This window comes from Nocardioides luteus, assembly GCF_000960475.2.
GTDB lineage: Bacteria > Actinomycetota > Actinomycetes > Propionibacteriales > Nocardioidaceae > Nocardioides > Nocardioides luteus_A.
The window spans coordinates 57,672-113,799 of sequence record NZ_JZDQ02000015.1 but is presented as its reverse complement, the minus strand read 5'-3'; the positions used below and the strand labels follow the sequence as shown (position 1 = coordinate 113,799).

Genomic DNA, 56,128 nt, shown 5'->3' with positions numbered 1-56,128 from the left:
CCCAGCCCTGGGCGAGGCAGCGGTCGACCCGCTTGGTGACCGCCCCCGAGGAGACCATCGTCTGCTCGCCGAGCTCCTTCGGCGTCAGCGCGTACGGAGCACCTTGCCGTCGAAGCGTCGCGAGCACGTCGAACTCCCCCTCGCCCAGGCCGTGCTGCGCGTAGACCTGGACGAGCTCGTCGGTGAGGCGTAGCGCGAGGCGGTGCAGCCGGGCGATGACGGCCTGCGGGGTGACGTCGAGGTCGGGGCGCTCCTGCTCCCACTGCGCCATCACGGTCGAGACGTGGTCTGCCATGACCTGGAATATATCTGACACGGAAGATATTATCTCTTCCATGGAAAGTAGATTCGTCACCCTCGCGCTGACTGCGATCGCCCCGGTGGCCTGGGGATCGGGCTACTTCGTCACCGCCACCTTCCTGCCGCCGGACCGGCCGCTGTTCGGCGCGGTGGTCCGGGCACTCCCCTTCGGACTGCTGCTCCTCGCGCTCCGTCCGGGCCTGCTCCACGGCTCCTGGTGGTGGCGCACCGCAGCGCTCGGCCTGCTCAACTTCGCGGCGTTCTTCACGCTCGTCTTCGTCGCCGCCTACCGTCTCCCCGGCGGCCTCGCCGCGACCCTGACCGCGGTCTCGCCGATCGTGGTGATGCTGCTGGCCTGGGCGTTCGCCGGGGAGAGACCGCGCGCCGGCTCGCTCGCAGCCGGCGTCGTCGGCGCCGTCGGCGTCGCCCTGCTGGTGCTCCGCGGCGGCGCCAGCCTCGACCTGATCGGCGTCCTGGCGGCCTTCGCCTCGGTGGCCGTCTTCTCCACCGGCTTCATCCTGGTCAAGGTCTGGCAGCCGCCGGTCGGGCTGCTCACCTTCACCGCCTGGCAGCTCGTCCTGGGCGGCCTCGTCCTGGCGCCGGTGGCTCTCCTCGTCGAAGGCGCGCCTCCCACTCTCGACCTGCCCGCGGTCGGGGGCTACGCCTTCATCGGTCTCCTCGGAACGGTCGTCGCCTACGCGGTCTGGTTCCGCGGCGCGAGGCGGCTCCCGGCGGCCGCAGTGTCATTGGTCGGCCTGCTCAACCCGGTCGCCGGGATCCTCATCGGTCTCGCCTTCGCGGGCGAGCACCTCACCCCGACGAGCGCGCTCGGGATGGCGCTGGTGCTCGGTGGCGTACTCCTCGGACAGCCTGCCATGCTCGACCGGATCAGGGTGTGGCGCACACCGGCACCGGCCTCGTGCGCCGACGTTGGAGCGCCCGGATAGGTTCACGTGCATGAAACTGCGTGCGCGTGCGCTCGAGCTCCTCGTCTTCACCGTCGGTGCCGGCACGCTGGGATCGGAGATGGCCGCGGCTCGGCTGCTCGCGCCGTGGTTCGGCGACTCGACGATCGTGTGGGCCAACACGATCGCCACCGTGCTCGTGGCGCTCGCGATCGGCTACTCCGTCGGCGGCCGGATCGCCGACCGGAACCCGCACCCCTCGGGCCTCGCCAAGATCGTGCTCGTCGCCGCCGCCCTCCTGGCCGCGGTGCCGTTCATCGCCGACCCGTTCCTCCCGCTCGCGGTCAAGGCGGTCGACCAGCTCAGCATCGCGACCTTCGCCGGCTCGCTGGTCGGGGTGGGCGTGCTGCTGGCGATCCCGCTGTTCCTGCTCGGCATCGTCAGCCCCTACGCGGTCCGGCTGAGCGTCGACTCCGTCGCGGACGCCGGCCACGCGGCCGGGCGCCTCTACGCGATCTCGACGGTCGGCTCCCTGGTCGGCACCTTCGCCGCCTCGCTGTTCCTCATCCCGGTCGTCGGGACGCGACGTACCTTCCTGATCTTCGCTCTCTGCATGGCGGCCTGCGCGATCCCGCACCTGGTCAAGGGGCGGCTGCCGGCCGTCGTGGTCCCGGTCGCCATCCTCGGCCTGATCGCGCTGCCGACCGGGTCGATCAAGACGCTGACCAGCAACGGCGGCGAGGTGATCTGGGAGAAGGAGACGGAGTACCAGTACGCCCGCGTGGTCGAGTACGACGACGGCAGCCGCTACCTCGAGCTCAACGAGGGCCACGCGGTGCACTCGGTCTACGCCGAGGGCGAGTGGCTCACCGGCAACTACTGGGACGAGATGCTCTCGCTGTCGTACGCCGGCGCGGAAGCCCCGAAGTCGGTGGCGATCCTGGGCTCGGCCGCCGGGACGACCGCGCGCCAGCTGGGCCACTACGCCCCCGACACCCGGGTCGACGCCGTCGAGATCGACAAGGACGTCACCGAGGTCGGCAAGGAGCTCTTCGGCCTCGAGGAGCAGCCGAACCTCCACCTCCACACCGCCGACGCCCGCCCGTGGCTGCAGAAGCAGACCCGGAAGTACGACGCGATCATGGTCGACGCCTACCACCAGCCCTACATCCCGTTCTACCTGACCACGAAGGAGTTCTTCGCGCTGGCGAAGGACCACCTGAACCCGGGCGGGGTGCTCGTCGTGAACTCAGCTCACCCCGAGGGATCGACAGCGCTGGAGAAGGTCCTCACCGCAACTCTGCGGACCTCGTTCGGCGAGGCCGTGTGGCGCTCGAACACCGGCCCGACCAACACTCAGCTGATCGCGAGGGTCGACCCGGAAGCCGATCCGTCCGCCGACCTCGCTGCGACCGCCGAGGATCAGCCCGCTGACCTGGCCCGGACCCTTCTCGCCTCCGCCGCCCGGCTCGAGCCGGCCGTCCGGGGCGGGACGGTCTACACGGATGACGTCGCGCCGGTCGAGTGGCTCACCGACCTGAGCCTGCTCGAAGTCGCCTGAGCCAGCCGGTCGCTTCACCTCGCCGATCGGCGTCTTGCGCAGGCACCCGACGCAGACCTGATCGGGCGCGACCCTGCTGAGCCTGCGCGGCGGCAGCACGTGCCAGGTGCCCAGGCGGCGGCCACACACGGTCAGGACGTACCCATTGCTCCTCTTGACCGAGCGAAGGTGCCAGAAGCTGCCCCGGTCGGTGCGGTAGACCAGCGGGTCCTTGGCCAGGACCGGCGGCCTCTCGCTGGACCCCATGCTGAGTCTGTCGTCTACGAACACGAATTCCCCCCAAGGAATGTCGATGGCTCTCGTCGTTGAGTGCCTCGAGACGCCGGTGTCACAGCTGGGCCATGCCGCCCAACGCCCCGAGACACGTTCGACCATAAGTCCACTCATTGCAATGGGTCAAGGCGGAAAGGGTGGGGCTATGCGGCTATTCGGGATCTGTACGGCTCAGTAACGTGTTCTCCTATGAGCAACCCCCGTCCGCGCGGCCTGCCGAAATACCTTCACGTGGCCGACTACCTGCGGGCCCAGATCGACGACGGCACCTACCTGCCCGGCGAGCGTCTACCGACGGAACCCGAGCTGATGGACACCTTCCCCTACGACCGCGCCACGATTCGGCGAGGTCTGGCGGTGCTGCGCAATGAGGGCCTCATCACCAGCGAGCAGGGCCGAGGCGTCTTCGTACGCGACGCCACCAAGACCCGCTACGACCTGATGAGCATGCTGATCACCGACCCGAGCCACCCGGCCAAGCCCGACGCGGCCTACCACCAGCCGCCCCGCGGCCCGGACGACGGCATCTCGGTCGAGCACTCCTACGAGGTCATCGCGGCCGGCGAGAAGCTCGGCGAGGCCTTCGAGCTCGACCCGCGCAGCGAGCTGCTCAGCACCACCTACACGTTCTTCATCAGCGGCGACACCGCCGAATACCGCACCACCGCCTACATCCCGTATCCGCTGGTCATCGACACCCCGCTGGCCACCCCGACCGACGACTGGCCGCAGCCGCCGATCAAGGACCTGCTGGCCACGGTCGGCGTGAAGGTCACCACCGTCGCGATGGACATCGAGTCCCGGATGCCGACGCCGCAGGAGACCTACGACCTGCAGATCCCCGACGGCACCCCGGTCCTCTCCGACCGCCGCCGGTTCCTCGCCGACGACCGGGTCGTCTGCATCACCGACTCCGTCGGGGTCGCCGACCGGATCGTCTACGGGCTGGACCTGAAGCTGCAGTGAGCCGCCGGCCGCGGCCTCAGGCGAGGTCGTGGACGAACTCGCTGAGCTGGGTGAGGTTGCGGCACTCCCGCATCTCGATGATCGACCCGTAACGGGTCGCCTCGGAGTCGCCGGTGTCCCACTGCGTACGCACCTCGGGGTTGAGCCAGTAGGAGTGCCGCGCGGACTCGGCCATCGCGCGCAGCGAGCCCACGGCGAGGTCGGAGTAGTTGGACCGGGCGTCGCCGAGGATCAGCAGCGACGACTTGGGGCCGAGGGCGTCGGCGTGCCGCTCCTGGAAGAGGGAGAAGGCGCGGCCGTAGTTGGTGCGCCCCATCCGGGCCGCATGCTCGGTCGCCTTCGTCAGCTCGGTCATGGTGTCGACCAGGTCGGCGCCGGGTCGGAAGTAGGACGTGACCTCGTGGATCTCGTCGACGAACGTGAACGCACGCACCTTGCCGAACTGCTCCCGCAGCGCAAAGACGAGCATCAGCGTGAACGTCGCGAAGTTCGACACCGAACCGGACACGTCGCAGAGGATGACCAGCTCCGTGCGGTGCGGCCGCTTCGGGCGGTAGCGCAGGTCGACGGGGACGCCGCCGGTGGACATCGAGGACCGGAGCGTACGCCGCAGGTCCACCGCTCCGCGCCGGCGCGCGTGGTGCTCCTGGGTGAGCCGCGTCGCGAGCCGGCGCGCCAGGGGGTAGATCTCGCGCCGGAGCGCCTCCAGGTCGGCCCGGCGGGCGTGCAGGAAGTCGAGCTTCTCGATCGTGGGACGTACGGCGATCTTGGCGATCTGCTCGGGGCCCTTCTCCTCTGCGATCCGACGGCGGGCGTCGGCCTCGACGAGACCGCTGAAGCGATCCACGCGCCGGGTTCCGACGCGCGCCGCCTCCTCCTCGGTCCAGCCGCCCCGCTGGAGCCCCTCGATGAGGCGGGAGGTCAGCTCGTCGGTCGAGAGCCGGCGCAGCGCGGTGTAGGACGACCACGAGCTCAGGCCGGGGCCACGGCCGGGCATCGCGCCGAAGCGCGCCACCGCCTCGGCAGCGAGCTGGCGGAGCATCTCGACGTCGTCGGCCGCCAGCGCCTCCGCCAACCGCTCGGTAAACTCGGACAACGCCTCGGGCCCGTCCTTCACCACCCCGGCCGCCTCGGCGTCGCCTGTCGCTGACGGAGTGCCGGAGCCGACCATCCGCGGGAAGTAGAGCTCGAAGAGCCCGTCGAAGGTGGCTCGCTGGTTGGCGCGCTTGACCAGGGTCGCGGCGTACGCCTCCTTGACCTGGGTCCGGTCGTTCCAGCCGATCAGACCGAGGGCGGTGACCGCGTCGAGGCCCTCGGAGAGCGACACCGGCAGCCCGGCTCCCCGAAGCGCTTCGAGGAACTCGATGTGCCGGTCGAGGAGGGTCACCGCTTCAACCGCAGCTCTCGGACGGCACGGTCGACGTCGGAGGAGTGCTTGAGGACGACGCCGAGGGTGTCGGCGACGGCCTTGTCGGAGAGATCGGTGATCTCCAGGGCGATCAGGGTGCGCGCCCAGTCGACCGACTCGGCGATGCTCGGGGACTTCTTCAGCTCCAGCTCGCGCAGGCGGCCGACGACCGAGACCAGCTGGCGGGCGACCTTGTCGTCGAGGCCAGGCACCTGGGAGAGCACGATCTCGCGCTCCCGGTCGGCGTCGGGGTAGTCGAGGTGGAGATAGAGGCAGCGTCGCTTGAGCGCCTCGGAGAGCTCGCGGGTGGCGTTGGAGGTGAGCACGACCAGCGGCCGGCGGGTCGAGGTCATCGTGCCGAGCTCGGGGATGGTCACCTGGAAGTCGGAGAGCACCTCGAGCAGCAGCCCCTCGACCTCGACGTCGGTCTTGTCGACCTCGTCGACGAGCAGCACCGTCGGCTCCTCGCGGCGGATCGCGGTGAGGAGCGGCCGGGTCAGCAGGAACTCCTCGGAGAAGATGTCGTCGTGGGTCTCCTCCCACGCCTGGCCGTCGCCGGCGGCCTGGATGCGCAGCAGCTGCTTCTTGTAGTTCCACTCGTAGAGCGCGCGGGCCTCGTCGAGCCCCTCGTAGCACTGCAGCCTGACCAGCTCCGCGCCGGTCGCGCGGGTGATCGCCTTGGCCAGCTCGGTCTTGCCCACCCCGGCAGGCCCCTCGATGAGCACCGGCTTCTCCAGCGCCCCCGCGAGATAGGTCGTCAACGCGGTCGAGGCGTCCGCCAGGTAGCCGACGTCTCCCAGGCGGGTGACGGCCTCGGCGGGCGAGGAGAACCAGGAAGACGTACGCGAAGGCATGACGCGACACTAGCGACTCTGCTCCGGCTCCGCTCCCGGTGTCCGGGTGGGACTTTCGTCATAGTGTCGGAACGACCCGTCACCGCGACACCGATCGGTCGTTAGATACACGTGCACTCGGACACCCCACGACCGCTGACGCTGGTCGTCCTCGCCATGAAGGTCTGCGCGCTGACGGCGCTGGCGGCCTTCTGTCTGGTTGCCGTGACCACCCCGTCCGAGCCCCGGTCGCTGGCGAAGCGGGAGCAGCCCGAGCTCGCCGCGATGCTCGAGCAGCACCACTGCGTGGCCCCTCCGACGATCGCGCCCTGGCGCCGGGAGAGCGCCATCATCCGCTCCCCGCTGGGCGAGCTGAAGCACGTCTCCCTCGACGTCGGCCACCTGATCGAGCAGGGCAAGGCCCGCGGCGAGCTGATCGCCTTCTGCGCCGACCCGGCCTCCTAGGGATCGCGCCGGGTCAGCTGGCCTCGGCGAGCGTGTCCGCGAAGAGTCCGAGCACGCGGTCCAGCGCGGCCCGGTCGCCCTCGACCCGGAGCCCGGCCTCGGCGATCGCCGCGTCCACCGGGAAGCCCATGAACACGACTCCGGTCCAGGCCGTCGAGTCGCCCGCGACGGTGACGTCGGCGTCCTCGAGGGTGCCCTCGGCGAGGTCGAACTGGTTGCCCGTCCAGAGCAGCCGGAACTGCTGCGGTGCCGCATCCGGACGGCGTACGTCGGTCAGCTCCCAGGCGACGCTGATCGGCTCGGGGGTGGTCGCGCTGCCGGCGGGCACCATCGTGCGCATCGCCACCATCACGCCGCTGGGCGTCATCCCGGCGGTCATGATCGGGAAGCGGGACGAGCCGTGGGCCCAGCGGCCGAGCGCTCCGAGGATCGTCTCGAGCTCGCGTCCCCACGGGGTGAGGGCGTAGGCCGTGGTCTTGGTGATGTAGCCGAGCTCGGTCTCGACCACGACGCCGGCGTGCTCGAGGAACTGCAGCCGGTCCTTGAGCTCGTCGGCGCTGACCCCGATCACCGAGGACTCCAGGTCGCGGGCCGTGCGCGGGCCGAACATCAGCTCGCGCACCACGATCAGGCTCCATCGGTCACCGATCAGGTCCAGTGCGTGCGCGGCTGCGCACGCGTCGCCCAGGTCCCCGTAGGTCAGGTTCAGGGTCACGTCGATCCTCTCCGAGTCGTTCGATCCCGTCGAGAGTAGTGAGCCCGAACCAGGCGTCGTCAGTGCCAGAGGTCCCGGCGTGCCGGTGAACTGCCGGCCCTACGCGATCGCGGCGTACGCAGCAGCCACCCGCTCCACCGCCCGCCGGTCGCCCTCGATGCCGACCGAGCCCGTCGGCGCGCCGGCGAAGACCACGCCCGCCCACGCGGACGAGTCGCCGGAGACGGTCGCCTCGGGCGCCTCGTCCGCACCCTCGGTCAGCTCGAAACGGTCGGCGTCCCAGTGCAGCCGGTAGCGGCGTACGCCCGCGGCGGGACGCCGCTCGTCGTGCAGCTCGATCGCGATCCGGACCGGGCCGTCGCCCCACTCGGGCATCGTGGCGTACGGCGCCATCGTGCGCATCGCGACGATCACTCCGTCGGGGGTCATGCTCCCCTCCGGCACCGGGAAGCCGGGCGAGCCCTGCGCCCAGCGGCCGAGCGAGCGCATCACGTCTTCCAGTCCCTGCCCCCACTCGGTGAGCCGGTAGACGCGGGTCCGCCCCAGGTCGTCGAGCTGTGCCTGCTCGACGACGCCGGCCTCCCGTAGCGCCTTGAGCCTGGAGGTCAGGACGGCCGGCGTGATCCCGACGACGGCGGAGGCGAGGTCCGCGAAACGGCGCGGGCCGAGCAGCAGCTCGCGCGCGATCACCATGCTCCACCGGTCGCCGATGACGTCCATCGCGTGCGCGGTCGCGCAGGCATCACCGAGGTCGGCGTACGTCTGCTTCTTCGGCATCGATCCTCCAAACTCTCTTCACAAGAGTATCAACTATGTTTAACGTAGCCTCCATGACCTCACTTCCTCCGGTCGTCGACCGGGCGACCTACCTGCACGAGCGCGCTGCGCTCCTCGACCGCGAGAAGGCGCACACCCGAGCGGGCGACGCGCTCGCCGCGGCGCGGCGGCGGCTCCCGATGACCGAGGTCGACGCGACCGCGCCGCTCGACGGTGCCGCCGGGAGGGTGACCCTCCTGGACGCCTTCGAGGGACATACGCAGCTCTTCGCGAGCTACCACATGTGGCACACCGGGCACGCCGCTGCCGATCAGTGCGAGGGGTGCACGTTCTTCAGCGGCGGCGTGGGCGAGCTCGGCTACCTGCACTCGCGTGGGGTGACGTACGCGGTCCTCTGCCAGGGGCCCTATCCGGAGAGCTCCCGCTACCGGGACTTCATGGGGTGGGAGATGCCGTGGTACTCGGTGCCCGAGGAGTCCTGGGACCCGCTCGACGCTCGCGGGTTCTTCGGGGGCAAGGTCTGCTACCTGCGCGACGGCGACCGGGTCTTCGAGACCTACCGCACCACCGGCCGCGGGGTGGAGCCGATGTCGGCGTCGTACGGGATCCTCGACATGACCGTCTACGGACGACAGGAGGCCTGGGAGGACTCACCCGCGGGCTGGCCCCGGCGCGCAGGCGGCGAGGGCGGCCAGTTCCGCAGCGAGGAGGGGCCGACGACCAACCGTCGCGCCGGCGTGCGCGGCCGCCCGACGGCGCAGTGGTCGCGGATCGTCGGCGGCCGTGACGACGATCTCGGATCCGACCAGGCCCCCGCCACCGATCACTGCTGTCACTGAGGAGAACCATGCCCACGACGATCGCCCTGCCCACCTGCGACCGGTCCCGGTCCCACGTCTTCCTCCGCGACGGCCTGGGTCTCGAGACGCCCGGCGAGCCGGCCGAGGACGGCGTTCCGGAGCCCTTGCGAGCGACCCTCTCGGAGACCTGCGAGGTGATGATGATCCCCACGGGCGGGTTCGCGTGGGTCACCGGCCAGCTCGGGGACGAGCCGATGGACGCGGCGGCCCTGCCGGAGGGGCCCAAGCAGTGCCTGGTCACGATCGAGCTCGGCTCGCGCGACGAGGTCGAGGCTCGCTACGCGGCCGCGACGACGATCGGGCGCAGCGTGATCGCGCCGGAGGCGGCGCCGTGGGGCGAGTACCGCGCCCTCGTCGCCGACCCCGACGGCCATCTCTGGCAGCTGACGTCCCGCTGAGGCCGGGTCGTGCCGCCCCTAGAATCTCCCCATGGCCGGAGACGACACACGGATGCTGCTGCTGGGGGCGGTGGCGCTGTTCGAGCCCGTCAACGGCTATCAGATCCGGCGCGAGCTGATGTCGTGGCAGGTCGACCAGTGGGCCAACATCAACCCGGGCTCGATCTACCACGCGCTGACCTCTCTGGCAGACAAGGGCCATCTGACCAGGCACGATCTGGTCGACAACGGGCGTGCGGTCGCGGTCTACGAGATCAGCGACAGCGGGCGCGCGGAGCTGGAGCGTCTGATCACCCGGTCGCTGGAGGCCGTCGACGCCTACAACGGCCTCTCCTTCTACGCCGCGTTCTCGCTGGTGCCGCTGCTGGAGCGGCCGGTCGTGGTCCAGCACCTCAGCGTCCGCCTGAAGAACCTCGAGCGCACGATCAAGGAGCTCGACGCCGCGGTCCGGGTGAACGCCCGCATGGTGCCGCCCCACACCGTCTCCGCCCTGCACCTCCAGCTCGACAAGCTCCGCGCCGAGCGGTCGTGGCTGGTGGAGGTCCTGGACGACGTACGCAGCGGCAAGCTCTTCTTCGTCGGCGAGACGTCCGACTGGGCGCCTGCCGACGACGACCCGGGGTGGCAGATGGACGCCGACCGGAAGCGCTACCGGGAGATGCTGCGCGGCTGAGCCGGCGCGGCTCGGGAGGAATGGGTTTGACAACCCGGGATCAAAATTGAACACTCACGATATTCAACTTTGAACACCTGGGTAAAATCAGGTGATCGTCGGCGGTCGTCCGTGCTTGTCTGGACCCGCACGCACAAGGGAGTGACACATGATTCACGCACGCGGCCTGAGGCACACCTTCGCCTCCGGCCATGGCAAGCAGAAGAAAGAAGTCGTCGCGGTCGACGGGGTCGATCTCGACGTCGAAGAGGGTGAGGTGGTCGGCTTCCTGGGCCCGAACGGCGCCGGCAAGACCACCACCCTCCGCATCCTCACCACCCTCCTCAAGCCCACGGCCGGCACCGCCACGGTGGCCGGCTTCGACGTGGCCACGCAGTCCGTCGAGGTCAGGCGGAGCATCGGCTACTGCTCCCAGGTCGGATCGACCTTCTCGGGCGCCTACGCCGGCGACGAGGTCGTCGACCACGGGATGCTCTACGGGATGTCCAAGAAGGACGCCGTCGCCCACGGGCAGGCGCTCTTCGAGCGGCTCCAGCTCGACGGGCTGTGGCGCCGCAAGCCGCGCAACATGTCCGGCGGGCAGAAGCGCCGCCTCGACATCGCGATGGCGCTGATCCATGCCCCCCAGCTGGTCTTCCTCGACGAGCCCACCACCGGCCTCGACCCGCAGGCGCGGGCCAACCTGTGGGACCACATCGCCTCGCTGCGTACGGACCACGGGGCGACGGTCTTCCTGACCACCCACTACCTCGACGAGGCCGACACCCTCGCCGACCGGGTGATGGTCATCGACCAGGGGCGCATCGTCGCCAACGACACCCCGGAGAACCTCAAGGCCGCCGTCTCCGGCGACCTGGTCTCCCTGGAGGTCGCCACCGACGAGCAGGTCGCGATCGCTCGCGACAAGCTCGCCTCGATCTCGGAGAACGTCGAGGTCGACGAGCGGCTGGTCAGCGGCCGGGTGCCGCGGGCCGGCAAGGCCGTCCCCGGGCTGCTGCGCGACCTGGAGTCCAACGGCGTCTCGCTCGAGTCGATCGAGGTCGCCCGGCCCACCCTGGACGACGTCTTCCTGACGCTGACCGGGCGCACCCTGCGGGACGCCGAGGCGGGCACACCCGAGACCGATGACGAGAACCAGGAGGCGACGGCATGACCGAGTTCCAGCAGCCCGTCCTCAAGTCCAGCTTCCTGCGGGAGTCGATGGTCGTCTTCAACCGTCAGCTGCGGATGAACCTCCGCAACCCGGCCTGGGTGCTCATCGGCGTGATGCAGCCGATCCTCTACCTGGTGCTCTTCGGCCCGCTGCTCGAGCCGCTGATCACACAGCTCGGCGGCAACGCCTACAACTGGTTCGTTCCCGGCATGCTCGTCCAGCTCGGCGTCTTCGGGGCCATGTTCGCCGGCTTCTCGCTGATCGGCGAGTGGCGCGAGGGCGTCATCGAGGCCGAGCGGGTCACCCCGGCATCGCGTGGGGCGCTGCTGTTCGGACGTCTCTACCGCGACCTGCTGCAGATCCTGGTGCAGGCGATCATCCTGGTCATCCTCGGCCTGATCATGGGCATGGACTTCAAGCCTCTCGGCATCCTCGTCGGGATCGCGATCACCGTGCTGATCGGCGGCGCCGGCGCCGCCGCCTCCAACGCGTTCGCGCTGCTCGTGAAGAGCGAGGACGTGATGGCCCCGGTGACCAACATGCTGCTGATGCCGATCCTGCTGCTGTCCGGGATCTTCCTGCCGATGAACTTCGGTGCCCAGTGGCTGGAGACGCTGGCCGACATCATCCCGACCAAGCACATCGTCGACGCGGTGCGAGCCTCGTTCTTCGGTGACCTCGGGTTCGCCGACATCGGCTGGGGCGTCGGGTGGACCGTCGTCCTGTTCGGGCTCGCGGTCTGGTGGGGCATCTCCACGTTCCGCAAGGAGAACGCTTAGCAAAACACCCGGGTCGTTCTCAGTAGCGACTCAGCGAGGGGTGGCAGGGTAGGGGTGTGAACAGCCCTGCCACCCCGAGCGACAGCTCCGGCGACAAGCCGCACGTGCTGGTCGTCGACGACGACAAGGCCGTGCGTGAGTCGCTGCGCCGGTCACTGGAGTTCAACGGCTACGTGGTCGCCCTGGCCGGCGACGGCGCCGAGGCGCTCGCCGGCATCGCCAACCACGGTCCCGACGTCGTCGTGATGGACGTGATGATGCCCCGCCTCGACGGCATCGAGGCCACCAAGGCGCTGCGGGCAGCCGGGAACGACGTACCCATCCTGGTGCTGACCGCCCGCGACGCCGTCGGCGACCGCGTCGACGGCCTGGACGCCGGGGCCGACGACTACCTCACCAAGCCGTTCGCGCTCGAGGAGCTGCTGGCCCGCCTGCGCGCGCTGCTGCGCCGGGCCGCCCCGATCGGCGAGGAGGACGAGGAGACGCTGCACTTCGCCGACCTCTCCATGAACACCACCACCCGCGAGGTGACCCGGGGCGATCGGGCCATCGAGCTCACCCGCACCGAGTTCACGCTCCTGGAGATGTTCCTGCGCCGGCCCCGCCGCGTACTCGACCGGTCCTTCATCCTCGAAGAGGTCTGGGGCTACGACTTCCCGACCACGGCCAACTCCCTCGAGGTCTACGTCGGCTACCTGCGCCGCAAGACCGAGGCCGAGGGTGAGGCCCGGCTGATCCACACCGTACGCGGCATCGGCTACGTGCTGAAGGAGCCGTGAGCAGCGCGATGACCATGACGGCCACCAGCTCGCGCTACCGCGGCTCCCTGGCGGGCCGGGTCACGCTGCTGACGACCCTCGCGGTCGCCGGCTCGATCGCGTTGATCGCGGTCGGGCTCTACTTCGTCGTACGTATCCAGCTGCAGGCCAACATGGACGAGTCGCTGCTGACGCGGGCCACCTCCGCCGCGGCCAACACCGCGTCGATCCAGGACGCACGAACAGGCGCGTCCTTCCCGACCTGGGTGCTCAACGCCGGCGACATCCAGGTCGCCGAGGTCTACGACTCGCACAACTACTGGTCACCGACGCTCGGTACGTTCCCGCGGCCCGGCGTGCCCGAGGAGGCGGTGGCGAAGCGCGAGGCCAAGCAGTCGGTCCGCACGGTCTCGACCTCGGTCGGCGTCTTCCGGGTCGTCGCCGTCCCGATCCCCGACAGCGACTCCGCACTGATGCTGGCGCAGTCGCTGGGGCCACAGCAGGAGATGTACAAGAGGCTCGGGTTCGTCGTGCTCTTCTTCGGCGCGGCCGGAGTCGTCGCCGCGGCCTTCGCCGGGTGGGTCGTGGCCGCCGGCGGGCTGCGGCCGGTACGCCGCCTGACCGCGTCGGTCGACCGGATCGCGACCACCGAGGACCTCACCCCGCTCCCGGTCGAGGGCGATGACGAGATCGCCCGGCTGGCCACCTCGTTCAACCGGATGCTGACCGCCGTCTCCGCCTCCCGGGACCGGCAGCGCCAGCTGGTGGCGGATGCCTCGCACGAGCTGCGTACGCCGCTGACCTCGCTCCGCACCAACGTCGAGCTCCTCACCCAGGCCGACGCCTCGATCTCCGGTGAGCAGCGGGCCGACCTGCTCGGCGACATCCGCGCCCAGATCGAGGAGCTCACCAACCTGATCGGCGACCTCGTCGAGCTGGCCCGCGACGAGCCCGCCGAGCCCACGCTGGAGACGATCGACCTCTCCGACGTGGTGGACCGCGCCCTCTCCCGGGTCCGGCTGCGCGCACCGTCGGTGACCTTCACCGAGGAGATGTCGCCGTGGTGGGTCATGGGCGACGCCAGCTCGCTGGAGCGGGCGGTCACCAACCTGCTCGACAACGCCGCCAAGTGGTCCCCGGCCTCCGGCACCGTACACATCTCCCTGAACGCCGGCGTGCTGAACGTCGACGACGAGGGGCCGGGCATCGCCGACGCCGACATCCCGTACGTCTTCGACCGGTTCTACCGCTCCACCGAGGCTCGGTCGATGCCCGGTTCCGGCCTCGGCCTCGCTATCGTCCGACAGGTCGCCGAGCGCACCGGCGGGTCGGTGTCCGCGGCTCGCTCCCCGTACGGTGGCGCGCGGATGACGCTGCGTCTGCCCGGCTCGGCCTCTCCGAGGCCGACCGAACCGCCCGCGGCTGTGCTGAACGATGAAGGGCTGAAGCATTGAGATTCGCCGTCCTGGCGCCCGGTCTGGTGGCGCTGCTGTCCCTCGCTGCCTGCGGAGCCGAGGAGCCTGCCGCTCCGTCGGCCTCCGCGTCCGCGTCGGCCTCGGGGCAGGCCGCCGAGAAGACGTTCAACCCGTGCGACGGTCTCGACATCGAGCCGGTGGAGAAGGCCCTCGGCGCCGGGCTCCGCGTCGAGAAGGGCACCTCCGCGGCACCCCGCTGCGCGCTGCTCCCCGACGAGTCGGGTGGGACGGCGTACGAGCTGAACTACCTGCCCTTCAAGGGCACCCTCGCGGAAGCGTGGAAGACCATGGACGTGAAGTCCGGCAAGGTCAGCGAGCCCGATGTCAAGGGCGCCGATGACGCCCGGCTGGTCACGCAGCAGGGCGTCAACTCGTACGCCGTCACCGGTTTCGTCCAGAACGGCGCCCTGATCCAGAGCTTCAACTCCGTCGACCTGGATCCTTACGACGGCGAGGCCATGGACCGCGCCGCCCAGGCTCTCCTCGAGCAGCTCAGCGCCAACGCGCCGTAGCCGAGGCGTCACGCGCGTCGGCCGAGGCGTCACTTCGGTCGGCCGAGATGGCATCCAGGTGCCCACTCGACCGACCGGAGTGACGTCTCGGCAGGGCCTTTCGGCTAGTGCTTCTTCGTCTCGCGCCAGGAGCGCTCGAACGGGAGGCGCCAGGCGTGCGGGGCGATCAGCTGGTGGATCGAGTTGGGACCCCAGGAGCCAGGAGCGTAGAGGCGCACCGGCGGCGGGTTGTCGAGGAGCGGCTGGGAGATCTCCCAGAGCGTCTCGATGCCCTCGGCGGTGGTGAAGAGGGTGTGGTCGCCGCGCATGGCGTCGTGGATGAGGCGTTCGTACGCCTCCAGGACGCCGGTCGAGGAGCTCGTCTCCTGAGTGGCGAACTGCATGGAGAGCTTCTCCAGCTTCATGCCGGGCCCGGGACGCTTGCCGTAGAACGACAGCGACATCTTCGACTGGTCGGCCAGGTCGAAGGTGAGGTGGTCGGGACCCTGGGTGCCGGCGCCGGAGTTGGCCGGGAACATCGTCAGCGGCGGCTCCTTGAACGCGATCGAGATGATCCGCGCGCCCTCGGCCAGCTTCTTGCCGGTGCGCAGGAAGAACGGCACCCCGGCCCAGCGCCAGTTGTCGATGATCACCTTCATCGCGATGAAGGTCTCGGTGTCGGAGTCGTCGGCGACCTCGTTCTTGCCGCGGTAGCCGGAGTACTGACCGCGCACCACGTTGCGCGGGTCCAGCGGCTGGATCGAGCGGAAGACCTTGTTCTTCTCCTCGCCGATCGGGTCGGGAGCCAGCGAGGTCGGCGGCTCCATCGCCATGAACGCGAGCACCTGCATCAGGTGGGTCACGACCATGTCGCGGTAGGCACCGGTGCCCTCGTAGAAGGCTGTGCGTCCCTCCAGGCCCAGCGTCTCGGGGATGTCGATCTGGACGTGGTCGATGAAGTTGCGGTTCCAGATCGGCTCGAAGAGTCCGTTGGCGAAACGGAAGGCCAGGATGTTCTGCGCGGCCTCCTTGCCGAGGAAGTGGTCGATCCGGAAGATCTGCTCCTCGGAGAAGACCTCGTGGATCTTCGCGTTGAGCTCCTTGGCCGACTCCAGGTCGGTGCCGAAGGGCTTCTCCATGATGATCCGGGCACGCTCGACGAGGTCGGCCTCCTCGAGCTGGCGGATCACGTCCTGGGCGGCCTTGGGCGGGACGCTGAGGTAGTGGAGGCGGCGCACGTCGCTGCCGACCCCCTGGAGCTTCTTCTCGGCGAGCTTCACCGCGTCGGCGAGCGCGTGCGGGCCCTCCTTGGTGGAGACGTAGGAGAGCATGCCCCCGAAGGCTTCCCACCGCTCGTCGGTGATGTCCCCCTTGCCGAACTCCTCGCAGGCCTCGCGGGCGAACGCGACGAAGTCCTCGTCGGACATCTCCTCCAGGGACGTACCGACGATCTGGGCGTCCGTCATCAGCCCGGCCTCGTTGAGTCTGAGCAGGCCAGGCAGGAGTTTGCGGCGCGCCAGATCACCCGTCGCACCGAAGAGCACGATCACATGTGGCAGGGCTTTGTCATCGATGGTGGCCATGATGAGTCCACGGTAGTCCCCGTTTTATGAACGATCCAATAGACAACGGCCGCTGTCTCAACGTGTCGCCGTCTTTTCACCTGCTTGATCATCTGCCGAGGGAAGCGCGGACCCGATCGGCCTTCAGACGCGCCTCCTCGGCCTCCTCGGCGACGTCGGATCTGACGGTGATCCCGCCGCCGGTGCCGATCTGCCAGGTGTGGGTGTCGTGGGTCGTCAGGGTGCGGATGACGACGCCCAGGTCGGCCGGTCCGTCGCCGGAGATCCAGCCGAAGGCGCCCGCGTACGCCGCCCTGGGCCCGCCCAGGTCACGCTCGGCGCGCTCGATGACCTCCATCGTGCGCAGCTTGGGAGCCCCCGTCATCGACCCTGCGGGGAAGAGCCTGCGCAACGCCTCGATCGTGGTGATCCCGTCGCTGAGATGTCCCCTGACGGTGGTGACGAGCTGATGCACGCTCTCGTAGGACTCGACCTGCATCAGCCCGGGCACCTCCACCGTCCCCGGCTCGCACACCATCGCCAGGTCGTTGCGGAGCAGGTCGGTGATCATCAGGTTCTCGCTGCGGAGCTTGGGATCGGTCCGCAGCAGCTCCGCGTTGGCGGCGTCCTCCTCCTCGGTGGCTCCTCGCGGCGTCGTCCCCTTGATCGGTCGGGTCTCGATCACCCGATCCTCGCCGATGACCGCGTACCGCTCCGGGCTCGAGCTCAACAACCACACGCTGTGCCCGTCGATGTCGTGCTGGAGAAAGCCCGCGTACGGCGCGGGGTTGATGCTCCTGAGCCGCAGATAGGTCGCCACCGGGTCGGCGGAACCGTGGACAGTGGCGCGATAGGTCAGGTTCGCTTCGTAGGTGTCACCCGCCCGGAGAGCTTCCTGAACCTGGTGGAAGGCGTCGGTGTAGGCGGCATTTCGGGGTAGTCCGGTAGCGAACTGCCCATTACTGGCGGGTATATGGGCAGTTCGCTCCCGGACTACCCCGCCGTGGTCGAACAGCCGCACATGCGACGGCCGCATCCAGACAGCGTCCGGTACGTCCCGCGACGGAGCAGCGGGGAGATCGGGCCGGCAGGCGTAGCCGAGGTAGCCGAACCACTGCTCCCCGGGCCCGACCTCGCGCTCCAGAACCTGCCAGATGTCGTCGCCCACGACCTCGGACCGCCCGGACACATGGCGCAGCACCTCGCGACGCGAGGCCGAGTAGGTCAGCGAGACGTCGTCGTCCTCCAGCCAGCCGATCAGCGACCGGCTTCCGGACCACTCGCGCGCGCCGCCGCCGTCGAGCCAGACGCAGCGGGGGTGCGCCGCGGCCACCTCGGCGAAAAGATCCTCGACGTTCATCGTTGCCCCTCGCTCGGCCGGTTCAAGAAGTTCGCGACCATCGCGGCGCCGTGCCGGGAGAGCACCGACTCGGGATGGAACTGCACGCCCTCGAGGGGCAGCACCCGGTGACGTACGCCCATCACGACCCCGTCCTCGGAACGGGCCGTGACCTCCAGGACATCGGGCACGGAGACGGCCGCGAGGGAGTGGTAGCGGACCGCCTCGAGCGGCGAGGGAAGGCCCGCGAAGACCCCGCGCCCGTCGTGAGTCACCCGAGCGACCTCACCGTGTGCCGGCTCGACCCGGTCGACGACGCCGCCGTAGGCGGTCACCAGACCCTGCATGCCCAGGCAGACGCCGAGGACCGGCCGGTCCCCGGCCAGGAGTACGTCCCGCCCGACCGCAAAATCAGCAGGAGAGCCAGGGTGGCCCGGCCCGGGCGAGAGCACCACATGGGTGTAGCCGGCGAGGTCGCCGAGCTTCACCTCGTCATGCTCCACGACGTCCGGAAGGACCCCGCTGACCTGCGCGATCATGTGGACGAGGCTCCACACGTAGGAGTCGTGGTGATCGACCACGACGACGCCGCTCATTGTGCCAACAGGTCGCTGACGACGTCGTGGATGAGGTCGTAGCCGCGCTCGGTGAGGACCGACTCCGCGTGGAACTGGATGCCGGCGTAGTGGGGTCCGGAGATGGCGTGGATGTCGCCGGTCTCGGGATCGGCGTCCACCGACACCCCCTCGGGCAGCGAGGCAGAGCCGACGCGACCGACGAAGGTGTTGTAGAAGCCGACCCGCTCACGACGCGGCCGTCCCCCGAACCCGAGACCGACCCGGGTCTGGGTGCCCTGGAAGACGATGTCCTTGTAGTGCAGCCCGATCCCGAGCTGGTGGCACAGCGCCTGGTGGCCGAGACAGACCGCCAGGAACGGCTGCCCGGTCTCGAGCAGCGAGGCGACCGCAGCACGCAGCTTGGCCATCTTCGGATCGGAACCGTCCCGCGGGTCACCCGGACCGGGGCCGACGATCACCAGATCAGCGCCTTCGAAGGCACCGGCCTCGTAGTCCTCGTGGCGGACCACCGACGACGTCATGCCGAGCACCCGCAGGACGTGGCGCAGCATGCGCACGAAGTCGTCCTCGCCGTCGAGGATGACCGCGTGCTTGCCGGCGAGGTGGGCGGAGGGCTCCTCGTCGGCCTGGTCGGTGAGCCAGAACGACGACAGCCGACGGTTGCGGGCGGCCAGGGTCAGCAGCAGGTCCTCGTCGTTGACCAGCTCGGACACATCCTGTGCCAAAGCAGGCGCGGCCGGCACCAGGCCGAAGGCGGACAGGATGCCGCCGGCCTTGGCGTGCGTCTCGGCGACCTCGTATTTCGGGTCGGAGTCGCGTACGAGGGTCGCGCCGGCGCTCACCTTCAGCTCACCGGTGAGCGACACGTCCGCGGTGCGGATCACGATCGGCGAATCGACGGTCGGGGCGCCGGACTCGTCACGGCCGAGCAGCGCGAGGGCGGCACCGTAGTAGCCACGGCCCTCCGGCTCGTACTTCTTGATCAGCCGGCACGCGTTCTCCACCGGCGAGCCGGTGACGGTGGCGGCGTACATCGTGTCGCGCAGGATCTCGCGCGGGTCCCGCGCGGAGCGGCCGGCGAGCAGGTATTCGGTGTGGATCAGCCGCGACATCGGCTTCAGGAACGGGCCGAGCACCTGGCCGCCCTGGTCGCAGATGTCACACATCATCTTGAGCTCCTCGTCGACCACCATGAAGAGCTCGTAGACCTCCTTCTGATCCGTCAGGAAGTCGGTCAGCTGCCCCTTGAGGTCGTGGGCGATCTTCTCGGGCGAGCCCTCGAGGTCGCGCGGCAGCCGGAAGGTGCCGGAGATCGGGTTCATCCGGACGTCGCCGCCGTGCACGCTCACGTGGCGCTCCGGCGAGGCGCCGATGAGGTAGCGGTCGCCGGTGAAGAAGCAGTAGGTCCAGTACGCCCCGCGCTCGCGCTCCAGCAGCCGGCGCAGCACGGTGAGCGCGCGCTCGTGGTTCCAGTCGTCGAGCTGGGCGCGGTAGTGGCGGCCGATCACGAAGTTGGCGCCCTCGCCCTGGCCGATCTCGTCCTCGATGACGGTCTTGACCAGGTCGGCGTAGGTGTCGTCGTCCACGTCGAAGCCACCGCGGTCGGTGAACTCCACGGGGACGTCGGGCAGCGCCTCGATCACCTCGGCGACGGAGAACTCCCACTCGCGCTCGACATCGACGACCACCAGCGGGGTGCCGTCGTCGTGGGCCTCGAAGCCCCGCTCGCTGACCTGGCGGAACGGCACCGCGAGCAGCCGGTCGGCCACCTTCCCGGGCTCCGGGGTGCCCTCCTCGAGCGGTACGTCGAGCAGCGACTCGACCACCGACCGGGTGCCTGCCAGCATGCCGACCGTGTCCCGATCACCCGCCCGCGAGGAGCGCCGGATGATCGCCCACGCCTCGTGCCCCGTGATCTCCTCGATCGCGGTCGTGGCAGGGCTGTTGGTCGTCATGGGAGGAGCCTAATCCGCACGCTCGCGGGAGACGTATTCGATTCGGATCGTGAGCCGCGTGCAACCCCGCGGTGCCTCCGATCCGTTGAGAGAGCGTGAGACGTTCCCAAGACGCCGAATTCGAGGCCTTCGTACGCCGCCACCGAGCGCAGCTCGTCGGCACCGCCCGGCTGCTGACCGCCGGTGACGCCCACCTGGCCGAGGACCTGGTCCAGACGACCCTGGTCAAGGTCTATCTCGCCTGGGGGCGAGCGTCCCAGCAGCCCGCTGCGTACGCTCGCCGCACCCTGGTCAACTGCCTGACCGACCACCGCAGGCGGCCGTTCTTCCGGCGGGAGCAGGGCGCGGACTCGCTGCCCGAGGCTCCCGTCGAGGATCCGGCGATGGTCGATCCCGAGCTGGTCGCGGCGCTGGCCGAGCTCCCACCCCGGCAGCGCGCGGCCGTCGTGCTCCGCCACGTCCACGACCTCTCGGTCGACGAGGTCGCCGACGCGCTCAGCTGCTCGACCGGAACCGTGAAGTCCCAGACGGCACGCGGCCTGGACAAGCTCCGGGCGCTGCTCACCCCCACCCAACTGACAGGAGACTCCCGATGAACGACGTGATCGACCGCCTCGCCCGCCTGACCCCCTCGCCGGCCGCCCCGACCGGGGATGCCACCGCCGATCTCCGCCGTGGCCACCAGGCCCTCTCCCGGCGCCGGATCAAGCGCGCCGCCCTCGGCGGTGCGGCACTGACCCTCGCGGTCGGCGGCGCCTTCGGCGGGATCGCGCTGACCTCCGACAACGGCAGCACCCCGGCGGTCCAGGCCGCCGACACCGTACGCCTCGTCGACTACGACGGCACCCAGATGCCCGGCTACACCGTCGCCAAGGTGCCCGAGGGGTTCGTGCTGCAGGGCTCCGACCAGTTCGTCCTCGCCGTCGCCCGCCCCGACGACAAGTCCTCCATCAGCGACTTCCGGGACAAGATCGTGGTCACCCTCGAGAGCCCGTCCGGCACCGAGGACTCGCCGAACACCACCGTCAACGGCCAACCGGCCACCCTCGTCACCACCCCCGACGGCGCGACGATGCTCAAGTACGCCTACCGCGACTTCACCGTCGTCATCCAGATGTGGAACTCCATCCACCTCACCGACAAGCAGCTCGTCGAGTTCGCCGAGGGCGTCGAGGTCACCGCCGACGCCAAGCCCTCCGTCGGCTGACCCCTCCGCGGGCGCTGCACCAGCCGATGACACTTTGTGAACCGTTCACAAAGTGTCATCGGCATGCGCAGGTTCGTCGCTAGGCTTCGCGGGTGGGCGTCAACGATCTGAGCAACGATGAGTTCGAGCGGCTCTGCGGCCCATGGGCGACGCGCACTCCGGCTGATGTGGCCGCACTGTTCGCGGGTTATCCCGGCACCTGGTGGATAGCGGGTGGTTGGGCGATCGAGGCGTTCACCGGCGTACGTCGCGAGCACGAGGACGTCGACGTCAGCGTGCTTCGCGACGAGCTGCCGAGCCTGCGGAAGCATCTGGCCGGCCGCCTCGATGTGTGGGCGGCCGGGAGCGGGGCACTTCGTCCCCTGCTGCCTGATGACGACATCGACGACGATCCTGACGCAGCGTTGTGGGACACCGAGGGACAGATCTGGACGCGCGTCAGCGCGCAGGACCCTTGGGAGTACGACATCCTGCTCTCCCCCGGGAGCGCTCGGCTCTGGGAGTACCGACGCGATCCGTCGATCCGGATGCCGATGAGCGATGCGCTCTGGGCGCGCGACGGCGTCCGCTACCTGCAGCCCGAGATCCAGCTGCTCTACAAGGCACCGGGCCTACGACACAAGGACCAGCTCGACTTCGACAACACCGTGCCTCTGCTCGACGATCGCCGGCGCCGCTGGCTGCGGCAGGCGCTCGAGCAGACCCTCCCCGACCACCCTTGGATCGCGGCCCTCTAGCCGCTCGGCGGCTTCGACTCAGGAGACCGTGGTCAGCAGCTGGGTGGCGCGGGTGAGGACGACGTAGAGGGTGGCGCGGCCGGTGGCCGACTCACGCTCGATCTCGTCGGGGCTGACCACGACGATGCCGTCGAACTCGAGGCCCTTGGTGTCCAGGCCGGTGAGGACGACGATGCGGTCCTCGCCGGAGGGCACCGAGGTCGGGTCGGCGGCAGAAGCGGCGGCCGATGGAGCGTCGGCCGCGAACTCCGTCCACGATGCCAGCCACGAGTTGACCTCGGAGCGGCGCGCGACCGGGACCACGATGCCGACGGTGCCGCCGACCTGCGAAGCGATCTCGCCGACCGCCTCTCGGGTGGCCTTCTCCAGGTCGACCGCGTGCTCGATGACCCGCGGCTCGACGCCGGTGGAGCGGACCGCGGTGGGCAGGTCGGCGTCGAGCCCGACGCGCTCGGCGTAGGCGGCGGCGAAGGCGTAGATCTCGGCCGAGTTGCGGTAGTTCGTCGACAGGTGGAAGGAGTGGACCGGCTTGCCCTCGAGCGCCTTGGCCCGCGCCTCCTCCGCCTCCGCCGGCACCGGCCACGAGGACTGGGCGGGGTCGCCGACGATGGTCCACGAGGCCGTACGTCCCCGGCGACCGACCATCCGCCACTGCATCGGGGTGAGGTCCTGGGCCTCGTCGATGAGGATGTGGGCGAACGGGTCGTCGTCGATGCGGTAGGTCGGCGGACGCCAGCCGCGGCCCGAGGCGAACTCGCGGTCGGAGGCCGTCATCAGCTCGGCGATGTCGATGCCGCTCTGGTCGGCGTCGCGCTCGTCGGCCGCCTGCTCGGGGATGTCGCCGATCGCGTAGCGGAGCTCGTCGAGCAGCGGGATGTCCTCGATGGCCAGGTCGGCGTCGGTCAGGCCGCGGCCGGCCCACGACTTGAGGAGCAGCTGCTGCTCGTCGTGGGTCAGCACTCCCTCGGAGACGCGGGCCAGGAACTCGGGGTCGCGGAGCCAGCCGAGCACCTCGCGCGCCTCCAGCGCCGGCCACCAGGCGGCGGCGAACTCGAGGAAGGCCGGGTTGTCGAGCATCTCGTCGTTGAAGACCTCACGGCCCCGCTCACGGCCGCGGTCGCCGCGTACCTGCCGCCAGAGGATGTCGAGCAGCATCTGGGGTACGCGGCGCAGCTGCTGGTTGCGGCGGCCCTGGCTCATCAGCTGCCGGCGCAGCTCGCCGAGCCGCTTGCCGTCGAGCCGCAGCGAGTCGTCGCGGTAGAAGACCTTGAACTCGCGCGGGGAACCCGGCGCCTGCTGGCGGGAGGCACGGCGCAGCACCTCGGCCATCCGGGCCGAGCCCTTCACGTCGGCGACGGCGGGGTCGTTGTGCCAGGTCGCGCGAACGCCGTCCACGACCTCACCCAGGGAGCGCAGCGCCACCGCGGTCTCACCGAGGCTCGGCAGGACGCGCTCGATGTAGCGCATGAAGACGCCCGAGGGACCCACGATGAGCACGCCGCCGGACTCGTAGCGACGACGCTCGGTGTAGAGCAGGTAGGCGGCGCGGTGGAGCGCGACCACGGTCTTGCCGACGCCGGGACCACCGGAGATGGTCGTGACACCCTTGCCCGGCGCGCGGATGGCCTTGTCCTGCTCGGCCTGGATGGTGGCGACGATGGAGTGCATCGTGCGGTCGCGAGCGCGGCTGAGCTGGGCGATGAGGGCGCCCTCGCCGACGATCGGCAGGTCCGCGCCGGAGCGCTCCAGGGCCTCGGCGTCGAGCAGCTCGTCCTCGACACCGATGACGGTCTGCCCCTCGGAGCGGAGCACCCGGCGCCGGATCACCGACTTCGGCTCGACCGCGGTGGCCTGATAGAACACCGCGGCCGCAGGCGCACGCCAGTCGATCAGCAGCGAGTCACGCTCGGCGTCGCGCAGACCGATGCGGCCGACGTATCGGGGTTCGGGGTCGATCGCGGGGTCGAGGTCGAGGCGGCCGAAGACCAGCCCCTCGTGGGCAGCGTCGAGCTGCGCGATCCGTCGCGCCGCCTGGAAGGCGAACGCATCGCGCTCGACCAGTCCGCCCTCGTGTCCCAGACGCCCACGGTCGCGGCCCTCGTTGGCCAGCTCCTGCGCAGCGCGCGCCGACTCCCCCAGCTGGAGGTAGACACGATCTACGAACCCCTGCTCCTGAGCGATCTCGCGCTCAGCCAGCTTGTCGTTCAACTGGATGTTCCCCCGTCACAAAGATCCACACCCGCCGTGCGCCCCCCATGGCGCACGGCAAGGAGACAACTCTACCCCGACGTGGGGTAACGAGGGCACGCGCGCCACCGAACGACTACCGCTTGCGGGTCAGGAACGCGGTCATCGCCTCACGGGCCTCCTCGGAGCCGAAGAGGCGGGCGGAGAGGGTGGCCATCTCCTCGCCGCCGGCGTCGATGTGCTCGACCAGGCCGCGGACCATGAGGCGCTTCGTCTCGCGCAGACCCTGCGGGGAGCCCTTGAGCAGGGAGGAGGTGATGGCGGCGACCTCGTCGTCGAGAGAGTCCGCGGGGACGGCGGCGGTCAGGATGCCGATGCGGGCGGCTTCGGCGGCGTCGAACTTGTCACCGGTGAGGAAGTAGCGGGAGGCGGCGCGGGAGTCGATCCGGGGCAGGATCGAGAGGGAGATCGCGGCCGGCGCCAGGCCGAGCCGGACCTCGGTGAGCGCGAACGAGACGGTGTCGGCGGCGATCGCGATGTCGGCGGCGGCGACGAGCCCGAGACCGCCCGCGCGCACCGGCCCCTGGACCTTCGCCACGACGGGCTTGGTCAGGGCGACGATGGTGCGCTGGAGACGTACGATCCCGCGGGTGCCCTCCTCCATCGGCACCGTCGCGGCCTCGGAGAGGTCGGCGCCGGAGCAGAAGACGGTGCCCGTGGCCTGGAGGACGACCGCCTTGACCGAGGTGTCCTTGTCGGCCGCGTGCAGTGCCTCGAACAGCTCGGTGACCAGCTGGCGGGAGAGTGCGTTCCGGTTGGCCGGCGAGTCGAGGGTGATGGTGGCGACACCATCGACGACATCGAGGTGGACGAGCTCAGCGGTGGTTTCGGGCGACTCAGTCATGGGGCAGACACTACGGTGCTTGACTGGACGTGTGGACCGGGTGCTCTATGCATTTTCCGCCATCCCCCGGGAGGGCTTCCTCCCACCCGAGGAGCGGGACTTCGCGGGCTTCGACGAGCCGCTTCCGATCGGCCACGGGCAGACCAACTCGCAGCCGCGGACCGTGGCCGACATGCTCCGTCTCCTCGAGGTCGCACCGGGCGACAAGGTGCTCGACGTCGGCTCCGGGTCGGGCTGGACGACCGCGCTCCTCGCCCACCTGACCGGCCCCGAGGGAAGCGTCGTCGGGGTCGAGCTGGAGCCCACCCTGGTGAGGTTCGGCCGCCGGAACCTGGCGGCGACCGACCAGCCGTGGGCCCGCATCGAGAAGGCGAAGCGCGATGTCCTCGGATGGCCCCCAGAGGCTGCGTACGACCGCATCCTCGTCTCCGCCGAGGCCGAGGCGCTCCCGAAGGAGCTGATGGACCAGCTCGCCTCGCCCGGCCGGATGGTGATCCCGGTCGCCGGGCTGATGATGCTGGTCGAACGGAACGCGACCGGCACCGCACGGCTGAGCAGCCACGGCTGGTACCGCTTCGTGCCGCTGCGCAGGAAACCCTAAGGATTCGTACGCCGCGGCCGCTCGTTCTCCTCAGGGTGCGGCACCGCGCGCAGCTTGCCCGGCGGCACCGGGGGCGGCGGCTTGGTCGGCGGCAGCGGCCGGCTGAACTCGTCGCGGCGCCGGATCCGCCGAGCGGTCTTGCGGAGCCAGGAGGGGTCCATGACGATCTCGTGGGTGTTGCCGTCGGGGCCGTCGAAGGTGACCGCGACCGTCTCGAAGCCCTTGTGGCGCTGCATGAGGGCGTAGCTGGCGTACGCACGGCGGTCGGCCTCGGTCAGCTCGACGTCGTCGGTGAAGAGAGTGAGGAGCGCGCGCGGCCACAGGTGGCGCGAGTAGACGACGTTGACCTCGATCGAGATCACCACCATCAGCGCGGCGATGTAGAGGAAGGCGACCAGGCCGAGGACCAGGGCGAAGGTCTGGTTCATGCCGCGGGTGGCGGCGAGCACGTGCTGGACGAACTCGGCACCGAAGTACTGCAGCACCTGCCACAGCATCGCGAACGTCAGCGCCCCGGGAAGGGCGTGGCCGAACGCATGGTCGCGGGTGGTGGCCATCCGGAAGACGACGCACAGCATCCCGGTGACGATCACGACGGTGCCGAGGATGACCAGCCAGTAGCCGACATCGACCGCCTTGAAGCCGAGGAAGTCGGTGCGGCTCAGCACCAGCGACAGCGCGGTGACCGAGAGGATGGCGAGGCCGCCGGCGGCGAGCATGAGCAGCGACCGGACCCGCAGGAAGATCGGGTTCGGGCGGCTGTTGCGCGGCACCGACCAGGCGGTGTTGACCGCGTTCTGCATCGAGAGGCCCAGGCCGAGCGCACCGTAGAGGGCCGCGATACCACCGATGATGATCGCGCTGGTCGACCCGGTGAGCTCCTTGCGACCGAGCTGGTCGCCGATGATCGGGAACTGCGCCAGCGCCGTGTCGAGCACCGCCTCCTGCAGGCTCGGGTCGCCTTCCAGCACGAAGCCGAGGATCGAGGAGGCGAGCAGCAGGATCGGGAAGACTGCGACGAAGGCGTAGTAGGTGATGATCGCGGCGAGGTTGTTGCCCTGGTCCTCGTAGAACTTGTAGACGACGGCGATCGGGAACGCGACCGGCGGGAACCGGCGCTGAGCCCGATCCATCGCCCTCGCAACTCCAGCCATGAGGGTCAGGCTAACCCCTGCCTGACCCGATAGATTGAACGTCGGTCACGTCAGCAGGTCAGCACACTCGAGGAGATGACCCACCAGATGTCCAACTTCGGCCCGCCTACGGGGCCGCCGCCAGGCGCACCGCAGGACCCCATGCGTGGACCGCAGCCCCAGGCCCCGCCGTGGGCACAGCAGGCGTACGTCCCCTCCGGTCCCCCGCTCGCGACCTGGGGTCGCCGGGCCGGGGGCGCGCTGATCGACGCGGCGCTGCTGCTGCCGTTCTACCTGGTCGCCGGGGTCGGTGGCGGGCTGTCTCAGGAGTCCGGCTTCTTCGTCACCGCGTTCGGCCTGCTCGTCACCGCGGTCGGCTGGTTCGGGTTCATCGGCTTCGCCGTCTGGAACCATGTCCTCAAGCAGGGCCGCACCGGCTACACCATCGGCAAGGGTGTCGTCGGGATCAAGCTGATCCGTAAGGCCCCCGACAGCTCAACCGGCTCGGCCACCGTCGGCGTCCCGGTCGCTCTGCTCCGACAGGTGCTCCACGTCCTCGACGGGTTCTGCCTGATCGGCTACCTGTGGCCGCTGTGGGACGACAAGCGCCAGACCTTCGCCGACAAGATCGTCGGCACGCTGGTCGTCGTGGAGCCTCGGCCCTAGCCCGGCGGGGCTCAGGCGTGTGCGCTGACTTTTGCGTTGAGATGTGGCCATACTCTGCCCCATGTCTAACTACGGCCCGCCTCCTGGCGCCCCGCAGGACCCTTCCGGCCAGCCCCTGCCGCCGACTCCGCCGCCCGCTCCGGCCTACGGTCAGCCCAGCGCTCCGCCGCCTCCTCCCACGCCGGGCTACGGCGCTGCCCCCGGTTACGGCGCTGCTCCCGGCGGCTACGGTGCCGCCCCGGGTGGCTACGGCACCCCGGCCCCCGGCGGTTACGGCTACGGGGCGCCGACCCCGCCGTACGCCTCCTGGGGCGCTCGTGTCGGCGCCGCGATCATCGACGGGCTCGTCGGCGCGGTGGCCATGATCCCGTTCTGGATCGGCTACGGCCTGCTCATCGGCGGTGCCGCCTCGGGTGCCTCCGAGTACGACCCGAACACCGGCATGTACACGACCGGCGAGCCCAACGGGGCGCTGATGGCCATCGGCGGGCTCCTCCTGTTCATCGGCTTCCTCGTGTCTCTCGCCTTCCTGTTCTGGAACTACGGCCTGAAGCAGGGCAAGACCGGCTACACGATCGGCAAGGGCGTCCTCGGCATCAAGGTCGTCAAGGAGGCCGACGGCCAGGTCCTCGGTACCTGGTTCTCGATCGGACGCTTCTTCGTCCACTACCTCGACCAGCTGGCCTGCTACATCGGCTACCTGTGGCCGCTGTGGGACGACAAGCGCCAGACCTTCGCCGACAAGATCCTCAGCACGATCGTCGTCGTCGAGCCGAAGAAGTAAGAACAGACGTACGCAGCAGGGCCGGTCGCGAAGGCGACCGGCCCTGTGCTCATTTCGTGGTGCTCAGTAGGACTTCGGGAGTCCCAGGGTGTGCATGGCGATGTAGTTGAGGATCATCTCCCGGCTGACCGGGGCGATCCGGCCGAGGCGGGCGGCGACGAGCTGGTTGGCCAGGCCGTACTCGACCGTCAGGCCGTTGCCGCCGTGGGTGTGGACCGCGGCGTCGGTGGCGTTGCAGGCGACCTCGCCGGCGGCGTACTTGGCCATGTTGGCGTACTCCCCGGCGCCCGCGTCATCACCGGCGTCGTAGAGCGCGGCCGCCTTCTGCCACAGGAGGCGAGCCTGCTCCAGCTCGATCTTGACCTTCGCGAGCGGGTGCGCGATGCCCTGGTGGGAGCCGATCGGGGCGTCCTTCCAGACCGAGCGGCTGGCGGCGTACTCCACGGCCTTCGCCAGGGCGTAGCGGGCCATCCCGCAGGAGAGGGCGGCGCCCATGATCCGCTCCGGGTTGAGGCCGGCGAAGAGCTGCCAGATGCCGCCGTCCTCGTCGCCGACGAGGGCGTCGGCGGGGAGGCGTACGTCGTCGATGAAGAGGGTGAACTGCTTCTCCGGCGCCTCCCAGGCCATCGGGATGACCTGCTTGGTGAAGCCCTCCGAGTCGGTCGGGACCACGAAGAGCGCCGGCTTGAGCTTTCCGGTCTTGGCGTCCTCCGTGCGGGCGACGATGAGGACGGAGTCGGCCTCGTCGACACCGGAGATGAAGGTCTTCTGGCCGCTCAGGACCCACTCGTCGCCGTCACGCTTGGCGGTGGTGGTGATCTTGTGGGAGTTGGAGCCGGCGTCGGCCTCGGTGATCCCGAAGGCCATCAGCAGGCTCCCGTCCGCGATGCCGGGGAGCCAGCGCTTCTTCTGCTCGTCAGTGCCGCAGCGGCCGATGATGCTGCCGCAGATCGCCGGGCTGACCACCATCATCAGCAGCGGGGCGCCGGCGGTCGCGGCCTCCTCGAGCACGGCGGCCAGGTCGCTCATGCCACCGCCACCGCCGCCGTACTCCTCGGGGATGTTGACGCCGAGGAAGCCGTTGCGGCCCATCTCGAGCCACATCTCGGTCATCTTGCCGCCCTCGCGGGCCTGCTTGGCAACGAAGTCGTGACCGTACTTCCCGGCCAGCTTCGCCACCGCCTCGCGCAGCGCGGTCCGCTCCTCGGGCTCGCCAAATGGATTGGGCACGGTTGCGGTGGTCATTCTGCCTCCTCTACGACGGCCAGCACCTCGCCGGCGGCGACCTGGGTTCCTGGTGTGACGTTGATCTGGGTGAGCACGCCGTCGGTGGGCGCGGTCACCGTGTGCTGCATCTTCATCGCCTCCAGGACCAGCAGGGGCTGGCCCTCGGTGACGCTGCTACCGGCCTCGGCGAGCACGTTGACGACCGAGCCCGGCATCGGCGCCAGCAGGCTTCCGGGCTGGGTCTGGGTGGCCGGGTCGGTGAACCTCGGCCGCTTGCGCAGCGCGGTGTGGCCGAACGAGGAGTCGACGTCGATCCGGTCGCCCTCGATCGCGACCGCGTACGTCGTGCGCAGGCCGTCCTTCTCGAGGACAACCCGCTCCTGACCTGCCTCGATGACGTCGAAGCCATCGATGCGGTAGCCGTCGCGGGTGCCGTACCACTCTACTGTGACACCGTCCTCGGAGCCGTCCTCGAAGACCGTCCGCTGAGGCTGGTTGACGACGTTGCGCCAGGCGACCGGGATACCCGGCCGACGGGTCCGCTCGGCCAGGGCGATCGCGGCCGCGACGGGGGCACCGGGGTCCTCGGCCGATGAAAGAAAAATTTCTTTCGCGAGCAGAGCGGTGGTGACCTCGCCGCTGCGGAACGCATCCGAGCCGAGGATCCCGATCAGCTGCTCCCGGTTGGTCACCAGGCCGTGGATCTTGGCCGTACGCAGCACCGAGACCAGCCGCCGGATCGCCGCCTCGCGCGTCGGCGCGTGCACGATCACCTTCGCCAGCATCGCGTCGTAGAAGGTGCTGACCTCCGAGCCGGACGTGTAGCCGGCATCGATCCGGGCGTCGCTCTGGAACTCCAGCTTGGTCAGGACTCCCGATTGCGGCTGATAGTCCGCCGAGGGGTCCTCGGCGTAGAGCCGCACCTCGATCGCATGCCCGTTCACGTCGGTGGTCGAGCTTGTCGAGACCACCCCCGAGACACCCTCGGCGACAGCGATCTGCAGCTCCACCAGGTCGACCCCGTGCACGAGCTCGGTGACCGGATGCTCGACCTGGAGCCGCGTGTTCATCTCCAGGAACCAGAACCGCTCGGTGGCCGCGTCGTAGAGGAACTCGACGGTGCCCGCCCCGCGGTAGTCGATCGCCGCGGCAGCGTTGCGGGCCGCCTCGTGGAGCGCCGACCGGACGGCATCCGGCAGCAGGGGGGCCGGGGACTCCTCGACGACCTTCTGGTGACGGCGCTGCACCGAGCAGTCGCGCTCGCCGAAGACGGCGACGTTGCCGGCACCGTCACCGACGACCTGGACCTCGACGTGGCGGCCGGCCTCGACGTACGGCTCGACGAAGACGGTCCCGTCACCGAACGCCGAGGCGGCCTCGGCCTCGGCGGCCGCGATCTCGGTGGTGAGGGCGTCGAGCGAGCGCACGATCCGCATCCCGCGCCCACCGCCACCGGCGGAGGCCTTGACCAGCAGCGGCAGATCCGCCTCGACCGGGGAGGCCGGCGCCTCCAGGACTGGGACCCCGGCGGAGGCCATGATCTTCTTGGCCTCGATCTTGGAGCCCATCTGCTCGATCGACTCGGGCGCGGGACCGATCCAGACCAGGCCGGCCGCCTCGACGGCGCGGGCGAACTCGGCGTTCTCGGAGAGGAACCCGTAGCCCGGGTGGATCGCGTCGGCACCCGCCACCTTGGCCGCCTCGATGACGAGGTCGGCGCGGAGATAGGTGTCGGCGGGGGCGTTGCCGGGGAGGCGTACGGCATGGTCCGCCTCGGCCACGAACGGCAGGTCCGCGTCGGCGTCGGAGTGCACCGCGACCGTCTCGATGCCGAGCCTGCGGGCGGTGCGGAAGACGCGCGAGGCGATCTCTGCGCGGTTGGCGACGAGCAATCTGGTGATCATGAGGCAATCCCGTTCATCGAGCCTCGGACTCCGGTGGTCGAGCTTGTCGAGACCACCCTCGAGGCAACAGTCCTTGTGGCGGCGACGTCACATCCGGAAGACACCAAAGTTCATCGCCCCCTCGATCTCCTTCGTGGCGATGGCGGACAAGCAGAGTCCGAGCACGGTCCTGGTGTCGCGCGGGTCGATGACCCCGTCGTCGTAGCCGAGGCCGGAGAGGAACATCGGCAGCGACTGCTCCTCGACCATCGACTCGACCATCTCCTTGACGCCCTTGAACCCCTCGGCGTCGAAGACCTCGCCCTTCTTCTCGGCCGACTCGCGGGCGACGATCTCCATCACCCCGGCGAGCTGGGCGGGCCCCATCACCGCGGACTTGGCCGAGGGCCAGGTGAAGAGGAATCTCGGGTCATAGGCTCGGCCGTTCATGCCGTAGTTCCCCGCGCCATAAGACGCGCCCATGATCACGGTCAGGTGCGGGACGGTGGAGTTGGAGACCGCGTTGATCATCAGGGCGCCGTGCTTGATGATGCCGCCCTGCTCGTACTCCGTGCCGACCATGTAGCCGGTGGTGTTGTGGAGGAAGAGCAGCGGGGTGTCCTTCTGGTTGGCGAGCTGGATGAACTGCGCCGCCTTCTGGGCCTCCTCGCTCATCAGCACGCCGCGCGCGTTGGCGAGGATGCCGATCTCGTAGCCGTGCAGCCGCGCCCAGCCGACGCAGAGGCTCGATCCGTAGAGGGGCTTGAACTCGTCGAACGCCACCTCGTTGTCGGGCCCGGTCCCGTCGACGATCCGCAGGATCGCCTCGCGCGGGTCGAAGGGCTCCTTGAGGTCGGTCGGGATCAGGTCGAGCAGGCCGTCGGGATCGAGCTCGGGCTCGTAGCTCGCCTTCGGCTGCGGGCCGCGCTTGCGCCAGTTGAGCCGGGCGACGACGCGGCGCGCCTGCCGGATGGCGTCGTGCTCGTCGACGGCGAGGAAGTCGGAGGAGCCGGAGATGCGCGAGTGCATCTCGGCACCGCCCAGCGACTCGTCGTCGGTGTCCTCACCGGTGGCCATCTTCACCAGCGGCGGGCCGGCCAGGAAGACCTTCGCCCCCTCCTTGACCATGATCACGTAGTCGCTCATGCCGGGGACGTACGCACCACCGGCCGTCGAGTTTCCGAAGACCACCGAGATGGTCGGCTGCTTGCGGGCGGAGGACCTCGTCAGGTCGCGGAAACCGCGTCCGCCCGGGATGAAGATGTCCTTCTGGGTGGGCAGGTCGGCGCCGCCGGACTCGGTCAGGTTGATCGTCGGGAGACCGATCTTCTCGGCGATCTCGGCCGCCCGGAAGGAGCGCTTGAGGGAGTAGGGGTTGAGCGCGCCGCCCTTCACCGTCGGGTCGTTGGCGACGATCATGCACTCGACGCCCTCGACCACACCGATGCCGGTGATGATCGAGCCACCGACCGGGAAGTCGCTGCCCCAGCCGATCAGCGGCTGGGTCTCCAGGAACGGGCTGCCCTCGTCGAGCAGCAGCTCGATCCGCTCGCGGGCGAGGAGCTTGCCGCGGGCCTTGTGGCGGGCGACGTACTTCTCCCCGCCGCCGGCCGCCGCCTTCGCGTGCTCGGCGTCGAGGGCCTCGATCTTCTCAAGGAGTGCTTCTCGGTTGCTCATGATGTGTAGCCCAACAGCTTGGCGGCCAGGTCGGTCATCACTTCGGTGGCTCCTCCTCCGATCGGCAGGATCCGGGCGTCGCGGTAGTGCCGCTCGACCTCGGTCCCGTGCATGTATCCCGTCCCGCCGTGGAGCTGGACGGCCTGGTCGACGACCCAGGTGCAGGCCTCGACCGCTGTCTGCTTGGCCAGCGCCGCCTCGGCGATCGTCTGCTGTGTCGAGCCTTCGCGGTCGTAGCGGGCGACGACCGCGTGCGTATAGGCCTTGGCGACCTCGACCTGGCGGTGCATCTCGACGAGCTTGTGGCGGACGACCTGACGCTTGATCAGCGGCTCACCGAAGGTCTGCCGCTGGCGCGCGTAGTCGGCGGTGAGCGCCAGGCAGCGGGCGGCGGTGCCGTAGCCCTGCACGGCCAGCGCGATCCGCTCGGTCACGAACGCCTCGGCGATGTAGACGAAGCCGGCGTTCTCGTCGCCGACGAGGTTGGCGGCCGGGACGCGTACGTCCTCGAACGCGAGCTCAGCCGTGTCGGAGCACTTCCAGCCCATCTTCTCGAGCTTGCGCGTGACCGTGAAGCCAGGCGTGTCCTTGTCGATCACCAGCAGACTGATGCCGCCGGCTCCTGGCCCGCCGGTGCGGACCGCGGTGGTGACGAAGTCGGCGCGGCAGCCGCTGGTGATGAACGTCTTGGCGCCGTTGACGACGAACTCGTCGCCGTCGCGGATCGCGGTCGTGCGGAGGTGGGAGACGTCGGAGCCGCCGTCGGGCTCGGTGATCGCGAGACTGCCGATCTTCTCCCCGGCCAGGGTCGGCTTCACGTACGTCTCGATGAGGTGGGGCGAGCCGTGCTTGGCGATGTGCGGCAGCGCGATCCCGTGGGTGAACAGGCCCGCGAGCAGGCCGGACGAGGCGCCCTCGGACATCATCCCCTCGGTCACCGCGACGGTGTCGGCCAGTCCGCCGCCCTCGCCGCCGGCCTCCTCGGGGAACCCGATCCCGAGCAGCCCCTGCTTCGCGGCCGCCAGGTGCACCGCCCGCGGGATCTCCTGGTTGTCCTCCCACTCCTGGAGGTCAGGGAAGACTTCACGGCGGGCGAACTCGGCGCCCAGCTGGAACAGGTCGTCGCTCACAGGAGCTCCTCCGGGCTGAGTTCGGCAGGTACCTCGACGATCCGGCTCCGGGCCCACTCGCCCAGACCCTTCGCCTGCGGGTCGAACCTCGTCGAGGCCGCCACTCCTTCGCCGAGCAGGTCGTGGATGACGATGTTCACCCCGCGCAGATGTGGCAGCGGGGTGATGTCGATGGCCAGGTCCTCGGCCTCCGGCAGCAGCGCCCGCACCCACTCCGGGGTGACGGTGTCCAGCAGCCACTCGACGACCGCGTCCGGCCGCCACTGCGGCGCCCAGAGCCCGAGGTTGGCATCGCCGCCCTTGTCCCCGGACCGCGCGTAGACCAGCTCTCCCAGCGCTCGTCGAGGCGTCGCCCCCGTCGGCCGAGGCGTCGGCCCCGTCGGCCGAGGCGTCGCTCCGGTCGGTCGAGTGGTCACCCCGCTCGCTGCGCGTGACGTCTCGGCCGACGCGCGTGACGTCTCGGCCGACGTACGTGACGCCTCGGCCGACGTACGTGACGCCTCGGCGTAGTCGAGGGGAGACGGAACCTCGTAGGTCGACCCGTCGGGGAGGTGGACGGTCTCGGGAGCGCGGTCGCGCCGGACGTACGCAGCCTTGTAGATCCCGAACGGGGACGGCCGCCCCGGGGGCGCGGTGACGTGGAAGCCCGGGTAGGAGGCGAGGGCCAGCTCGATGGCCGGGGCCGTCAGTGCGCGCCCGACGGCGTCGGCGTCGGCGGCCCGCGCGGAGAGCCGCAGGATGCAGGCGGCTCCCTCCTCGGTCGGCGAGTCGGGCGCGGGGATGCGGTAGGTCGACCAGGTGTAGTCGGGACCGATCGGGAGCTCGGCGTCGAGCTGGTCGCGCAGCCAGGCGGCCTTGGCGTCGATGTCGGGGCCGGTGAGCACGAACTCGGCCGAGTTGCGGTAGCCGCCGAGAGAGTTGACGGCGACCTTGAGCGTGGCCGGCGGCGGGGTGCCCGTGACGCCCGAGATGGCCACGCGATCGATCCCGACCTCGGACAGCCGGATCGAGGTGAGGTCGGTGGTGACGTCGGGGCCCAGATAGAGCGGTCCCTGGATCTCGTAGAGCAGCTGTGCGGTGACCGTGTCGACCGTGACGGTGCCCCCGGTCTCGTCCTGCTTGGTGATGATCGAGGAGCCGTCGACGGCGATCTCGGCGACCGGGAACCCGAGCGGGCGAGCCCGGGCCTGCGGCGACATCGTGAGGAACCCGGAGAAGTTGCCGCCGGTGGCCTGGGTGCCGCACTCGATCACGTGGCCGGCGACGACGGCGCCGGCGAGCTCGTCGTAGGAGTCGCGCTTCCAGCCGTGGTGGGCGATCGCCGGCCCGACGACGACGCTCGCGTCGGTCACCCGGCCGGTGACGACGATGTCGGCGCCGGCGTCGAGCGCGTGCGCGATCCCGAAGGCGCCGAGATAGGCGTTGGCGGTCAGCGCGTCCGGGTGGGAGTCGAGGCGACCGCGGAGGTCGTCGCCGTCGACGTAGGCCACCTTCGCCCGCGTGCCGAGCGCCTCGATGGCGGCAGCGAGACCGGCGGGGTTGAGGCCGCCGGCGTTGGAGACGATCTTGACGTCTCGCTGCAGAGCCAGGTCGAGGCAGTCCGCGACCTGGCGCAGGAACGTCTTGGCGTAGCCCGTCGTCGGGTCCTTGAGGGTGTCCTTGCCGAGGATGAGCATGGTGAGCTCGGCGAGATAGTCGCCGGTGAGCACGTCGAGCCGACCGCCCTCGAGCATGTCGCGCATCGCCGAGAACCGGTCACCGTAGAAGCCGGAGCAGTTGCCGATGGTGATCACTTCTTGGGCCTCCCGTCCCCCGCGGGCCCGGCGAACGCCTGGGCGATGGTCAGCCACTTCTCGGCGTCGTCGCCGGTGGTCTCCAGCACGGTGTCGTCGCGGTGGATGCGCTGGGTGACGAGGCGCGCGAAGTCGTACGCCGGGCCCCGGACGCTCTGCGCCGCATCCTCCGGCCCCCACGCCCACTGCTCGCCGGACGGAGCGGTGAGCTCGACGCGGAACGGGTCGGGCGGTGGGGTCAGGCCGTGGACGCCGTAGGAAAAGTCGCGGGTGCGGGTGCCGAGGTGGCAGACGTGCTTGATGCGATCGCTGGGCTCGTAGGTGTGGCCGAGCGCCTCGCGCACGTCCAGCCCGTGGGCCCAGGTCTCCATGAACCGCGCGGTCGCCATCGAGGCCGGCGACATCGGCGGCCCGAACCAGGGCAGCTTCTTGCCGTCCGGGACGTTCGCGAGCGCCTCGGCGAGCTCGCCGCGTACGCCGTCCCAGTGCTGCAACAGCTCCGTCGCCGGCATCGTGGCCAGCGCCAGCGCGGCCTCGTCGACGTAGCCCTCGGGGTTCTTGAGCCCCTCGGTGACCAGCTCGTCCCAGGCGGTCGCGTCACCGGCCACCCACTCGGTCGCGGCGAGCGCGGCCTCGTCGGTCCAGGCCAGGTGGGCGATCTGGGCGGCGACGTCCCAGCCCGCGGCCGGCGTCGGCTCCCGCCAGCCCGCCTCGCTCAGCCCCGCCACCACCTGGCGCAGCTCGAATCCCTCCATGGACAGGTCCTCGAGAAGTTCATCCAGCAGACTCATCGCAGCTCTCTTTCCAGAACCTCGGCCCAGTGATCGAGGATCCGCTCGCGTCGGGCAGCGTCGTCGGTAATCGTGTCAGCCAGTGCCAGGCCACGGACGAGATCGAGCGTGGCCTGCACGAGCTCACGTACGCCGGGCTTCTTCTCGTCCACGTCGAGCAGCTCGACCGTGGCCCGGTGGAGCTCGCGGCCGATCCGCTGCTCGAGCGGACCCACCGCCGCGGCCAGCTGCTCGTCGGTGCGCGCCGCCACCCACAGCTCCAGGGCGGCGGCGAAGACGGGCGAGGTGACCTGCTCGGCGAGCATGGCGAGCACGTGCCGCGTACGCTGCCCGCCCTCCGGCAGCGCCCCGGCAGCCTCCTTCAGCGCCTCACCACGAGCCTCGGTGATGTATTCGACCGCCGCCACGACCAGGTCGTTCTTGGCCGGGAAGTGGTGCAGCTGCGCGCCACGGGAGACCCCGGCGCGCTGGGAGACGAGCGTCGTCGACGTGCCGGCGAAACCGCGCTCGGCCAGCAGCTCGACGGTGGCGTCGAGGAGGCGGGTCCGCATCGCGCGGGTGCGCTGCTCCTGAGGTACGCGGGTGGCCTGGCTCACAGGCAGGCACTCTGCCGCGCCAGAAACAAACAGTCAACCCTGACTGTATTTTTCTGAGACGGCGGCGTCACAGGCGGAAGCCGAATGTCCGGAACCCGCCCTAACGTCGGATCCATGGCTATCGCACGCAATCCGCAATGGGTCATCGACTGCCCCGACCCGGCAGCCCTGGCCACCTTCTACGCCCAGCTCCTCGGCTGGAAGACCAAGGTCGACGACAGCGGCGGCTGGGCCAGCGCCTGGGGAGAGGGCGGCGGGCTCGAGTTCCAGCGCGTCGAGGACTACCGGGCGCCGCAGTGGCCCGGTCAGGACGTACCTCAGCAGTCCCACCTCGACGTCACCGTCGACGACCTCGACACCGCCGAGGCGGCCACGCTCGAGCTCGGCGCCACCAAGCACGAGGTCCAGCCCGGCAAGACCTTCCGCGTCTTCCTCGACCCCGCCGGCCACCCGTTCTGCCTCTGTCAGGCCTGAGCCGAGAATGCAGTTGTGGGCGACGAAACTCGATCTTCGTCGCCCACAACTGAGGATTCGGCCCGCCAGAAGTCCCTATTCGACGCGGGCGACCATGGGGAGCCGGCTGCGGGTGGTGACCGCGACGATGAGCGCGATCAGCAGCGGCAGGCCGACGACCACGATCCCGACCAGGTCCCAGGGCACCTCGAGGTAGTGCGAGGCGACGCTGTCGCGCTCGGGCCAGCCCTCGGCGGTGAGCGGGAAGCTGACCGCGATGCCCGGGACGAACCCGATCAGGGCGCCCGGGATCGCGCCGAGGAGCGCGATGACCAGGGCGTACGCGGCAGCGACCCCTCGACGCGTACGCGTCGGCGCACCGACGGCCGACAGCGTGGCCAGGTCGGGGCGAGCGTCGTTGAGCGCGAGGTAGGTCGCGGTGAGCGCGCCGCCGATCATCAGCACCGCGGCCAGGGTGATGAGCAGCAGCCAGACGATCACCGCCTTGTCGTCCTGCTGGAACCCACGCTCGACCGTGATCGACGTCGGGACCTGACCGGCAGCGAGGGCCTCGTCGAGGTCCTGCTCGGCAGCGGGGGTGATCCGCGCGTCCTGGACGTAGAGGCCGCTCACCTGCGGCTCGGCACCGAGCTTCTTCGCGACGTCCGGTGAGACGACCGCATACGCAGGGGCGTACGCGTCCTCGACATGGAGGTAGGTCGCCGGCACCGTGACCGAGGCCTGCTCCTTCTCGGACTCCGTCTCCTCGTCCCACTTCCGGACGTCCAGTCGCGCGTCCTTCGACGACGGTTCCTCGCCGTCGGTGAACACGACCGCGCCACCTGCGCGAACGGTCTTCTCGGCCGCAGCGACATCCGCGTCGCCGAGCACGCGCGTCACGGCCGGCGGGAGCGTGCCGTCCGCCCCGGCGACGAGCATCTCGCCGAAGGTGCCGTTGCTGGACCCCGGCGCGACCTCGGCACCGTCGCCGGTCCGGATCGTGAAGAAGGTCTCAGGATCGTGGAACACGGCGGCAGCGACCGGCACGATCGTCGCCTTCGGGATCTCCTTCGCGACCTGCGCCGAGACTCCCTCCCACGCCGTGGCGTCCGTGTTCTCGGCGGAGACGGCGCCTGAATCGAGCTGTACGGCAGCGTCTCCGTAGGCGAACGACGGCAGGTAGGTCTCCTGGTTCTGCTCCTGGTCGCTGCCGAAGGCGATCCCGAGGGCGACCGCGCCGACCACGGTCACCGCGATGGCGCCCGCGGCCGGGACCGTCCGGGTGCGGTGCCGGTCCGCATCACGTGTCGCGAACCGGATCACCAGCGGCATCCGGGCGCTGAACCGAGCAGCCATGGAGACCAGGACGGGGAGGATGAACAGCACCCCGGCGACGCACAGCAGCACGCCGAGGGCGATCGGGATCCCGTCGTAGGCTCCCCGCGTGCCGAAGACGGACGACACGACCCCGGCGAGCACGAGGACGAGCCCGATCACCGGTGAGTGTCGCGACGGCCGGCTCTCGGAGCGGCGCCCGGACAGTACGCCGACCACGTTCTGTCGCGATGCGATCCAGGCCGGCACGATCGCCGCGCAGATCGCCGCAGCGAACCCGATGACGGCGATCGCCAAGATCTGCAGCCACGGGACCTCGAACGGGCCGAACCATGCCGCGACCTGGTCCTGGGCGAGCGGCTGGAGCAGGCGGGCGAGCCCGATACCGAGCACGGCCCCGACGGCTGCGGCCACCGCACCGATGACGATCGCCATCCCGAGGACGGCACGCCGAGCCTGGCGAGCCGTGCCGCCGGAGGCGGCGATCAGGGCGAGATCCCGCGCCTGTCGACGAGCCGCCACCGCGAAGGCAGGGCCGGCCAGCAGGACGACCTCGAGGAGCACCATGACCACGATGAGGACGACGACCACGGTCTCGGAGGCATCCGGCGCGCGCTCCATGGAGCCGAGCTCCCGATCGGCGGCCAACGCAGCCGCGGAGGGGTCCTCGACGACCGAGCGGGAGAGCACGAAGGCGCCCTTCGCGTTCAGCTTCTCGACGTCGCCCCAGCTCACCGGAGCACCGCCGACCAGCCAGGTCGCGGTCGTGACGAAGCCCGGGTCCGGCAGCCCCGCTCCGGCCACGAAGGGCTCGTTGCGCACGCTGGCCGACTCGACGATCCCGACGACCTTGCGGGCCTCCTCGGAGCCTCCGTTCCGGAACCGCAGCTCCTTCCCGAGGCCCGGACCGCGGGCAGCGAGAGCGGCGTTGACCACGACCTCGTCGGGCCCCTGGGGAAGCCGGCCGTCGGTCAGCCGGGTGAGCCCGGCAGCCAGCGGGTCGGTCAGATCGGTCCGCAGACCGCTGGCCCACGCGACACCCTTGTCGGTGCGTACGTCCAGGCCGTAGTCGTCCACGGAGAGCACCGGCCGGTCACCGACGACGGCCCGCAGCCCGGCCGCGTCCAGCGGCTCGGTCCCGGTCTCGTCGAGCCACTGGCTGGCCTGGTCGGGGTCGATGCCCTGACGGACCCGCGCGGGACTCTGGGCCTCCACCCTGGCCGCGGCCTCCGTGCCGAGCCGGCGGTCGAGGCCCTCGACGGTGTTGACGTCGTAGGTCTTGTAGGTCACCGCGATCGCGGTGACGCCTGCCACCGGGAGCGCGATCATCATGATGACGAGCAGGCTGCGCCACTTCGCCCGCCGGGCCTCCCGTTGCCCGATCCGGAGCGCGAGCCGCCAGCCCCCGAGTCCCCCACTCATGCCGCCACCTCCGTAGCGCAAGCGCCAGAATACGGACGCGGCGGCACGAGGCTCATTGTCGCTCGCTGACGCTCGCTCATGCCCCGGCCTCGTCCACGAGCAGCGCGCCGGGCGTCTCGCCGGCCTCGTCGACGACGATGCCGTCGCGCACGTAGATCACCCGGTCGGCCCAGCTGGCGTAGCGCGGCTCGTGAGTGACGAGCACACCGGCCGCCCCTGCGTCGCAGCGTGCGCGGATCAGCTTGAGGATGTCCTCGCCGGTCTCGGTGTCGAGGGCACCGGTCGGCTCGTCGGCCAGGATCAGACGGCGCTCGCCGACGATCGCCCGGGCGATCGCGATCCGCTGCCGCTGCCCGCCGGACATCTCGTCGGGGAACCGGTCGGCGAATCCGTCCAGCCCGACCTCCTCGAGCGCCGTCCTCGCTGCGGCCTGCGCCGAGCGGCGGCCCGCGCCGTCGAGCTCCAACGGCAGCGCGACGTTCTCGGCGGCGGTCAGGGCCGGGATCAGGTTGAAGTCCTGGAAGACATAGCCGATCGACGTACGCCGCAGCTTGGCGCGCCCGCTGATCCCGGCCTCACCGAGATCCTGGCCGTCGACGGTCACCGACCCGGAGGTCGGCGAGTCGAGGCCGCCGGCGATGGTCAACAGCGACGACTTCCCGGAGCCGCTCGGCCCCATGATCGCGACCAGCTCACCGGCGTACGCAGCCAGGCTGACGCCGCGCAGGGCGTGGACCTCGGCGGCGCCGGTGCCATGGACGCGGCTCACGTCGGTGAGCCGGAGGACGGGTTCACTCATCGGTGGACTCCTTGGTCTGGGTAGTGCCTGCCTGGGCAGGCGATGCGTGGGTGCGGCGGCTCAGCCGCTCGCGGGCGTCGGCGAGCCAGCGGTTCTGGTCGTGGCTCAGCCGGCGCAGGTCGTGGGCGAGGGCAGCGTTCATCGGCCGCCTCCGCCTGTGGGCTCCGGCGCGGTGCTCGTCGCGGCCGCCCGGCGGAGCCGGGCCTCGCAGTGGTCGAGCCAGCGGATCTCGGCCTCGGCTGCGAATACGAGGCGGTCGAGGACCAGCCCGCCGGCGAGGTCGTCGGCAACCCCGGAGCGCGCCTGGCGGCGGTATCCCTGGAGCGCCTGCATCGTCGCGTTGCGCTGCTGCTGGACGACCTTGCCGACGTCCACGCTCGGCACCGCGACCGCCACCGCGAGCTTGATCGCGAGCTCGTCGCGCTGTGGCTGCGTACGTTCCACCGGGGTGTCGAACCACCCCTTGACCTCGACCCTGCCGGCCTCGGTGAGCTGGTAGAGGGACCGTCCCTCCGCGTCGGTCCCTCCGGCCTCGACGAGGCCGTCACGCTCGAGTCGCGACAGGGTCGTATAGACCTGCCCGACGTTCAGCGGCCAGCTGGCGCCGGTGCGCTGCTCGAACTCGGCGCGCAGCTCGTAGCCGTAGCGCGGCTTCTCCAGCAGCGCCAGCAGTGCGTGTTTCACGGACACTCGATCACCTCCTCATCATGCATACCGAGTATGTATATACTGAGTATGGTCCGCTTGACAAGCGCTCACGACAGGAACGGAGAGCCCATGGAGACGATCACCGAACCGATATCCGCACCGACAGGTGCGGCCACCACGCGCCGAGTACTCGTGCTCGCAGCGTCCAGCCTTGTGCTTGGTGGCCTGACCAGTTACGCCCAGGGTTTCCTTCCCGATGCACTGCGGTCGTTCGCGAACTCGGCAAGCGGCTGGACGCTGCTCACCGTGCTGCTCGTCCTCTGGTCACGTACGTCACCCGCAGCCGCCGCGCTCCTGGCTGTGGCCGGCTTCGTCCTCCTGGTGCTTGGCTACATGTGGGTCTCCGACCTGCGCGGCTACTACTTCAACCCGGTCTACTGGTGCGCGGTCGGAGTCGTCACCGGCCCGTTCGTCGGCCTCGCCACCGCCTGGCTGCGCACATCCGGGCTGCGTGCGTCCCTCGGCACCGCAGCACTGGCCGGGCTCGGCATCGGCGAGGGCGTGTACGGCCTCACCGTCGTCCGCGAGACCACCAGCCCGGTCTACTGGGTCATCATCATCGTGACCGGGGTCGCACTTCTCGCCTATCAGCTCGCGCGGCGCATCAAGGGAACCGCTGCCATCACCTCAACGATCGCAGCCACCGCCGCTGTCGCCATCGCGTTCACCTTCGGCTACCCCGCGATCGGATCTGCAGTCCGACTCTGAAAGGCGAGGTCAGCACGAAGGTGGTCACCACGGACCGCTCGAGCACCTAGGACACAGATGCATCAGATGAGCCGCCCGCGCCGTGTCGCGGTTTCTCGCCGTCGCACGCCGCGAAAATACGGGCGACGGCTCCGCCGAGAGCCTGGGACACTTCTGGTCGCTGGGTTCGGGCCGGCGGTCCTGTCGGCTCGTGAAACCTCCGGGCCGCTCCCACTCCGAAGGAGTCGAAGTGTCACCTCGTAGACGCGTCGTCGCCCTGACCGCGACCGCACTTGCCCTCGGCGGGCTGAGCGTCATTCCGATGGCCCCGCCCGCCTCCGCCGAACCCGACCCGGTCGCGGCCTATCAGGACCGCGCCGGCGTCCCGCTCACCATCCATCGGACCGCCGACGGCACGGCCGACTTCATCGGCTCGAAGTCCGAGAGCGCGGAGCCGCTGGGCGCCGCCGTCAAGCCGGCCAAGGCGGCCCGCACCCAGCTCGACCGCGCCGCCGAGGCGCTCGGCACCGACGAGGCCGACCTGCGGGAGACATCCACCGGCAAGGCCGTCGGCGGCGGGTCGGTGACCCGATTCGAGCAGTACGTCGACGGCCTCCCGGTCCTCGGCGGCGAGGTGGTCGTCGGGCTGAACAAGGACCGCGGCCTCACCTCCGCGGCCACCAACCTCTCCGACGCCACGACCGCGGACGTCACCGCGCCCGACGAGGCCACGCGCGCCAAGGCGGAGTCCGCGGCGAAGGCCGTGGTCGCCAAGGCCCACCACGGAGCCACCGGCCTCACCGTGAGCGACGAGGGCACCTGGCTCTACGACGACGACCTGGTCGCCGGACCGCAGCTCGGCGAGACCAGCGTCTTCCGGTTCTCGGTGACCAACGGCTCCACCATCCGTGAGACCGTGCTCGCCCACGCCGGCTCCGGCCGCGTACTCATGCACGTCGACGAGATCGCTCACGCCAACCGCCGCATCTGCGACAACGCGAACGTCCGCGCCGCGGAGAACGGCTGCGCCGACACGAGCCTGACGGTCAAGCGGCGCGAGGGCGATGCGCCGACCGGCCTCGCCGACGTCGACAGCGCCTACGACCTGCTCGGCGCGACCTCCGACCTCTACGCCTCCCTCGGGCTGGACCTGACCGAGGAGATCGGCTGGTCCGAGGGCGTGACCGCCAAGGCGATGACCGCCACGACCCGCTACTGCGAGCCGACACAGCCCGGCTACACCCCGCCGTGCCCGATGGACAACGCCTTCTGGAACGGCCAGCAGATCTACCTCGGCCAGGGCCTGGTGGTCGACGACATCGTCGGCCACGAGCTGACCCACGGCGTGATCGAGCACAGCTCGAACCTCTTCTACTGGTACGAGTCGGGCGCCATCAACGAGTCGATGGCCGACATCATGGGCGAGATCGTCGACCACCGCTACGCCACTCCCGGCGACTCCCCGACCGACTGGCGCATCGGCGAGGACTCCTCGTTCGGCGCGATCCGTGACCTCGCCGACCCGACGATCCACAGCCAGCCCGACCGGATGACCAGCTCCCTGTGGGACGCCGACGACCTCACCTACTACGCCGATGGCGGCGGGGTGCACACCAACAGCGGCGTCGGCAACAAGACGGCCTACCTGATCTCCCAGGGCGGCACGTTCAACGGCCGCACCATCACCGGCATCGACGGCGGCGACCCGACCCTGCAGAAGACCGCGACGCTCTACCTCTACACGATCCAGCACCTCGTCTCCGGGAGCCAGTACGCCGACCTGCGCCGTACGCTCGCCAGCGGCTGCTCCGCGCTGGTCGCCGCCGGCACCGCCGGCTTCACCGCGGACGACTGCACCCAGGTCAACCTCGCCACCGACGCGACCGAGCTCGCCAAGTCACCCACCAAGGCGGGCGCGACCCGGCCCGCGGAGGCGCCGAACACCTGCCCCGCCGGCAGCACCGGCAAGGCCGCGATGACGACCCCGTCGCTCACCCGTGGCGGCCTGTGGCACCAGGCACCCGACGCCGCCCAGAACGTCCCCGAGAACGACCGTGACGGCAACGGCTCCGACTTCGGTTGGGACCCCGACCCGGAGACGTACGGCGACCCGACCGCCAGCGGTCTGACGACGGCCGCGATCAACGTGCCGGCCGGTAAGCGGACCTATCTGCGGTTCAGCCACTGGTATCTCTTCGACTGGTACACCGGCAGCGACCCTGCCCACCCGGCACCGGAGTACTACGACGGCGGCGAGGCGCGCCTGCTCGTCAACGGGGTCGCGACCGCCATCCCGTCGACGGCCTGGGTGAACGGTCCGAAGCAGAAGCTGCTCCTGAACAACCCGAACAGTCCGCTGACCGGCTTCGGGGGCGACTCCAACGGGTGGATGAGCTCGCGGGTGGACCTCTCCGCCTTCGCCGGCAAGTCCGTCCAGTTCCAGTGGGTCGTCCGTGGTGACCAGTCGGTGTCGTACGTCGGTTGGTTCATCGACGAGCTCGAGCTCTACAGCTGCACCCCGCTGACCATCGCGAGCACCGCGCCGCCGACGATCAGCGGCACTGCGCGGGTCGGCTACACCCTGACCGCGACGAAGGGTTCCTGGAGCCCGACTGCCACGTCGGTGAAGTACCAGTGGCTGCGCAACGGCGTGGCGATCTCGGGTGCCACCGCGTCGACCTACAAGCTGACCGGGGCCGACCACACCAAGGAGATCCGGGTCCGGGTGACGGCGTACTCCACGTCCTGGCCCGCCGCCAATCCCGGCGTACGGACGAGCGCTGCGACCGCGAAGATCGCGGCCGGCTACCTCACCGCGGCCACGCCGACGATCGGCGGCACCCGCAGGGTCGGCTATCTGCTCACGGCCTACCCGGGCACCTGGAAGCCGTCGGGGATCACCTTCTCCTACCAGTGGCTGCGCAACGGTGTCGCGATCTCGGGTGCCACCGGGAAGTCCTACCGGCTCCGATCCGTCGACCGCGGTGACCGCATCCGCGTCCGGGTGACCGGCCGCAAGACCGGCTACTACACCAAGACGGCGACCTCGGCCGCCACCAGCACCATCCGCTGACCGCCCCGACCCGACGACGGCCTCAGCCGCCGTCGTCGGGTCGGCCGGGATGCAGCAGCAGGTCGACCTCGTCGATGACCACCTCGGTCACCACGCCGGCGGCGAGACCGTCGATCCGGATTCCCTGGAGGGCGGTCGCGAGGCCGTCGTGCCCGGTCAGCCACGCCGCCGGCCGGGCGCGGACCGCCTCGCCGACCCGGCGCTCCAGCGCGGTGTGCAGGACCGCACGCGGGTCGATGTACGCCGCACCGACCCGAGGCGGGTCGACGTCGACGGTGAAGGTCGCGAGGACGCGTACGTCCTGGCCGTCGCCGGTCCGGGTCCGGACGACGATCGCGATCTCGACCTGACCCGTCGGCCACTCCAGCACCTCGTGGAAGCCCGGGATCGCCATCGTCATCGAGTCGGAGGCGATCCGGACGATCCGCCGGTGCCTGGTCACCACCAGGCACTCGCCCCGACGGGCCCGCCTCAGCAGCGAGGCCACCACAAGGCCGGCCGCGGCCGCCGCGATCACCAGAACCGTCGCCATCTCGCCCATGACTCGAGTCTTCTCGGCCCGGACTCGATCTCGAATGGGCGCTGCCACCCATTCGTTCATCGCCCAGACAGCACCTTGATGCCGACGAGGCGGTCACCATCTGCTGACAAACCTGCCGAAGCGTCACGTACGTCCGAGCACGGCGGTCAGATCAAGGCTCGCCAGCCGCTGCGGGTCGGAGAGCACGTCGATGGCGACAACTGCCCCGTCCACAACGGTGAACGCCATGACGACCTGGGCCTCACGTCGGGGCGCGACGACCACACCGGCGGCGCCGTTCACGAGCACCGGGCGCACGAACGGCGCCAGCGCGGAGGTCAGGACTGCCTGCGAGGCCACCACCCGCGCGCCCCGGAGCAGACGGTTGAGCTGCGGGCGCGCCGCGCCGCCGTCCGAGCGGAGGACGACCTCGGGGTGCAGTACCGAGACCAGCCCTTCGAGATCGCCGTCCCGGGCCGCCGCGAAGAACGCGTCGACGACCTTGCGTTGCCGGCCGAGGTCCGGGTCTGGGGTGGGCGCCTGCGTGCTCACGCGCTGTCGCGCGCGGCTCGCCAGCTTGCGCGCCGCCGCGGGCGTCTTGTCGAGGACCGCGGCGATGTCGTCGAAGGGCACTCCGAACGTGTCGTGCAGGACGAACGCCACCCGCTCGTCCGGACCGAGCGTCTCCAGCACCACCAGCAGTGCCAGCCCGACACCGTCCGCGACCAGTGCCGATGCCTCGGGATCCTCGGCGCCGCCGAGCGTGATGATCGGATCCGGCACGTGGACGAGCGACTCCTCACCACGCGTACGCCGGGACCGCAGCTGGTCGAGGCAGATCCGGGCGACGACGGTGGTCAGCCACGCGACGAGGTTGTCGACTCCGGAGATGTCCGCACGGTTGACGCGCAACCACGCGTCCTGGAGGGCGTCGTCGGCATCCGCCGTCGAACCGAGCATCCGGTAGGCCACCGAGCGCAGCTGCGGGCGGTGCTCCTCGAACTGCTGTTGCCAGCCGCGGTTCATCGCCGGCATTCGATCGTCACTCAGCACCTCGGAATCCTTGCAGCCCGGCGAAGGCCTCTCGCCGGCACTCGCGACGATGTGCTCCAGATCACATCGGCTCCTCCTGTGATCCGGTCACATTCGTACGGCGCCGGGAGTCGACCAGGCAGAACGGGCCGCCCCGACCGGCTGGCCCCTGAACGAAAAGGAATCTCCATGACCACCACCGTCGTCGTGATCCTCGCCGCCGCCTGGGTCGGCTTCTCGGCCTTCTCCCTCCTCACCCGCAAGGCGTTCGTGACCGACAGCCTCGTCGCGTACGGCGTCCCCGAGAGCTGGTGGCCGTGGCTCGGCGCGGCCAAGGCGCTGGGTGCGGTGGGCCTGCTCACGGGACTCGCCGTGCCTGCGGTCGGAGCTGCTGCCGCTGTCGGCCTGTTCCTGTACTTCGCCGGCGCCATGATCACGGCAGCCCGCGCGGGTGCCTATGGCCACATCGTGTTCCCTTTGCTCTACCTGGTGCCCGCCGTCGCTGCGGGCTTCCTGGTCGCCGGAAGCTGAGAGGCCGAGGCACCGCGGCGGTCAGACAGCAGATCGAGCTGGCACCGTGGTGCCAGCTCGATCTGCGTACGTGACGTCTCGGCGTCAGGCGGGGCTGATCAGACGGGGAAGCCCTCACCCTTCGCCGCGAGGTCGCGGAGGTACTGCGTCGGGCGGAACCGCTCGCCGTACTTCTCGGCCAGCTCGTCGGCACGGGCCAGGAACGCCTCGATGCCGATCGAGCCGTCGGCGGCCTCGTAGCCGGTGATGAACTGGGCCGCACCACCGGTCTGCGGCGGGAAGCCGATGCCGAAGATGGAGCCGATGTTGGCGTGCGCGGCGGAGGTGATGACGCCCTCCTCGAAGCACTTCGCCGTCTCCAGGGCCTCGATGAAGAGCATCCGCTCCTCGGCGTCCCGGATCGGGATCTGCTTCTCGGCGACCGGGAACACGGTCCCGAGGTCGGCCCAGATCGAGCCACGCTTGCCGTCGGTGTAGTCGTAGAACCCGGCACCCTTGAGCTTGCCGGAACGACCCGCCTCGATGAGCGGGTTGAGCACCCGCTCCGTGGTGGTCAGCTCCTCGACGCCGGCAGCCTCCCGGGTCGTACGAGCGATCTTGACCATGAGCTCGTGGTTGAGCTCGTCGGCGATCTGCAGCGGCCCGACCGGGAACCCGGCCTGGGTCGCGGCGCGCTCGAGCGAGTAGGGGGCGAAGCCCTCCGCGAGCAGCTCCAGGCCCTCCTGGATCTGGGTGCCGATGACACGCGAGGTGTAGAAGCCACGGCTGTCGTTGACGACGATCGGGGTCTTCTTGATCTGCTGGACGATGTCGTAGGCCTTGGCCAGCGCGACGTCGCTCGTCTCGGCGCCCTTGATGATCTCGACCAGCGGCATCTTGTCGACCGGGCTGAAGAAGTGCAGGCCGATGAAGTCGGCCGGGCGGTCGATGCCCTTGGCGAGCTCGGTGATCGGGAGGGTCGAGGTGTTGGAGCAGAGCACCGCGTCGTCGTTGACGAACGGGGCGATCTCGCTGAAGACCTTCTGCTTCAGCGCGACGTCCTCGAAGACCGCCTCGACGACGACGTCGACACCGGCGAAGTCCTCCGGGGCGACCGTCGGGGTGATCCGGTCGAGGATCTCGTCGGCCTTCTCCTGGGTGAGCTTGCCGCGCGAGACGGCCTTCTCGTTGAGCTTGGCGGTGTAGGCCTTGCCACGCTCGGCCGCGTCGATGGCGACGTCCTTGAGGACGACCTCGGCACCCGCCCGGGCGAAGGAGTACGCGATGCCCGCACCCATCATCCCGGCACCGAGCACGCCGACCTTCGTCGCCGTGAACTTCTCGACGCCGTCGGGACGCAGCGTGCCGGCGCCGATGGCGCCGAGGTCGAAGAAGAACGCCTGGATCATGTTCTTCGACTGCTGGCCGGTGACCAGCGAGGTGAAGTAGCGCGACTCGATCCGGGTGGCGGTGTCGAAGTCGACCATCGCGCCCTCGACCGCGGCCGACAGGATCGCCTTCGGCGCACGCATGTCGGACTGCTTGAGCTGCTTGCGCAGGATCGGCGGGAACGCGGGCAGGAAGCCGGCGAGCGCCGGCGAGGTGGGCTTGCCACCGGGCATCTTGTAGCCCGGCTTGTCCCACGGCTGCGCGATCTCGTCAGGGTTGGCCTTGATCCACGCCTTCGCGGCGGGCACGAGCTCATCGGGGGAGGAGACCAGCTCGTGGATCAGGCCCTTCTCGAGGGCAGCGGCGGGCTTGAACTTCGTGCCCTGGCCCAGGACGTCCATCAGCCCGGTCATGATGCCCAGGAGACGTACGACGCGGGTGACGCCGCCGCCGCCCGGCAGCAGACCGAGGGAGACCTCGGGCAGGCCGATGTCGTAGCGGGCGTCCAGCGCGATCCGATGCTGGCAGGCCAGCGCGATCTCCAGACCGCCACCGAGGGCGGCACCGTTGATCGCCGCGACGACCGGCTTGGGGAAGGTCTCCAGCTTGCGGAGGGTCGCCTTGATCGACTCGACCTCCTCGAAGACCTGGGCGGCGTTCTCCGGGCGCACCTGGATCATGTTCTTGAGGTCACCACCGGCGAAGAAGGTCTTCTTCGCGGAGGCGATGACCACACCGGTGACGCTCTGCTCATCGCTGGCGGCCTCGGCGTACAGCTTCTCGACGGCCTCCGCCATCGAGGTCTTGTACAGCTCGTTCATGGTGTTGGCCGACTGGTTCGGGTCGTCCAGGGTCAGCGTGACGATGCCGTCGGCATCCTTGTCGTACTTGACTGCACTCATAGCTCTTCAGATTCCCTTTCAGACCAGCTCGACGATCGTCGCGATACCCATGCCGCCACCGACGCACAGCGTGGCGAGGCCGCGCCGCTTGCCCTGGCGCTCGAGCTCGTCGACCAGGGTGCCGAGGATGATGGCGCCGGTCGCGCCCAGCGGGTGACCCATGGCGATCGCGCCACCGTTGACGTTGGTGATCGACTCGTCGATGCCCATGTCCTTGATGAACCGCATCGCGACCGCGGCGAACGCCTCGTTGATCTCGAACAGGTCGATGTCCTCGACGCTCAGGCCGGCCTTGGCCAGCGCCTTGCGCGAGGCCGGCGCCGGGCCGGTGAGCATGATCGTCGGGTCGGCGCCGGAGACGGCGGCCGAGACGATCCGCGCACGCGGGGTGAGGCCGTTGGCCTGGCCGGCCGCCTCGGAGCCGATCAGCATCAGCGCGGAGCCGTCGACGATGCCGGAGGAGTTTCCGGCGTGGTGGACGTGGTCGATCTTCTCGACCCAGTGGTACTTGGCCAGCGCGACGTCGTCGAAGCCGGCCTCCTGGCCCTGCTGGAGGAAGGACGGCTTGAGCCCGGCCAGCGTCTCCGCTGTGGTGCCGGGGCGGATCAGCTCGTCGTGGTCGAGCACGGTCAGGCCGTTCTGGTCGACGACCGGGATCACGGCGTCCTTGAAGTAGCCGTTCTCCCAGGCGGCGGCCGCCCGGGCGTGCGACTGCGCGGCGTAGCGGTCGACGTCCGCGCGGCTGAAGCCCTCGAGCGTCGCGATCAGGTCGGCGCCGATGCCCTGCGGGACGAAGCCGGTCTTGAGGGCGGTGTCGGGGTCCTGCGCCCAGGCGCCGCCGTCGCTGCCCATCGGTGCCTTGCTCATCGACTCGACACCACCGGCGAGGATGAGGTCCTCGAACCCCCCGCGTACGCGGGAGGCGGCCTGGTTCACGGCCTCGAGGCCGGAGGCGCAGAAGCGGTTGAGCTGCACACCGGCGGTCGTCTCGGGGAGACCGGCCTTGATGGCGGCGGTCTTGGCGATGTCACCGCCCTGCTCGCCGACGGGGGTGACGACACCGAGAACCACGTCGTCGATCCGCGCGGGGTCGAGGTTGGGGTTCCGCTTGCGCGTCTCGTCGATCAGGCCGACCACCAGGTCGATCGGCTTGACCTCGTGGAGCGATCCGGTCTTCTTACCCTTCCCGCGCGGCGTGCGCAGGTGGTCATAGATGAATGCTTCAGCCATGCGCCGATTGTGACACTAAAACTGTCACAGTCAACAGGGTTGGTCCGAAAGGTTCACGATAGATTGCGCGAGATCGTCCGGTTCACGGCGTCCTGGAAGCTCACCACGATGGCCTCGGTGGTCAGCTGACGCAGCCGCGGGAGCACCTCCTCGAGGTGCTCGGCCTCCTCCGGGCTGTGGTGGGTGCGCCGGAACGGGTCGACGACCTGGTCGCGCAGGATGACGTTGAGCTCGGCGGCGAGCTCGGCCATGTGACGCGAGGTGGCTGCGTACGCCGCCGCGAGGGCGTCGCGCGGCAGTCCGAGCGCGATCAGCTCGCGCCCGATCCGCGCCTGGATGTCCTCGGTCGGCTCGGTGGCCCAGGAGGTGATCATCGCGCGCTGCATCGCGAGGTCCTCGCGGGTGATGTCGGCGGGGAGCCGGGCGAGGTAGCGCTCGATCGCCTGCAGCGTGAACCCGTGCGCCTGCAGCGCGGTGACCAGATCGAGCCGAGCGCGGTGCTCGGGGCCGTAGTAGGCCACCCGCCCGCGGCGTATCGGCGCCGGGATCAGGCCGAGGCTCGCGTAGTAGCGCGTGGTGCGCACCGAAAGCCCCGTGGCGGTCGACAGCTCATCGATCGTCATCAGCTCGTCGGTCGTCTCGGTCATGTCAGGGACCGTAGACCAAACCATTGCCACTTCGCCAGTATTACTGTCACAGTTGCTCCGTCGCCCATCACGACAATGCGGCCTGCGTCACAGTGGTGAGGCATCATTAACCGGGTACGTCTACGGAGGAGAGTCATGCCCCAGAAGCCCACCATCTACGAAGCTGAGCACGAGGATTTCCGTGCCACCGCGAAGGCCTTCTTCGAGAAGGAGGTCGTGCCGTTCCACGACCAGTGGGAGAAGGACGGCATCGTCCCCCGCGAGCTGTGGAAGAAGGCCGGCGACACCGGGCTGCTCTGCTTCGACGTCGACGAGGAGTACGGCGGCCCCGGCATCAAGGACTTCCGGTTCAACTCGGTCCTCCACGAGGAGATGGCGAAGATCGGCGCCAGCGGCCCCGGCTTCTTCGTCCACACCGACATCATCGTCCCCTACATCTCCCACCTCGGCACCCCGGAGCAGAAGGCGCGCTGGCTGCCGGGCTGCGTTTCCGGCGACATCATCACCGCCGTCGCGATGACCGAGCCGGGCGCGGGCTCGGACCTCCAGGGCGTACGCACCACCGCGGTCGACAAGGGGGACCACTACCTCCTCAACGGCTCGAAGACGTTCATCTCGAACGGCATCAACGCCGACCTCGTCATCGTGGTCGCCAAGACCAACCCCGACGCCGGCGCCCACGGCATCTCGCTGCTCGTGGTCGAGCGCGGCATGGAGGGCTTCGAGCGCGGCCGCAACCTCGACAAGGTCGGCATGAAGGCGCAGGACACCGCCGAGCTCTCCTTCACCGACGTGGTCGTACCCAAGGAGAACCTGCTCGGCGAGGAGGGCTCCGGCTTCATCTCCCTGATGACCCTGCTGCCGCAGGAGCGCATCTCGGTCGCCTCGATCGCGGTCGCCGCGGTCGAGCAGGTCCTCGAGCTCTCCCTCGACTACGCCCGCACCCGCGAGGCCTTCGGCCGCCCCATCGGCCGCTTCCAGAACACCGCGTTCACCCTCGCCGAGATGGCCACCGAGGCCTACCTCGCCCGGCTGTTCCTCAACGACGCCGTCACCCAGCTCAACGCCGGCACCGCCGACACCGTCCTCGCCTCGATGGCGAAGTGGTGGACCACCGAGCTGCAGAAGAAGTTCGTCGACCAGGGCGTCCAGATCCACGGCGGCTACGGCTACATGATGGAATACCCGATCGCCAAGGCGTTCATCGACAGCCGCATCCAGACCATCTACGGCGGCACCACCGAGGTGCAGAAGCTGATCATCAGCCGCCACCTGGGGCTGTAGATCAGATCGGTCGGCCCGCGAGCTCAGCGAACGGGTCGACCGAGGCAGCGCCGGGTCCTCACCGGGCCTGGCTCGACGTCGGACGTCGGACAGGTTCGGGTGCGAGTCTGTCCAGGTGTCGCACTCGATCGACCCGGACGCCATTCGTCTTGCCCCGATGACGCTGGAGCAGGCCGAAGACATCACGGGCTGGCGCTACCAGGCGCCTCACGACGTGTACGACATGGCCGGCGTGAGTCCCGACGAGCTGGTCGATCCGGACGCCGGCTTCTACTCCGTCATCGCAGGCGACACCCTGATCGGCTTTCGCTCCTTCGGGCCCGATGGCCAGGTGCCGGGATGGGACTACGACGAGTCCGCACTCGACACCGGGGGCGGAATGCGCCCCGAGCTCACGGGCCAGGGACTCGGCCGGGTCGTCATCGCGGCAGGTCTCGAGTTCGGTCGGAGCCGGTTCGCGCCCGCAAGGTTCAGAGTCACCGTCGCGTCGTTCAACGCCAGAGCGCTACGAACTATGGAATCCCTGGGCTTCGAGCGAGTCGGGACCTTCAGAGCGACCCGCAGCAACCGCGACTTCCACGTCCTCGTCCGCGTCGAGCATCGACGACACGAAGGCCCAGCGCCGCATGCTTGACAGTCTCGACCCAAGCAGACGTCGAACGATCCGAGAAGTGGTCGATGTGGGCCCGCCGAGACACTCCCCTCGGGCCCAGATCGACCACTTCTCGTCAGGAGAGCTCTTGGCTGCGTACGTAGGCGGCGCGGGTGGCCTCGAGGAACGCCGCCCGCAGGCCGCCCTTCTCGAGCGCACCCAGGGCGGCGGCGGTGGTGCCGCCCGGTGAGGTGACCTGCTCGCGGAGGATCGCGGGATGGGTGCCGCTCTCGAGCAGCTTGGCGGAGCCGGTCAGCGTCTGGATGACGAGGGTGGTCGCGTCGTCCCTGGTCAGACCCAGGTGGACGCCCGCCTCGATCCAGGCCTCGGCGACCAGGAAGACGTACGCCGGGCCGGAGCCGCTGATCGCGGTGACCGCGTCGATCTGCGACTCGGGGACGGTGACGACCTTGCCGACGGCACCCATCAGGTCGGCTGCGGCGGCGACCGCCTCCGGCGTCGCCTTCGCACCACCGGCGACCGCGGACATGCCCTCGCCGACCAGGGCCGGGGTGTTGGGCATGACTCGCACGACGGAGACACCGTCGGGCACGGCGGGCTCCATCGCCGAGGTGGGCACGCCGGCGGCCAGCGAGACGACCGTGGTGCCTTCGCGCAGCGCGGACGCGATCGACTGCAGCACCGGGACGACGCCGTAGGGCTTCACGGCCAGCACCACGACGTCGGCCTCGGCTGCGGCGTCGGTGGCCGGCAGCGTACGGATGCCGTGCTTCTCGCGGAGCGCGGCGGCCTGCTCCTCGCGGGCCTCGACGACGATGACGCTCTCCGGGGAGTGCCCCGCCTCGAGCAGCCCGGCCAGGACGGCCCCACCCATGTTGCCTGCACCGATGATCGCGATGGTCATGCTCGCCAGTGTGTCAGAGCGGACGACCTGCACGGATAAGCCCCCAACGGACCCAAGCAACTGCTAGGTTGCGATACCCGCACCCGTACATTCGCCGCTGGTCATCGGGAGGCCACATGCGCTTCAGACGTACGTCCCTGCTTGCTGTGGTCGCCCTCGCGGCGACGGTCGCCATGGTGGGTCCGCCGGCCGAGGCGGACGGTGAGGGGCAGCGCCGGCTCCCGTCGCCCGAGTCCGAGGTCAACGTGACCGGCGAGCCGTTCACCGGCACCGCGCCGGACGGCACGGTGCAGGGGCTGATCGACGCCCACAGCCACATGTTCATGCAGGACGGGATCGGCGGGGCGGCGGTCTGCGGGAAGGTCTTCTCCGAGGCCGGGGTCGCGGACGCGCTCGAGGACTGCCCGTCCCACGGGATCGCCGGCGAGACGGCGCTGCTGGAGAACCTCACCCGTTCGGGCAGCCCGCTCGGGTTCCACGACACCACCGGATGGCCGTCGTTCAAGGACTGGCCGGCCTACGACTCGCTGACCCATCAGCAGATGTACTACCGCTGGGTCGAGCGCTCCTGGCGGGCCGGCCAGCGGGTCATGGTCGTCAACCTGACCAGCAACAAGGCGCTGTGCGCGATCAACCCCGGCACCCACCAGTCCTGCGACGAGATGACCGCGGTGCGGAGGCAGGCGCGGGATGCGTACGACACCCAGGCGTTCATCGACGCGCAGTACGGCGGCGCGGGGCGCGGGTGGTACCGGATCGTCACCGACCCCGGCCAGGCGCGCGAGGTGATCGAGGACGGCAAGCTCGCCGTGGTGCTCGGCGTGGAGACCTCCGAGCCGTTCGGCTGCTCCCAGAAGCTGCGGCTGGCCATGTGCACACGCGCCAACATCGACGCCGGGCTCGATGAGCTGAAGTCGCTCGGTGTGTCGTCGATGTTCCTGTGCCACAAGTTCGACAACGCGCTGTGCGGCGTCCGCTACGACGAGGGCACCACGGGCCTGCTCATCAACGCCGGGCAGTTCCTCACCACCGGGACGTTCTGGACGCCGAAGGCCTGCGACCCCGACCAGCCGCACGACA

The 56,128-nt window shown here is 69.9% G+C and carries 54 protein-coding genes (2 of these 54 only partly in view); 25 read left to right on the top strand and 29 right to left on the bottom strand.

Annotated features, from left to right (window positions below; translation table 11 throughout):
• Window positions 1–295: the 5' portion of a MarR family winged helix-turn-helix transcriptional regulator gene (locus UG56_RS12520; RefSeq protein ID WP_045546991.1), read on the bottom strand. The gene continues 194 nt to the left of window position 1, outside the view; 295 of the gene's 489 nt are visible here — the first part of the coding sequence; it begins with the start codon at window positions 293–295; the stop codon falls past the left edge of the window.
• Between the two features lie 40 nt (window positions 296–335).
• Between UG56_RS12520 and UG56_RS12515 the strand changes: the two genes are divergently transcribed.
• The 3 genes from UG56_RS12515 (at window position 336) to UG56_RS12505 (ending at window position 4,005) form a co-directional block, all read left to right on the top strand.
• Entirely contained in the window at window positions 336–1,247 is a 912-nt protein-coding gene (locus tag UG56_RS12515; RefSeq protein ID WP_045546990.1) for a DMT family transporter, read from the top strand.
• Between the two features lie 10 nt (window positions 1,248–1,257).
• On the top strand, window positions 1,258–2,766 hold the full coding sequence (locus UG56_RS12510) for a spermidine synthase (protein ID WP_045546989.1): 1,509 nt from the start codon (window positions 1,258–1,260) through the stop codon (window positions 2,764–2,766).
• Between the two features lie 462 nt (window positions 2,767–3,228).
• Window positions 3,229–4,005: a GntR family transcriptional regulator gene (locus tag UG56_RS12505; protein ID WP_045546988.1), complete on the top strand. Its 777-nt coding sequence runs from the start codon at window positions 3,229–3,231 to the stop codon at window positions 4,003–4,005.
• Window positions 4,006–4,021: 16 nt separating this feature from the next.
• On the opposite strand, the gene UG56_RS12500 is transcribed toward UG56_RS12505, so the two are convergent.
• Both UG56_RS12500 and UG56_RS12495 read right to left on the bottom strand, forming a co-directional pair.
• Window positions 4,022–5,392, bottom strand: coding sequence for a vWA domain-containing protein (locus UG56_RS12500; protein ID WP_045546987.1), 1,371 nt, complete (start codon window positions 5,390–5,392; stop codon window positions 4,022–4,024).
• Window positions 5,389–6,267, bottom strand: coding sequence for an AAA family ATPase (locus UG56_RS12495; protein WP_045546986.1), 879 nt, complete (start codon window positions 6,265–6,267; stop codon window positions 5,389–5,391). Before UG56_RS12495 ends, UG56_RS12500 begins: the two co-directional genes overlap by 4 nt.
• Window positions 6,268–6,378: 111 nt before the next feature.
• On the opposite strand from UG56_RS12495, the gene UG56_RS12490 reads away from it, so the two are divergent.
• Entirely contained in the window at window positions 6,379–6,711 is a 333-nt protein-coding gene (locus UG56_RS12490; RefSeq protein WP_045546985.1) for a hypothetical protein, read from the top strand.
• A gap of 13 nt (window positions 6,712–6,724) precedes the next feature.
• On the opposite strand, the gene UG56_RS12485 is transcribed toward UG56_RS12490, so the two are convergent.
• Window positions 6,725–7,426, bottom strand: a complete 702-nt coding sequence (locus tag UG56_RS12485) for a winged helix-turn-helix transcriptional regulator (protein WP_045546984.1) — start codon at window positions 7,424–7,426, stop codon at window positions 6,725–6,727.
• Between the two features lie 99 nt (window positions 7,427–7,525).
• Entirely contained in the window at window positions 7,526–8,203 is a 678-nt protein-coding gene (locus UG56_RS12480; RefSeq protein WP_052693123.1) for a winged helix-turn-helix transcriptional regulator, read from the bottom strand.
• Between the two features lie 53 nt (window positions 8,204–8,256).
• Between UG56_RS12480 and UG56_RS12475 the strand changes: the two genes are divergently transcribed.
• From UG56_RS12475 to UG56_RS12440, 8 genes are all read left to right on the top strand, one after another.
• Window positions 8,257–9,042, top strand: a complete 786-nt coding sequence (locus tag UG56_RS12475; protein ID WP_071327044.1) for a DUF899 family protein — start codon at window positions 8,257–8,259, stop codon at window positions 9,040–9,042.
• Between the two features lie 8 nt (window positions 9,043–9,050).
• Window positions 9,051–9,461 (top strand): VOC family protein, encoded by a 411-nt coding sequence (locus UG56_RS12470; protein ID WP_045546982.1) that lies wholly within the window; start codon window positions 9,051–9,053, stop codon window positions 9,459–9,461.
• A 31-nt stretch (window positions 9,462–9,492) separates the two neighbouring features.
• Window positions 9,493–10,134, top strand: a complete 642-nt coding sequence (locus UG56_RS12465; protein ID WP_045546981.1) for a PadR family transcriptional regulator — start codon at window positions 9,493–9,495, stop codon at window positions 10,132–10,134.
• A 148-nt stretch (window positions 10,135–10,282) separates the two neighbouring features.
• Window positions 10,283–11,287: a daunorubicin resistance protein DrrA family ABC transporter ATP-binding protein gene (locus UG56_RS12460; RefSeq protein ID WP_045546980.1), complete on the top strand. Its 1,005-nt coding sequence runs from the start codon at window positions 10,283–10,285 to the stop codon at window positions 11,285–11,287.
• The gene (locus UG56_RS12455) at window positions 11,284–12,066 is read left to right on the top strand and encodes an ABC transporter permease (RefSeq protein ID WP_045546979.1); all 783 of its coding nucleotides are present in this window, start codon (window positions 11,284–11,286) and stop codon (window positions 12,064–12,066) included. Before UG56_RS12460 ends, UG56_RS12455 begins: the two co-directional genes overlap by 4 nt.
• A 56-nt stretch (window positions 12,067–12,122) precedes the next feature.
• Window positions 12,123–12,845 carry a response regulator transcription factor gene (locus tag UG56_RS12450; protein WP_442756964.1) on the top strand — a complete coding sequence of 241 codons (723 nt, stop codon included), beginning with the start codon at window positions 12,123–12,125 and terminating at the stop codon, window positions 12,843–12,845.
• Window positions 12,842–14,278, top strand: coding sequence for a HAMP domain-containing sensor histidine kinase (locus UG56_RS12445; protein WP_256206590.1), 1,437 nt, complete (start codon window positions 12,842–12,844; stop codon window positions 14,276–14,278). Before UG56_RS12450 ends, UG56_RS12445 begins: the two co-directional genes overlap by 4 nt.
• Window positions 14,275–14,811: a hypothetical protein gene (locus UG56_RS12440; RefSeq protein WP_045546978.1), complete on the top strand. Its 537-nt coding sequence runs from the start codon at window positions 14,275–14,277 to the stop codon at window positions 14,809–14,811. The genes UG56_RS12445 and UG56_RS12440 overlap by 4 nt, the downstream gene beginning before the upstream one ends.
• Window positions 14,812–14,915: 104 nt before the next feature.
• On the opposite strand, the gene zwf is transcribed toward UG56_RS12440, so the two are convergent.
• The 4 genes from zwf to UG56_RS12420 form a co-directional block, all read right to left on the bottom strand.
• A complete protein-coding gene (zwf, locus tag UG56_RS12435) occupies window positions 14,916–16,373 on the bottom strand; it encodes a glucose-6-phosphate dehydrogenase (RefSeq protein WP_045546977.1) in 1,458 nt (485 codons plus the stop codon).
• Window positions 16,374–16,461: 88 nt separating this feature from the next.
• Entirely contained in the window at window positions 16,462–17,712 is a 1,251-nt protein-coding gene (locus tag UG56_RS12430; RefSeq protein WP_045546976.1) for an anthranilate synthase component I family protein, read from the bottom strand.
• Window positions 17,709–18,287 (bottom strand): anthranilate synthase component II, encoded by a 579-nt coding sequence (locus UG56_RS12425; protein ID WP_045546975.1) that lies wholly within the window; start codon window positions 18,285–18,287, stop codon window positions 17,709–17,711. The genes UG56_RS12430 and UG56_RS12425 overlap by 4 nt, the downstream gene beginning before the upstream one ends.
• Window positions 18,284–20,224, bottom strand: coding sequence for an anthranilate synthase family protein (locus UG56_RS12420; RefSeq protein WP_045546974.1), 1,941 nt, complete (start codon window positions 20,222–20,224; stop codon window positions 18,284–18,286). The genes UG56_RS12425 and UG56_RS12420 overlap by 4 nt, the downstream gene beginning before the upstream one ends.
• A 95-nt stretch (window positions 20,225–20,319) precedes the next feature.
• Here UG56_RS12420 and UG56_RS12415 point away from each other — a divergent pair, with 95 nt between their 5' ends.
• The 3 genes from UG56_RS12415 to UG56_RS12405 all read left to right on the top strand — a co-directional run bounded on the left by UG56_RS12415 (window position 20,320) and on the right by UG56_RS12405 (window position 22,168).
• The gene (locus tag UG56_RS12415) at window positions 20,320–20,820 is read left to right on the top strand and encodes a SigE family RNA polymerase sigma factor (RefSeq protein ID WP_045546973.1); all 501 of its coding nucleotides are present in this window, start codon (window positions 20,320–20,322) and stop codon (window positions 20,818–20,820) included.
• Complete coding sequence (locus tag UG56_RS12410) at window positions 20,817–21,431, top strand: hypothetical protein (protein ID WP_045546972.1); 615 nt, start codon at window positions 20,817–20,819, stop codon at window positions 21,429–21,431. The genes UG56_RS12415 and UG56_RS12410 overlap by 4 nt, the downstream gene beginning before the upstream one ends.
• 92 nt (window positions 21,432–21,523) lie before the next feature.
• Window positions 21,524–22,168: a nucleotidyltransferase domain-containing protein gene (locus UG56_RS12405; protein WP_052693122.1), complete on the top strand. Its 645-nt coding sequence runs from the start codon at window positions 21,524–21,526 to the stop codon at window positions 22,166–22,168.
• 18 nt (window positions 22,169–22,186) lie between these two features.
• On the opposite strand, the gene UG56_RS12400 is transcribed toward UG56_RS12405, so the two are convergent.
• Together UG56_RS12400 and UG56_RS12395 are read right to left on the bottom strand one after the other, a co-directional pair.
• Window positions 22,187–24,376: a HelD family protein gene (locus tag UG56_RS12400; RefSeq protein WP_045546971.1), complete on the bottom strand. Its 2,190-nt coding sequence runs from the start codon at window positions 24,374–24,376 to the stop codon at window positions 22,187–22,189.
• Between the two features lie 115 nt (window positions 24,377–24,491).
• Window positions 24,492–25,259, bottom strand: coding sequence for an enoyl-CoA hydratase family protein (locus UG56_RS12395; protein ID WP_045546970.1), 768 nt, complete (start codon window positions 25,257–25,259; stop codon window positions 24,492–24,494).
• A 19-nt stretch (window positions 25,260–25,278) separates the two neighbouring features.
• Here UG56_RS12395 and UG56_RS12390 point away from each other — a divergent pair, with 19 nt between their 5' ends.
• Window positions 25,279–25,860 (top strand): protein-L-isoaspartate O-methyltransferase family protein, encoded by a 582-nt coding sequence (locus tag UG56_RS12390; protein WP_256206588.1) that lies wholly within the window; start codon window positions 25,279–25,281, stop codon window positions 25,858–25,860.
• Here the strand turns inward: UG56_RS12390 and UG56_RS12385 are convergent.
• A complete protein-coding gene (locus UG56_RS12385) occupies window positions 25,857–27,014 on the bottom strand; it encodes a YihY/virulence factor BrkB family protein (protein WP_256206587.1) in 1,158 nt (385 codons plus the stop codon). The genes UG56_RS12390 and UG56_RS12385 overlap by 4 nt on opposite strands.
• Window positions 27,015–27,089: 75 nt before the next feature.
• Here UG56_RS12385 and UG56_RS12380 point away from each other — a divergent pair, with 75 nt between their 5' ends.
• Together UG56_RS12380 and UG56_RS12375 are read left to right on the top strand one after the other, a co-directional pair.
• On the top strand, window positions 27,090–27,659 hold the full coding sequence (locus UG56_RS12380) for an RDD family protein (protein WP_084100990.1): 570 nt from the start codon (window positions 27,090–27,092) through the stop codon (window positions 27,657–27,659).
• Window positions 27,660–27,720: 61 nt separating this feature from the next.
• Window positions 27,721–28,443, top strand: coding sequence for an RDD family protein (locus UG56_RS12375; protein WP_045546967.1), 723 nt, complete (start codon window positions 27,721–27,723; stop codon window positions 28,441–28,443).
• Between the two features lie 63 nt (window positions 28,444–28,506).
• Here the strand turns inward: UG56_RS12375 and UG56_RS12370 are convergent, their stop codons facing one another.
• The 7 genes from UG56_RS12370 to UG56_RS12340 all read right to left on the bottom strand — a co-directional run bounded on the left by UG56_RS12370 (window position 28,507) and on the right by UG56_RS12340 (window position 37,540).
• Window positions 28,507–29,688: an acyl-CoA dehydrogenase family protein gene (locus UG56_RS12370; protein WP_045546966.1), complete on the bottom strand. Its 1,182-nt coding sequence runs from the start codon at window positions 29,686–29,688 to the stop codon at window positions 28,507–28,509.
• Entirely contained in the window at window positions 29,685–31,574 is a 1,890-nt protein-coding gene (locus UG56_RS12365; protein WP_045546965.1) for an acetyl/propionyl/methylcrotonyl-CoA carboxylase subunit alpha, read from the bottom strand. The genes UG56_RS12370 and UG56_RS12365 overlap by 4 nt, the downstream gene beginning before the upstream one ends.
• Window positions 31,575–31,661: 87 nt before the next feature.
• Window positions 31,662–33,230, bottom strand: coding sequence for an acyl-CoA carboxylase subunit beta (locus tag UG56_RS12360; RefSeq protein ID WP_045546964.1), 1,569 nt, complete (start codon window positions 33,228–33,230; stop codon window positions 31,662–31,664).
• The gene (locus tag UG56_RS12355; RefSeq protein WP_045546963.1) at window positions 33,227–34,360 is read right to left on the bottom strand and encodes an acyl-CoA dehydrogenase family protein; all 1,134 of its coding nucleotides are present in this window, start codon (window positions 34,358–34,360) and stop codon (window positions 33,227–33,229) included. Before UG56_RS12355 ends, UG56_RS12360 begins: the two co-directional genes overlap by 4 nt.
• Window positions 34,357–36,153 (bottom strand): acyclic terpene utilization AtuA family protein, encoded by a 1,797-nt coding sequence (locus UG56_RS12350; protein ID WP_045546962.1) that lies wholly within the window; start codon window positions 36,151–36,153, stop codon window positions 34,357–34,359. The genes UG56_RS12355 and UG56_RS12350 overlap by 4 nt, the downstream gene beginning before the upstream one ends.
• Window positions 36,150–36,944 (bottom strand): TIGR03084 family metal-binding protein, encoded by a 795-nt coding sequence (locus UG56_RS12345; protein ID WP_045546961.1) that lies wholly within the window; start codon window positions 36,942–36,944, stop codon window positions 36,150–36,152. Before UG56_RS12345 ends, UG56_RS12350 begins: the two co-directional genes overlap by 4 nt.
• Window positions 36,941–37,540: a TetR/AcrR family transcriptional regulator gene (locus UG56_RS12340; protein WP_218145205.1), complete on the bottom strand. Its 600-nt coding sequence runs from the start codon at window positions 37,538–37,540 to the stop codon at window positions 36,941–36,943. Before UG56_RS12340 ends, UG56_RS12345 begins: the two co-directional genes overlap by 4 nt.
• Window positions 37,541–37,654: 114 nt before the next feature.
• Between UG56_RS12340 and UG56_RS12335 the strand changes: the two genes are divergently transcribed.
• Window positions 37,655–38,014, top strand: coding sequence for a VOC family protein (locus UG56_RS12335; RefSeq protein ID WP_045546959.1), 360 nt, complete (start codon window positions 37,655–37,657; stop codon window positions 38,012–38,014).
• A 75-nt stretch (window positions 38,015–38,089) separates the two neighbouring features.
• Here UG56_RS12335 and UG56_RS12330 read toward each other — a convergent pair whose 3' ends face one another.
• From UG56_RS12330 to UG56_RS12320, 4 genes are all read right to left on the bottom strand, one after another.
• On the bottom strand, window positions 38,090–40,750 hold the full coding sequence (locus UG56_RS12330; protein ID WP_045546958.1) for an FtsX-like permease family protein: 2,661 nt from the start codon (window positions 40,748–40,750) through the stop codon (window positions 38,090–38,092).
• A gap of 76 nt (window positions 40,751–40,826) precedes the next feature.
• A complete protein-coding gene (locus tag UG56_RS12325; RefSeq protein ID WP_045546957.1) occupies window positions 40,827–41,549 on the bottom strand; it encodes an ABC transporter ATP-binding protein in 723 nt (240 codons plus the stop codon).
• Window positions 41,542–41,691 carry a hypothetical protein gene (locus tag UG56_RS28355; RefSeq protein WP_177191468.1) on the bottom strand — a complete coding sequence of 50 codons (150 nt, stop codon included), beginning with the start codon at window positions 41,689–41,691 and terminating at the stop codon, window positions 41,542–41,544. The genes UG56_RS12325 and UG56_RS28355 overlap by 8 nt, the downstream gene beginning before the upstream one ends.
• Window positions 41,688–42,239, bottom strand: a complete 552-nt coding sequence (locus UG56_RS12320) for a PadR family transcriptional regulator (protein ID WP_045546956.1) — start codon at window positions 42,237–42,239, stop codon at window positions 41,688–41,690. Before UG56_RS12320 ends, UG56_RS28355 begins: the two co-directional genes overlap by 4 nt.
• Window positions 42,240–42,269: 30 nt before the next feature.
• Here UG56_RS12320 and UG56_RS12315 point away from each other — a divergent pair, with 30 nt between their 5' ends.
• Both UG56_RS12315 and UG56_RS12310 read left to right on the top strand, forming a co-directional pair.
• Complete coding sequence (locus UG56_RS12315; RefSeq protein ID WP_371264385.1) at window positions 42,270–42,965, top strand: DUF6518 family protein; 696 nt, start codon at window positions 42,270–42,272, stop codon at window positions 42,963–42,965.
• A 229-nt stretch (window positions 42,966–43,194) separates the two neighbouring features.
• Window positions 43,195–46,017: a M4 family metallopeptidase gene (locus UG56_RS12310; RefSeq protein WP_143055015.1), complete on the top strand. Its 2,823-nt coding sequence runs from the start codon at window positions 43,195–43,197 to the stop codon at window positions 46,015–46,017.
• Window positions 46,018–46,039: 22 nt separating this feature from the next.
• Here UG56_RS12310 and UG56_RS12305 read toward each other — a convergent pair whose 3' ends face one another.
• Window positions 46,040–46,558, bottom strand: a complete 519-nt coding sequence (locus UG56_RS12305) for an SPFH domain-containing protein (protein ID WP_045546955.1) — start codon at window positions 46,556–46,558, stop codon at window positions 46,040–46,042.
• A gap of 123 nt (window positions 46,559–46,681) precedes the next feature.
• Entirely contained in the window at window positions 46,682–47,590 is a 909-nt protein-coding gene (sigJ, locus tag UG56_RS12300; RefSeq protein WP_256206584.1) for an RNA polymerase sigma factor SigJ, read from the bottom strand.
• A gap of 168 nt (window positions 47,591–47,758) precedes the next feature.
• On the opposite strand from sigJ, the gene UG56_RS12295 reads away from it, so the two are divergent.
• Entirely contained in the window at window positions 47,759–48,100 is a 342-nt protein-coding gene (locus UG56_RS12295) for a DoxX family protein (RefSeq protein ID WP_045546953.1), read from the top strand.
• A 98-nt stretch (window positions 48,101–48,198) separates the two neighbouring features.
• On the opposite strand, the gene UG56_RS12290 is transcribed toward UG56_RS12295, so the two are convergent.
• The 3 genes from UG56_RS12290 to UG56_RS12280 are packed head-to-tail and all read right to left on the bottom strand — an operon-like array spanning window position 48,199 to window position 52,247.
• Window positions 48,199–50,370, bottom strand: coding sequence for a 3-hydroxyacyl-CoA dehydrogenase NAD-binding domain-containing protein (locus tag UG56_RS12290; protein WP_045546952.1), 2,172 nt, complete (start codon window positions 50,368–50,370; stop codon window positions 48,199–48,201).
• Between the two features lie 18 nt (window positions 50,371–50,388).
• Complete coding sequence (locus UG56_RS12285) at window positions 50,389–51,600, bottom strand: acetyl-CoA C-acetyltransferase (RefSeq protein ID WP_045546951.1); 1,212 nt, start codon at window positions 51,598–51,600, stop codon at window positions 50,389–50,391.
• 53 nt (window positions 51,601–51,653) lie between these two features.
• Entirely contained in the window at window positions 51,654–52,247 is a 594-nt protein-coding gene (locus UG56_RS12280; RefSeq protein WP_241248273.1) for a MerR family transcriptional regulator, read from the bottom strand.
• A gap of 135 nt (window positions 52,248–52,382) precedes the next feature.
• Here UG56_RS12280 and UG56_RS12275 point away from each other — a divergent pair, with 135 nt between their 5' ends.
• Window positions 52,383–53,531 carry an acyl-CoA dehydrogenase family protein gene (locus tag UG56_RS12275; protein WP_045546949.1) on the top strand — a complete coding sequence of 383 codons (1,149 nt, stop codon included), beginning with the start codon at window positions 52,383–52,385 and terminating at the stop codon, window positions 53,529–53,531.
• A gap of 115 nt (window positions 53,532–53,646) precedes the next feature.
• Window positions 53,647–54,165: a GNAT family N-acetyltransferase gene (locus tag UG56_RS12270; RefSeq protein WP_052693113.1), complete on the top strand. Its 519-nt coding sequence runs from the start codon at window positions 53,647–53,649 to the stop codon at window positions 54,163–54,165.
• A 94-nt stretch (window positions 54,166–54,259) separates the two neighbouring features.
• Here the strand turns inward: UG56_RS12270 and proC are convergent, their stop codons facing one another.
• On the bottom strand, window positions 54,260–55,081 hold the full coding sequence (gene proC, locus UG56_RS12265; protein ID WP_256206583.1) for a pyrroline-5-carboxylate reductase: 822 nt from the start codon (window positions 55,079–55,081) through the stop codon (window positions 54,260–54,262).
• A gap of 83 nt (window positions 55,082–55,164) precedes the next feature.
• Between proC and UG56_RS12260 the strand changes: the two genes are divergently transcribed.
• Window positions 55,165–56,128 carry the 5' portion of a hypothetical protein gene (locus UG56_RS12260; protein WP_045546947.1) on the top strand. Its footprint extends 659 nt past the window's final position, so 964 of the gene's 1,623 nt are visible here — the first part of the coding sequence; it begins with the start codon at window positions 55,165–55,167; its stop codon lies beyond the right edge, outside the window.

Excerpts from the sequence above, each read along its gene's own strand:
- UG56_RS12465 (WP_045546981.1), top strand. The coding sequence starts at position 9,493 with ATGGCCGGAGACGACACACGGATGCTGCTGCTGGGGGCGGTGGCGCTG.
- UG56_RS12420 (WP_045546974.1), bottom strand. The coding sequence starts at position 20,224 with ATGACGACCAACAGCCCTGCCACGACCGCGATCGAGGAGATCACGGGG.
- UG56_RS12395 (WP_045546970.1), bottom strand. The coding sequence starts at position 25,259 with ATGACTGAGTCGCCCGAAACCACCGCTGAGCTCGTCCACCTCGATGTC.
- UG56_RS12365 (WP_045546965.1), bottom strand. The coding sequence starts at position 31,574 with ATGATCACCAGATTGCTCGTCGCCAACCGCGCAGAGATCGCCTCGCGC.
- UG56_RS12425 (WP_045546975.1), bottom strand. The coding sequence starts at position 18,287 with ATGAGCGGCGTCGTCGTGGTCGATCACCACGACTCCTACGTGTGGAGC.
- UG56_RS12430 (WP_045546976.1), bottom strand. The coding sequence starts at position 17,712 with ATGAACGTCGAGGATCTTTTCGCCGAGGTGGCCGCGGCGCACCCCCGC.
- UG56_RS12385 (WP_256206587.1), bottom strand. The coding sequence starts at position 27,014 with ATGGCTGGAGTTGCGAGGGCGATGGATCGGGCTCAGCGCCGGTTCCCG.
- UG56_RS12455 (WP_045546979.1), top strand. The coding sequence starts at position 11,284 with ATGACCGAGTTCCAGCAGCCCGTCCTCAAGTCCAGCTTCCTGCGGGAG.
- UG56_RS12495 (WP_045546986.1), bottom strand. The coding sequence starts at position 6,267 with ATGCCTTCGCGTACGTCTTCCTGGTTCTCCTCGCCCGCCGAGGCCGTC.
- UG56_RS12515 (WP_045546990.1), top strand. The coding sequence starts at position 336 with ATGGAAAGTAGATTCGTCACCCTCGCGCTGACTGCGATCGCCCCGGTG.
- UG56_RS12470 (WP_045546982.1), top strand. The coding sequence starts at position 9,051 with ATGCCCACGACGATCGCCCTGCCCACCTGCGACCGGTCCCGGTCCCAC.
- UG56_RS12460 (WP_045546980.1), top strand. The coding sequence starts at position 10,283 with ATGATTCACGCACGCGGCCTGAGGCACACCTTCGCCTCCGGCCATGGC.
- UG56_RS12280 (WP_241248273.1), bottom strand. The coding sequence starts at position 52,247 with ATGACCGAGACGACCGACGAGCTGATGACGATCGATGAGCTGTCGACC.
- UG56_RS12295 (WP_045546953.1), top strand. The coding sequence starts at position 47,759 with ATGACCACCACCGTCGTCGTGATCCTCGCCGCCGCCTGGGTCGGCTTC.
- UG56_RS28355 (WP_177191468.1), bottom strand. The coding sequence starts at position 41,691 with ATGAACGCTGCCCTCGCCCACGACCTGCGCCGGCTGAGCCACGACCAG.
- UG56_RS12335 (WP_045546959.1), top strand. The coding sequence starts at position 37,655 with ATGGCTATCGCACGCAATCCGCAATGGGTCATCGACTGCCCCGACCCG.
- UG56_RS12505 (WP_045546988.1), top strand. The coding sequence starts at position 3,229 with ATGAGCAACCCCCGTCCGCGCGGCCTGCCGAAATACCTTCACGTGGCC.
- UG56_RS12375 (WP_045546967.1), top strand. The coding sequence starts at position 27,721 with ATGTCTAACTACGGCCCGCCTCCTGGCGCCCCGCAGGACCCTTCCGGC.
- UG56_RS12410 (WP_045546972.1), top strand. The coding sequence starts at position 20,817 with ATGAACGACGTGATCGACCGCCTCGCCCGCCTGACCCCCTCGCCGGCC.
- UG56_RS12305 (WP_045546955.1), bottom strand. The coding sequence starts at position 46,558 with ATGGGCGAGATGGCGACGGTTCTGGTGATCGCGGCGGCCGCGGCCGGC.
- UG56_RS12480 (WP_052693123.1), bottom strand. The coding sequence starts at position 8,203 with ATGCCGAAGAAGCAGACGTACGCCGACCTCGGTGATGCCTGCGCGACC.
- UG56_RS12325 (WP_045546957.1), bottom strand. The coding sequence starts at position 41,549 with ATGAGTGAACCCGTCCTCCGGCTCACCGACGTGAGCCGCGTCCATGGC.
- UG56_RS12380 (WP_084100990.1), top strand. The coding sequence starts at position 27,090 with ATGACCCACCAGATGTCCAACTTCGGCCCGCCTACGGGGCCGCCGCCA.
- UG56_RS12315 (WP_371264385.1), top strand. The coding sequence starts at position 42,270 with ATGTATATACTGAGTATGGTCCGCTTGACAAGCGCTCACGACAGGAAC.
- UG56_RS12370 (WP_045546966.1), bottom strand. The coding sequence starts at position 29,688 with ATGACCACCGCAACCGTGCCCAATCCATTTGGCGAGCCCGAGGAGCGG.
- UG56_RS12330 (WP_045546958.1), bottom strand. The coding sequence starts at position 40,750 with ATGAGTGGGGGACTCGGGGGCTGGCGGCTCGCGCTCCGGATCGGGCAA.
- UG56_RS12275 (WP_045546949.1), top strand. The coding sequence starts at position 52,383 with ATGCCCCAGAAGCCCACCATCTACGAAGCTGAGCACGAGGATTTCCGT.
- UG56_RS12510 (WP_045546989.1), top strand. The coding sequence starts at position 1,258 with ATGAAACTGCGTGCGCGTGCGCTCGAGCTCCTCGTCTTCACCGTCGGT.
- UG56_RS12290 (WP_045546952.1), bottom strand. The coding sequence starts at position 50,370 with ATGAGTGCAGTCAAGTACGACAAGGATGCCGACGGCATCGTCACGCTG.
- UG56_RS12345 (WP_045546961.1), bottom strand. The coding sequence starts at position 36,944 with ATGAGTCTGCTGGATGAACTTCTCGAGGACCTGTCCATGGAGGGATTC.
- UG56_RS12475 (WP_071327044.1), top strand. The coding sequence starts at position 8,257 with ATGACCTCACTTCCTCCGGTCGTCGACCGGGCGACCTACCTGCACGAG.
- UG56_RS12285 (WP_045546951.1), bottom strand. The coding sequence starts at position 51,600 with ATGGCTGAAGCATTCATCTATGACCACCTGCGCACGCCGCGCGGGAAG.
- zwf (WP_045546977.1), bottom strand. The coding sequence starts at position 16,373 with ATGGCCACCATCGATGACAAAGCCCTGCCACATGTGATCGTGCTCTTC.
- UG56_RS12360 (WP_045546964.1), bottom strand. The coding sequence starts at position 33,230 with ATGAGCAACCGAGAAGCACTCCTTGAGAAGATCGAGGCCCTCGACGCC.